This is a genomic window from Pseudochrobactrum albidum (assembly GCF_051851455.1).
In the GTDB taxonomy this organism is placed as follows: Bacteria; Pseudomonadota; Alphaproteobacteria; order Rhizobiales; family Rhizobiaceae; genus Pseudochrobactrum.
Genome location: NZ_JBPVTR010000014.1, coordinates 1 through 57,671 on the forward strand (window position 1 = coordinate 1; position 57,671 = coordinate 57,671).

The window sequence follows — 57,671 nt, forward strand, 5'->3', positions numbered from 1 at the left end:
AAATTGAGAATATGTTCGGAAAACTCAAAGACTGGCGACGCATCCATACTCGCTACGACCGATGCGCGCACACCTTCTTCTCCGCCATCTGCATCGCTGCAACCGTCATCTTCTGGCTAAATCAATGAGTCCTGAGCTTAAAAAATTTTCGTTAAATTTTTTAGATATTTCTGTATATCTTGAGGTATTTGCTGATTCTATATTTAAATCTCTCGGGATATGCTCCAATTGAAAGGCGTTGTTTGATGGTGAGGTAGTTTGATATTTTGATTTGCAAATATTGTAGATTTCATTCAGTAAACTAAGTTTATTAAATTTAAGTTTTTCAAGTCTTGATAACTCAGCATGACTAAACATATTGATAATATCTATAGATAATTCCGCAAAATCTGTATCATATTGAATACTCTTCTTTATTGATTCCAAATAATATAGTGTTGATGAAAGTTCTAACATAAAGAAACTACCTATATTTTAATAATAAATTATTATGTTGCTGTGATTTATGTTGCACTAAACATGGTGTTATGGATTTTAAAATTATAAAGATAGCGAATGGCAACATATTTGAATAATATTCTTCTTATCTAAAAAACCTGCAATACCAATAATTCATGAGAAATTGTATAATTAAGCAGAGTTTTCGGCAGTCTATGCCCCCTCAGCGGCTCACAAAAGACTGAAGGGCGCTAAGTTTTTGTTTTTACGTGTTTATATGAAAGAAAATTTTGTATTCCGGATTTGTTTTAGCGGCGAGGCAGCAATTTTTTAACCTCATCTGCAGCATCAGAAAGGGCCTCATCAGGCATTGCTTTTTGCTCGACAACACGGGAGAGATTATCAACAATAGTCTGGGTTACCTTTACGCCGTTGGAGCCGGGAAAAGCATACCATGGCACCATCAGATTCATTTGACTTAATCCGGCTTTAAACAGCGGGTTTTCTTCGTAGAATTTACCAAGATATTTATCTGATTTTGCAGCCAGTTCATTATTGGGTACATAGCCTGTGCCCGGCACAACAACCGATGCACCGTAAGGGCCGGCGGCAAATTTTGCAAATTTCCATGCAGCATCCACTTTGGCATCATCCGATGTCAGGATAACAACAGCATTGCCGCCGGTTGGCAAACGGCCTTTTTCCGGGTTGAGCAACGGGATTTTGGCGGTGCGCATATCAAATTTATTGCCGACATTCTTGATCGTGTTGCGCAATGCGCCGGTGGTCTGGAAAGCAAAGCCGACATTGCCTGCTGCAAATGCCTGTTCACCGGCCTCCTTTGTGAAGACCGGAAGCCCGCCTTCCTTCACCATTTTGTCAACCAGTCTGAATGCAGCCTGGCCTTCAGCTCCATTGAAAGCTATCTGCTTTTCATCATCAGAGAGCATCTGGCCGCCGGCGCCAAACAGCAATGCAGAGAACATCCAGTCATCACCCTGCCAGCGAAAATCAATACCCTCGATGCCATTGCCAAGTTTTTTGATTTTGCCGCCAATACGAATAACTTCATCCCATGTGGCTGGCGGAATATCCGGATTTTCACCGACTTTTCTAAACAAGTCGGCATTGTAATACATGACAGGATTAGAGGTTGCAAAAGCAAGGCCGACCTGACGGTCACCAATTTTGGCAAGGTTGAGAATAGTCGGGGTGAAGCCCTGGGCTTCAAAGTCCGTTTCTTTTTCCACCAATGTTTTCAGATCAAGGCCGATATTACGATCGTGTAAGATGCGCAGGCGGTTGAGGCCGGTGAAGGTAATATCCGGCATTTCTGCTGTGCCGTTCTGGCGCATGATCAGTTGAATGCCTTCTTCATAAGTGGCAGAAGGATTGACGAAATGGATTTTGATGTCCGGATTTTCTTCCATGAATTTTTGGGAGATATTGGCCATCACATCCTGAAAAAAACCCGGCATCGGATAGTGCACATTCAGTGTGGTTTCTGCCAGAACTGTATTGCACAGGCCGACCAGCATGGCAGTTGTTGTGAGAGAGCGGGTGAGAAATGACATTTCAGGCTCCGTAAATGTGAGGAGGAAGAGTGTTGCGGGGGGGGGGGGGGGAGCCTTTAAGGCCGGTCATGGTAATGCCTTCAATGAAGCGGCGCTGCGCTGCAAGAAAAGCAAGAACAAGCGGTAGGGTGATAATCAGCGTGGCGGCCATTAATGCGCCATAATCATCTCCGGCTTCTGCCGCGCGGAAATAAAGCAGACCCAGCGGCGGCGTTGCCTTATCCATGCCGGTGATAACAATCAGCGGCCAGAACAGATCATTCCAATGGGCAACAACCGAGAAAATCGCAAAAGCCGTAATGGCAGGCCATGCATTGGGAACGATGACGCGGGCAATAATGCCGGCCTCGGACATGCCATCAAGGCGGGCGGCATTGATCAGATCATCCGGCATGGAACGGAAGAATTGCAGAAACAGGAAAATACCGAAAACCGAGATAAAAAATGGTGCGCTGATCGCAAAATAAGTGTTTAAAAGGCCGCTTTTCTCGAAACCCAGATAAAAGGGCAGTGCAGTGGCATGGATTGGCACCAGAAGGCCGAGCATGACAGCACTCATCATCAGCTGTGCAGCACGAAAGCGCAGTTTGGCCATGGCATAGGCGCAGGGAATGGCAATAATCACCTGCACGATCAGAATCAATGCGCAAACCAGAACCCCGTTGAATAATAACTGCCCCATCGGCACACGGGAGAAAGCCTTGGTAATATTTTCGATCAGTGACCAGTGTTGTGGAATAAGACTGAGCGATGATGTGAAAATATCCGATTGGGATTTGGCTGCAGTGGAGAGCATCCAGATATAAGGGGCGAGAAACAGAAAAGCCCCAAGTGACAGCAAGCCAAGGCGAAGACAACGGATGACAGACATGGTTTGCACTTTCAGGAATAATGCACGCGGCGATCAAGCACGCGATATTGCAGCAGCATCATGATGATCAGTACAATCAGAAAAATTACAGTCATGGCAGAAGCATAGCCGACACGCAGGAAAACAAAGCCTTCCTGATAGATCGTATGCAGCAATACTTCCGAGGCTTTGTTTGGCCCCCCTTGTGTGAGGGTTTTTACTGATTCAAACACTTTGACGGAATTGATGACGCTGATAGTGACGACAAACAGGGTGGTAGGCCCCAGAAGCGGCCAGGTCACCAGCCTGAAACGTTCCCATGCGCTTTTTGCGCCATCCGTTTCCGCAGCCGCATAAAGCTCACGCGGTATTGCGGTGAGACCGGCGAGAAACAGCACCATATTAAAGCCGACAGATTGCCAGATGCCGATCATGGCAAGGCTTGGCAGTACGGTTGCAGAACTGCCGAGCCAGTTTGGCCCGCTAATACCGGCAAGGCCGAGCATGGCATTGACAGGGCCAAGGGTCGGGTGCAGCAAATATTGCCAGACTGTTGCCATAGCCACGAGAAGTGAGGCAACGGGTAAAAAATAAACTGTGCGGAAAAAAGCTTTGCCGCGCGTCTCACGCTCAATCAATAATGCGGCGCCAAGCCCTAAAAATACAGAAACCGGTGTGACGATCAGCGTGTAAAATGCGGTATTTTTCAGGGAAGTGCGGAATGTGCGGTCTTTGAAAAGTTCAATATAATTTTCCAGACCGACAAATTCATAATCCTTGTAGCCAAGCTCGAAATTGGTGAAACTGAGATAGAATACGGTGGCAGTTGGCAGGAGAATGAAAAACAGCACCAGAGAAATGGCCGGCGCCATCAGTTTCCAAGCCAGTCTTTCTTCATATTTGCGTGCAGCCTGTGCTGCATCTTTTGCCGTTATATCATAAGGGCCGGCCTGATTATGAAGGGAGGTTTGTGCCAGTTCAGACATGGTCTGTAACCTTTATCCGTTGCTGCCCCGCATGGGTGAATTGACGCATACGATGGCCGTTAACATCAAAAAGCAGTGCTTTATCGGCAGCAAATGTCAGGCCGACCGGCATAGACGGTAAGAGCGGCGCTGCCTGTGACGGTGTGGTTTTGGCAATCAAAGGCTCTGACGCGCCAGGCGTATCAAGATAGACCAGTGCTTCCGAGCCCAGAAATTCAACACGGTTGATGCTGGCTGTAATGATCCGGTCAGAGGATTGATCGCCTGCAGGGCGGATTTGTAAATGTTCCGGGCGGATAGCAACACTAAGAGCAGAGCCTGCATGAATATCAATCTGATTGAGAATTGGTTTGCCGGCAAAATGAATTATGCCCCGGTCGCTGGCGCGTGCATGCAGCACATTGATACGCGGGCTGCCGATAAAACGTGCAACTTCAATATGGCGCGGATTATCATAAATCTCCACCGGATTGTCGCATTGCAAAAGCTGCCCGCCGATCAGTACCGCAATACGGTCAGCCATGCTCAGCGCCTCTGCCTGATCATGGGTGACATAAAGACTTGGCACCGCGGCACGGCGGTGCAACTCAACGATTTCCGCACGGGTATGCACACGCAGATTGGCATCAAGATTGGAAAGCGGCTCGTCCATGAGAAAGACATGAGGCTGGCGCACCATAGCGCGGGCAAGTGCCACACGCTGGCGCTGACCGCCCGACATTTGCGCTGGCTTGCGTTCAAGAAGATGGTCTATTTTTAAACTTAATGCTGTGCTTTGAACCTGTTGCTGAATGGCTTCACGTTTGGCTGCCTGCCCCGGCAGGAAATTGCCAATCAGCGGCATGCGCTCCAGGGTGGTCAAATCGCGCATGACCAGCGGTACGGCAATATTTTCACCGGCGGTGAGGTGGGGATAAAGCGCATAGGATTGAAATACCATTGCAATATTGCGTTCGGATGGATGCATAGCCGTGATATTGCGCTCACCCAGCCAGATGCTGCCTTCATCGGCATATTCCAGACCGGCGGCAATGCGCAGCAAAGTGCTTTTGCCGCAGCCTGACGGGCCAACAAGAGCAATGAATTCAGCCTCTTCTGCCTCAATAGTCACATCTTTGAGAATGTGCTGATCGCCAAAGGATTTGGAGATGTTTTTCAGTGCAAAGCGGCTCATTATGCCTGCTCCGGCTGCATGTCTGTGCCTGTAATGGCGGCAAAGTGGTTTGAGGGATAAACCTCATGCACCACATCATCGAGCAGGTAAGGGCGCAATTGCGAAAGCGGAATGATTTCACTGTGAGCCTTGTCAGTCAGTGTGTGAATAACCGCGCCGACAATACGCTCTCCCGGCAAATCGCGCTCCATAGGCCCGATGATAAAGCCGCAAGATGGGGCAAAGATCAGTGAAATATTCTGATAATTACCTGCCCATGCGCGGTGAAGATGGCCGCTGGCATAAAGCTGCACATTATGCGTGGTGAAGAGATCTGTCAGGCGTTTGCGGTCTTTGGGGGAGGCACCCCAATAACCGGTATCGCCTTCATCGGGGCTGTCTACAAAAAGCGGCTTATGGGCAAAAACGGCAATGGGACGACCATTTGCGGTTTTAAGCACTTCTTCCAGCCATTGATATTGTTCTTCTTCCTCCGCATGGCCGGAGCCGATGAGCAAGCTGTTTAAACCGATCAGGCGCCAGCCGGACTGATCATGCACCCAGCGATCAGGGCCGATGAGACCGCGCCAGCGGCCAAGGCGCTCATCATTAACCGGTTGCAGCGAGGAGGGCAGGTGGCCGATATCATGATTGCCGGGCACACAGAGCACGGATACGCTCAGTTCGGCAAACAAATCGGCACAGAAGGTCAGGTCATCGTCAAAATCGGCACCGTCAACGGAAAGGTCGCCGGTATGGATAATCAGATCAGGCTGAACTTGTTCCAACCATTGTGCGAGCGGGCGCCAGTTTGGCGTAAAATGAGCTTTGGAGGGGCTGAAATGGGTGTCGGTGATCTGAACAATCCGCATATCTTTGCCTTCATGAGACGTTGGAGAGAAAATGCGGATGTGTATTTCTAACGGGGAACACAGACCGCTGTCAGATAGTTCCTACACGCAATTGGTGACAGGCTGACATCACAGCGGTGACAAAATTGTAACATTAAGGATCGCTTATATTTTTTTCAGGCTGACAAGAATGTCGATTTTGGTGATCCTGTAGCCTTGCGGGGCTTCAGGCTGTGGTGAAAGCGCCGGTGGCGCACCGTCAATATCAATCATGCGATCTTCATCTTCCAGATAATAATGCTGGTGGTTGCAGGCATTGGTATCAAAAAAACTACGCTGACCGCTGACGGATATTTTGCGGATGAGGCCGGCTTGTGCAAACTGGTTGAGCGTATTGTAAACCGTGGCCAAAGACATGTTGAACCCCTGATCTATTGCAAGAAGGTGCAGATCATCGGCGGATAAATGCTGGTGAGGGCCGCAGAACAGCAACTGCCCCAATGCCAGACGCTGACGCGTGGGGCGCAGACCTGCCTGCACTAATATTTGGCGGATATGCGGGTTGTTCTGCCCTTGCAGCAGGTGCTGCCGGCGCATTTGCGCACGGAGTTTCTCAGGGATGTGCAACATGTGTCTGTCCGTAGTCTGAATTTATTGCAAATGATTTGCAATTGCATATTTGTCGGAATATTGCCTGCCGTCAAGCGTGAAAGCACAAGTCGTGACCTGGTTCGTGACCTGGTTCGTGACCAAAGTTAAGCCGGGATTGTGCTCGCGGCAGCTCTTTGCTGCGTGTTTTGATCTGAGAGAGTGCAGGTGTAATTTTTCTATTATTTTTATTTTGCAAATGATTGTCACTTGCAAAGTATTGGCGGGCGGGATATTAATCGTGCAATTGACAATCATTTGCAATAAGGATGCGCAATGTTCAATCAAATCAGGCGGAGGCTTCTGGCCGGTTTTATCGGGGCGGCATTTGTTTCGGCGCTGGCTGTTATGCCTGCAGCGGCAAAAGAGAAATTCAAGGCGGTAACCACATTTACCGTGATTGCTGATATTGCGCAAAATGTTGCCGGCGATGCAGCGATTGTTGAATCGATCACCAAGCCGGATGCGGAAATTCATGATTATCAGCCAACTCCCGGTGATATTATGAAGGCGCAGGGCGCACAGCTTATTTTCTGGAATGGCCTTAATCTTGAACGCTGGTTTGAAAAATTTTTCCAGCACCTGAAAGATGTTCCGGGTGTCGTGGTCTCTCAAGGGGTTGAACCGATGGGAATTACCGAGGGGCCTTACAGCGGCAAACCCAATCCCCATGCATGGATGTCGCCTTCTGCAGGGCTGATCTATGTGGATAATATCCGTGATGCCTTTGTAAAATATGACCCTGAAAATGCGGAAATCTATAAGGCCAATGCCGAGGCCTATAAGGCCAAGATCAAAGCTGCGATTGAGCCGATCAAAGACAGTTTGAAGGATATTCCGCAGGCCAAACGCTGGCTGGTAACCAGTGAGGGTGCGTTCAGCTATCTGGCGCGCGATTTTGGATTGAAAGAACTTTATTTGTGGCCGATCAATGCCGACCAGCAGGGCACGCCGCAGCAGGTGCGTAAGGTTATTGATGCTGTGCGCAAAAACGGCATCACGGTTGTATTTTCCGAAAGCACGATTTCTCCCGCTCCGGCACAGCAGGTGGCTTCGGAAACCGGCGCAAAATATGGCGGTGTTCTCTATGTCGATTCCCTCTCGGAACCTGATGGTGTTGTGCCAACCTATCTTGACCTTTTGCGAGTGACGACAGACACAATTGCAAAGGGCCTCAAATCCGGAGAAGCGAAAGAATGAATGCTCCGCTTAATGTTCTTCCCAAGGCATTGCTGTCTCCCGCATCGGAAGGTGCGGGAGCAGGGCTTATGGTGAGGAATGCAACGGTAACCTATCGCAATGGCCATACGGCTTTGCGTGATGCGAGTTTTGAAACTCCTACAGGTACCATTACCGCTCTTGTGGGGGTAAACGGATCGGGTAAATCGACCTTGTTCAAGGCGTTGATGGGGTTTGTGCGGCTTGCGCATGGTGAGATCCGGATTTTAGGTTTGCCGGTGCAGCAGGCACTGAAGAAAAACCTTGTTGCCTATGTGCCGCAATCGGAAGATGTGGACTGGAATTTTCCGGTATTGGTGGAAGATGTGGTGATGATGGGGCGCTATGGCCATATGGGCATGTTGCGCCGTGCAAAACCGGCGGATCATCGGGCGGTGGCAGATGCGCTTGCCCGTGTGGGCATGGCGGATTTTCGCAAGCGCCAGATTGGCGAATTATCCGGCGGGCAAAAAAAACGCGTGTTTCTGGCGCGCGCTCTGGCGCAGGATGGCAGGGTCATTCTGCTTGATGAGCCTTTTACCGGTGTTGATGTCAAGACAGAGGATGCGATCATCAGATTGCTGCGTGATCTGCGCGATGAGGGGCGTGTTATGTTTGTCTCTACGCATAATCTTGGCAGTGTTCCGGAATTTTGCGACCGCACAGTGCTGCTCAACCGTACAGTGCTTGCCTATGGCGATACACAAACCATTTTTACGCAGGCTAATCTTGAGAAAACCTTTGGCGGTGTGCTGCGCCATTTTGTGCTTAATGAGGCCGATCAGGGCAAAGCACATCCGGTTAATATTCTGACCGATGATGAGCGTCCGCTGGTGCTCTATCATGATGAGAGCGGCAAGGGGGCGGAATAATGGAATTTCTGCTGGAGCCGTTTTCCTATCAATATATGATTAATGCCATGTGGGTTTCGGCGCTGGTTGGGGGTGTCTGTGCCTTTTTATCCGGCTATCTGATGCTGAAAGGCTGGTCACTGATTGGTGATGCGCTGTCCCACTCCATTGTGCCGGGCGTTGCCGGCGCCTATATGCTGGGCTTGCCTTTTGCAATCGGCGCCTTTTTTTCCGGCGGACTGGCGGCCGCTGCCATGTTGTTCTTGAATGAGCGCACAAGGTTGAAGGAAGATGCGATTATCGGTCTGATCTTCACCTCATTTTTTGGGCTTGGCCTGTTTATGGTTTCGCTCAAACCCACAGCGGTGAGCATTCAAACGATTGTGCTTGGTAATATTCTGGCAATCACACCGGCAGATACGTTGCAACTGGCAATTATCGGTTTTGTTTCCCTTGTCGTTTTGCTGGTGATCTGGAAGGATCTTATGGTGACTTTTTTTGATGAAAGTCATGCACGCTCGATCGGTCTTAACCCCACAATGCTTAAAGTGATTTTCTTTACGCTGCTTTCTGCCTGCACAGTTGCGGCGATGCAGACAGTTGGTGCATTTCTGGTCATTTGCATGGTGGTAACACCGGGGGCGACGGCTTATCTTCTGACAGACCGTTTTGCACGCCTGTTGCTGATTGCGGTGGTAATCGGAACTATAACCAGTTTTATTGGTGCTTATATAAGCTATTTTCTCGACGGGGCGACCGGCGGGGTTATCGTGGTCATGCAGACGCTGATTTTTCTGTTCGCTTTTTTCTTTGCGCCCAAGCATGGCATGCTGGCGGCACGGCGCAAGGCAGCAAGAACGCTGGCTTCGGAGGCGCAATCATGAGCCTTGCTGAAACTTTGCTGATGCCGTTTCGTTTTGATTTTATCAATAATGCCATGATCATCGGTGTGATGATTGCGGTTCCTGCGGCTTTATTATCATGTTTTCTGGTGCTTAAAGGCTGGTCGCTGATGGGGGATGCGGTTTCTCATGCAGTGCTGCCGGGTGTGGTATTGGCCTATATTATCAATATTCCGTTGGCGATTGGGGCTTTTGCAGCCGGCATGGTCTGTGCGCTGGCAACCGGTTTTTTAAAAGAAAACAGCCGTATCAAGCAGGATACACTTATGGGGGTTGTGTTTTCCGGCATGTTCGGGCTTGGGCTGGTGATGTATGTCAAGGTGCAGACGGATGTGCATCTTGATCACATCCTGTTCGGGGATATTCTGGGCGTAGGCTTTCAGGATATTGTTGAGACAGCTGTGATTGCTGTGGTGGTAACTGTTTTGCTGGCGGCAAAATGGAAGGATTTGCTGCTGCATGCGTTTGATCCGGCTCAGGCAAAGGCTGTAGGGCTGCCGGTGCGGCTGTTGCATTATGGTTTGCTGGCTATATTGTCCCTTACCATTGTCGGAGCACTGAAAGCTGTGGGTATTATTCTGACCATTGCCATTTTGATTGCGCCAGGTGCAATTGCATTTCTTTTGACGCGCAAATTCAGCTCTATGCTGGCGGTTGCGGTTCTGGTCGGGGTTTTATCGTCCTTTCTCGGGATTTATGCCAGTTTCTTTATTGACAGCGCGCCGGCGCCAACAATTGTGCTGTTGATGACGCTGGTTTTTATCGCAGCCTTTATTATTGCGCGCCGCCGTGTTGCCCGTGCAGAGGCTCAGCTTTCTTCTTCTTGAGTTTTATGCGTAAGCATAATTTTTCGCTGAAAACAGCGTCGCGCTTTTGGTGCGGCGCTGTTTTTTCTTGAGGGGTTTTACGGGCAGGCTCAAAAGCAAAAAGCCGCGCTTGATGCGCGGCTTTTGAAGGCTTAACCAAACTGGAGCGGGCGAAGGGATTCGAACCCTCGACCCCAACCTTGGCAAGGTTGTGCTCTACCCCTGAGCTACACCCGCTCGCGCCAGTTTGGTGGTTAGGCCTGCGCTATATGGCAAAAGCTGCAGTGATTTGCAACAGGAAAAATTCAAAATCCTGTAATTTTTATAAAGGATTTAAGACAGCGCGGCCGTGTCTGTTTTGTGTAATGAAGAATGCTTACTGCATCAGGTTGAACAGGTTTTGGGAGAGAGAGTTGCCGTGATCTATGAGAACCGCAAAAGCAAAAAACCGCGCTGTTGCGCGGCTTTTGAAGGCTTAACTAAACTGGAGCGGGCGAAGGGATTCGAACCCTCGACCCCAACCTTGGCAAGGTTGTGCTCTACCCCTGAGCTACACCCGCTCGCGCCAGTTTGTCGGTTAGGCCTGCGCTATATGGCAAAAGCTGAAGGCAATTGCAACAGGAAATCTGTAAAATATCAAACCCCTTGTGTATAAACCGCAATCAGGCTTTGTAACGGGGGCTAAAAGTTACAGGATATCGGATTTTACGGCTGATATATCGCCCTGATTAAAAAGTTGATTATAAATCCGGGATTGTGATTCGGCTCTACCGTGACTTCGGTTTCGAAGCGACAGGGCATGACGCTTTATTGCAGGCCGCAGAGCCATTATAGACGCAGATATCTGTTATGCTGATTATTGCATTATCCCGCAGATATTACGGAGGAGATTTCGCTTATGCCCAACACCCCTCAATCATTGTATGATTATCTCGCGACACTTGGCATTGAGGTTAGAACTGTCACGCATCCGCCCTTGTTTACGGTTGCTGATTCTCAGAAACTGCGTGGTGAAATTGCAGGCGGGCATACTAAAAATCTTTTTTTGAAAGATAAAAAAGATAATTTCTTTCTTGTGACGGTTGAGGAAGATGCAGTGGTTGATCTTAAGACCATTCACACATTGATCGGCGCTGCCAGTAAGGTTTCTTTCGGCAAGCCGGAAAAGCTCATGGAATATCTGGGGCTGATACCGGGCGCGGTTTCGGTTTTTGGCGCGATTAATGACAGGCAGCATCAAGTGCGCATTATTCTGGATGAGGCGCTGATGCGCCATGATATTATTAATGCGCATCCATTGACCAATGAGGCAACAACATCAATCGGCCGCGATGATTTATTGAAGTTTCTGCAAGCTACCGGTCATGAGCCGCAAATACTCATGGTCAGTAAAGCCGAAGCTGTGCAGAACTAGTTTAGCCGGCTGTATTTAAGGGGGCTTGAAACTGCAGCCTGAAATGCCGAATTAGCATGGAAGAGAAATTATATTCTGCCATAATTGTTATGGCATTTGCATAATGCGGCAGTGATTTATGACCAATAGATGTAAAGCCGTAACGGGAAACGGATTAAGAGGGCGATGATGAACAGCGGTAATAATCCATATGGCGGCAATCCTTACGGTGCGTCTTACGGTAATGCGGGCGGGCAGGCCAATACAAGTGTGACCTATAACGGGGCTGGCTCTGAAGCGCATGAGACATCCGGCGGAGATACGGCAGGCGCTTTATCGGCGCTGGCGGGTTTTGGCAGTTCCGCAGTGCCGGCGGCAGAGCTGGTAAAAGATACGACAACAGCCGCTTTTGTGCAGGATGTGATTAACGAATCACGTAACCAGCCGGTTCTGGTGGATTTCTGGGCGCCCTGGTGCGGCCCGTGCCGCCAGTTGGCACCTTTGATTGAAAATGCGGTCAAGGCGGCACAGGGCGCTGTGCGGCTGGTAAAAATGAATATTGATGATCATCCCGCCATTGCCGGACAGCTTGGCATTCAATCTATCCCTGCTGTGATTGCATTTGTGAATGGCCAGCCTGTGGATGGTTTTATGGGCGCTTTGCCGGAGAGCAAGATTAAGGAATTTATTGATAAACTTGCCAGGAATGCCGGTTCTGCCGGCGGTATGCAGGCTGCAATTGATGAGGCGCTTGCCAATGCACAAGATATGTGTGCGCATGGTGAAAGTGCTGAGGCTGCGCAGATTTATGCGGCAGTTTTGCAAAATGCACCGGATAATGTGATTGCTCTTGCCGGTCTTGCCGGATGTTATTTGGATACCGGTGCATTGGATAAGGTGCGGGAAGTTCTCGCAAATGTGCCTGAAAAGCAAAAAGATGATCCGCAAATTCGCGCCATAGAGGCGCGCCTGGCACTGGCTGAACAGGTGGCGCATCTTGGCAATCCTGCAGAATTGCAGGCGCGGCTTGCGGCTGATCCCGATGATTATCAGGCGCGTTTTGATCTGGCAATGATTGCCAATGCGCTGGATAAGCGTGAAGAGGCTGTTGAAGGTTTGCTGGCAATTATGAAAGCCGACCGTACATGGAATGATGATGGCGCACGCAAGCAGCTGCTGCAGTTTTTTGAGGCATGGGGCTTTAAGGATCCGGCCACATTGAGCGGCCGGCGCAAATTATCGTCTTTGCTGTTTTCATGATGTTTTAACAACCAGAATGTTGGTGTAAAATTGCTGTGAGGTGAAATTTATGCAGGCTGGCAATGCGCATTACCGTAAAGCATCTGATTTACCGGAGGTTATTCCGGTATTTCCGCTGGCGGCCGGCCTGCTTCTCCCGCGCGGGCAAATGCCGCTCAATATATTTGAGCCGCGCTATCTGGTGATGGTGGATGCGGCACTGGCAGGCAACCGGCTGATCGGCATTATCCAGCCGAAAATTATCAATGGTGTTGTTGCAGAAGACCGCGAAGGTGCCGCCAAGGGCACAGACAGGCCGGATCTAAGCCCTACAGGTTGTGTCGGGCGCATTACGTCCTACACAGAAACCGGTGACGGGCGGGTGCTTATTACCCTGCAGGGTATTTGCCGTTTTGATATTGTTGAAGAACTTGTAACAGAACAGCCATTTCGTATTGCGCGCATCTGTCCTTATTGTCAGGATCTTGATGAAGAGCAGGGCGAAGACGAAGTTGACCGTGAAGCTTTGTTGCAGGCTTTTCGTGATTATCTTGCAGCTAATAATCTTGAAGCGGATTGGGAAAGCATAGCCAAGGCCGGGAATGAAACACTGGTGAATGCCTTGTCGATGATGTCGCCGTTTGGCGCTGCGGAAAAGCAGGCCTTACTGGAAGCGCCGGATTTGAAAACCCGTGCGGAAACGCTGGTGGCGATAACCGAGCGCGCCTTGATGCGCAATGGTGATGATGACGGGCCGGGGTTGCAATAGGGGGCTGTTATGCCGGAGCATGAGAGCATTAAAAAGATTGACCCGAAAATGCTGGAATTGCTGGTTTGCCCCTTGACCAAGGGCAATCTGGACTATGATCGTGAACATAATGAACTGATTTCAAAAAAGGCAAAACTTGCCTATCCCGTGCGTGAGGGGATTCCGATTCTGCTGCCGTCTGAAGCGCGGGTGCTGGAATAGGCCGGCTTTGTTGCAGCTTTTGCTTTGCTATTAAGATTATTGCGGAATTTATAAAAATATGAGTCAAATCTTGCGTTTGATACTTCCCCCCTGTTGAAGTTTTGGGCTATGAATAACGCGAATTTTTTGTGTGGGCGCTTTACCTTTGCATATATTCCGGCGGGGAGTGCTCTGATTTGACTGAAGATCAGCGGCAGTTATTTTGTTGTCTGATCTGAGAAAAGGCATGGCAAATGGCAACCAGAAAACTGTTTCTTCTGCCGGGCGACGGCATCGGCCCTGAAGCAATGGCGGAAGTCCGCAAGATCATCACTTATCTGAATGAAGAAAAAGGTCTTGGCTTTGAGACCGATGAGGGGCTGGTTGGCGGTTGCGCCTATGATGCGCATGGCCAGGCGATTTCTGAAGCTGATATGGAAAAGGCTTTGGCGGCGGATGCCGTGCTGTTTGGCGCTGTGGGCGGCCCGAAATGGGATAGTGTGCCTTATGAAGTGCGCCCCGAGGCCGGATTGTTACGGCTGCGCAAGGATCTGGCCTTGTTTGCCAATTTGCGTCCGGCCATTTGCTATCCGGCTTTGGCAGATGCATCATCCCTGCGCCCCGAAGTGGTTGAAGGCCTGGATATTCTGATTGTGCGTGAGCTGACAGGCGGTGTCTATTTTGGCGAGCCGAAAGAAATTATTGATCTCGGCAATGGCCAGAAACGCGGTATCGACACGCAGGTTTATGATACCTATGAGATTGAGCGCATTGCCGGTGTGGCTTTTGAACTGGCGCGCACCCGCGGCAACAAAGTCACCTCAATGGAAAAGCGCAATGTGATGAAATCCGGCGTATTGTGGAATGAGGTTGTGAGTGCAACTCATAAGGCAAAATATGCCGATGTGCAGCTTGAGCATATGCTGGCCGATGCCGGCGGCATGCAGCTGGTGCGCTGGCCAAAACAGTTTGATGTGATTGTTACTGATAATCTTTTTGGTGATTTGTTGTCTGATGTTGCGGCAATGCTGACCGGTTCGCTCGGCATGTTGCCATCGGCATCGCTTGGCGCGCCGGATGCTGTAACCGGCACCCGTAAGGCGCTTTATGAGCCGGTTCATGGCTCCGCGCCGGATATTGCAGGCAAAGGCATTGCTAATCCCATTGCAATGATTGCCTCTTTTGCAATGTGCCTGCGCTATTCCTTTAATCTTATTGAAGAGGCTGATCGTCTTGAAGCGGCCATTGCCGCAGTGCTGGATGATGGTATCCGCACCGCTGATATCTGGGCGGAAGGCTCGAAAAAGGTTGGCACTGTTGAAATGGGCGATGCAATTCTTGCCAAATTCAAGGCATTGTCTGCTTAAAATACCGGCAGTTTTGCCCGATCTCAGGCCGCTATAGCGGCTTTAAGCCAAAACAGAGCAATAAAGACCGCCGGCGCAATAATATGCCGGCGGTTTTTTTATGGTGCTGTTATTCTACATGATTGAGGTCGCGGTCTTTGGTTTCACGCACAAAGAGCAGACCAACCACAAGGGTCATGAGTGCGATAATAATCGGATACCACAGGCCGTAATAAATATCGCCCTTGGCAGCACTCATCGCAAAGACGGTTGCCGGCAGCAGGCCGCCAAACCAGCCGTTGCCGATATGATAAGGCAGCGACATGCCGGTATAGCGGATACGTGTCGGGAACATTTCCACCAGAATAGCTGCAATCGGGCCATAGACCATGGTAACATAGATTACCAGAATGGTGAGGATGAGAATGGTCAGCGGCCAGTTTACTTCATCCGGAGCAGCCACAATTTTAAAGGTGCCGGCATCAGGGATTGTATAAACCTTTTCTTCCCGGGCATTAGCCATATCTGCATCGGTGATGAGCTTGGCGGCAAGCTGTTGTTCTGCGGTCATGCTCACGGCCTCTCCTGCGCGGATTGCCTGCGCATCAAGTCCGAGTTCAGGATTGGCGGCAATAAAGCTATCAAGCCTGGAATCGGGCACCTTGGCGGGATTACGCACCAGAGGGAAGCCAGCCTTTTGCAAGGCCAGATGAATATCATGCGTGAAAACAGGAGCGCGGGCTGCGGCATCTGCCTGTTTTGCATCATAGGATGTGATGGTGCTGTCACCGATTTTTACCGTTGCGGCTGCGCCTGCAGGGCCGGCCTCAATCGTATAAGGCACCGATGAGCGGGACAGAAAAGCAGTGGCCACATCACAGGATGTGGTGAATTTGGCGGTGCCAACCGGATTGAACTGGAATGTACAATCGCCAGGCGCTGCCGTAACTGTGGCGCTGATGGTGGCCTCGGCACGGGCAAGTGCCGGATTTGCCGCGCTGGTCAGTGCTTTAAACAGCGGAAAATAGGTGAAAATTGCCAGTGCCAGCCCTGCCATGATGATTGGCTTGCGGCCGATTTTATCAGACAGCCAACCCCAGAACAGGAAGAAAGGTGTTGCTATCAGCAGTGCTGCGGCAATCATGATATTGGCTGAGATGCTCTCCACCTTCAAAACATTCTGCAGGAAAAACAAGGTGTAGAACTGACCTGAATACCACACCACAGCCTGACCCGCAGTAAGGCCGAACAGGGCGATCAGCGCGATTTTGGCATTTTTCCATTGTCCGAAAGCCTCGCTTAGCGGTGCCTTGGATTGTTTGCCTTCTTCTTTCATTTTTTTGAAAGCGGGTGATTCATTCATCTGCATACGGATCCAGACGGAGATGCCGAGAAGAATAACCGAAATAAGAAACGGCACGCGCCAGCCCCAGGCTGCAAATTCTTCTGCCGTCATTGAGTTTTGGACTGTGAGAATGACAATCAATGACAGGAAGAGACCAAAAGTTGCCGTGGTCTGGATCCAGGATGTATAAAAGCCGCGACGGCCGTTTGGCGCATGTTCTGCCACATAGGTTGCCGCACCGCCATATTCTCCGCCAAGTGCCAGCCCTTGCAGCATGCGCAGGGCAATCAGTATAATCGGTGCGGTAATGCCAATACTCGCAGCGCCGGGCAAAAGACCAACCAGAAAGGTTGACATGCCCATCACCACAATGGTGACAAGGAAGGTATATTTACGCCCGACAAGGTCGCCGATACGGCCAAAGAACAATGCCCCGAAAGGCCTCACGAGAAAGCCCGCCGCAAAGGCCAGAAGCGCAAAAATATTGCGGGTTGTTTCGGGATAATCGCTGAAAAAGGCGGCGCCGATATAAATTGCCAGCGAGCCGTAAAGATAAAAATCATACCATTCAAAAACGGTGCCGAGCGATGAGGCAAAGATAACTTTGCGCTCTTCCCTGCTCATTTTGGGCGCGCGCTCCCGCACGCCATCTATTACTGCCATAATTTATCCTCCCAGATAAAATAATTGCCGGAAAAGCAATAAAGTTGCCTGCTAATGTGCGGATTACCTGTTTTTATACGGGCAGGTCGTCCGTACCGGCCGCGGTTCCTCCATCCGTCTGACCGAGCAGTCACAAATAGAATGAACTGAAAATGGAATTTGCGTCAGTATTCTTTAGTCTAATAAGGCTGAAAAAAATTTCTCCAGTTTTGCCTTGCGGGTGTGAAAGATTGGAAAATTGATGTTTTCTGAAAAAATACGCGCCCTTGACGACATAAACGGCAATTGACTCTTGCCAAAATCGCGTTAAAAGCAGCAGTGAATTAGGAGAAGCCGCGTGGAAATCCTCGCTTTGTCATCAGTTCTGTCGAATTTTTCCGGCCTTGTGCGGGCATGCGGAGCTGTGGCTTTATTTTCTCTCCGGTTCATAATTATCAAAACGGCCATGATTGCCCTGACGACAATCACCTCGAAAACGACCACCAAAACGGTCTGAACCCTTGGCCTGCTCACCCTCTCCCGGGTTAGGCCCGGGGCGCGGAGAACCTGCGTGGCCACGGGTTTTCTGGTGTGAAAGCGGAGAGGGACAGGAGATTTCACATGGGTTTCAAAATAGCTGTTGCCGGTGCCACGGGTAATGTGGGCCGTGAAATGCTCAATATTCTTGAAGAACGCGGTTTTCCGGCTGATGAAGTTGTGGCGCTTGCATCGCGTCGCAGCCAGGGTGCGGAAGTATCATATGGCGACAAGACGCTGAAAGTTAAGGCACTCGACACTTATGATTTTTCCGATACGGATATTTGTCTGATGTCGGCAGGTGGGTCCGTTTCCAAGGAATGGTCGCCGAAAATCGGTGCGCAGGGCTGTGTGGTGATCGATAATTCATCAGCATGGCGTTATGATGCAGATGTGCCACTGATTGTGCCGGAAGTGAATCCGGATGCTGTTGAAGGATTCCGCAAACGCAATATCATTGCCAATCCTAATTGCTCGACCGCGCAGCTTGTTGTGGCGCTGAAGCCTTTGCATGATGCTGCAACTATCAAGCGTGTCGTGGTTTCAACCTATCAGTCTGTTTCCGGTGCCGGCAAGGAAGGTATGGACGAATTGTTCCAGCAGTCGCGTGCGGTTTTTGTTGCCGATCCTGTCACAGCGCAGAAATTTACCAAGCGCATTGCCTTCAATGTTATTCCGCATATTGATGTGTTTATGGAAGATGGCTCCACCAAAGAAGAGTGGAAAGTGATGGCGGAAACCAAGAAGATGCTGGATCCGAAAATCAAGATCTCCTGCACCGCTGTTCGCGTTCCGGTATTTATTGGCCATTCCGAGGCGGTGAATATTGAATTTGAAAAGCCGATCAGTGCTGAAGAGGCCCGCGAAATACTGCGCGATGCACCGGGCTGCCAGGTTGTTGATAAGCATGAGGACGGCGGCTATATCACCCCTTATGAAAGTGCCGGTGAAGACGCGACCTATATTTCACGCATCCGCGAAGATATTACACTGGAAAATGGTCTTTCCATGTGGGTTGTGGCAGATAATCTGCGCAAGGGTGCCGCACTCAACACAGTGCAGATTGCTGAATTACTTCTGGCACGCGGTTTGATCAAGCCAAAGGCTGCTGCCTGATCTAATTGATAAAGTATTGAGAAAAGGGTGCGTTTATGCACCCTTTTTATTGCTGTTCACGATTGCGGTATTGCATGATCGCGGCATTCACCTCTGCTCCTATAATGAAAATGGCGGCAATAATATACAGAAACACAATGGCTACCATGATAGAGGCTAGACCGGCATAGGTTGTGACATAGCTGGCAAAACTTTCCAGATAGCGGGCAAAAGCCGTGGCACCGGCCAGCCACGCAAGAAGGGTGAGTATAATGCCCGGCAGAATATCAAGCAATGAGCGGCGGCCTGCAGGTAGCCAGATATGAACGACAAACAGGCCGAAAATGAGCACGGAAAGTGCAATGGCATAGCGCCAGAAACCGAAAGAAATGGTCATGGTTTCAAGGCCGGGCACCCATTGTTCTGCAAGGCGGATGGCAAGGGGCGCCAGCACCAGCAGAAAACTGATGGCCATAATACTGAGCGTGGCGATAATCACAAAACCAAGGCTTTGTGCACGGCAAAACAGGATGGAGCGGGTATCTGTGACGCGATAGGCGCGGTTGAGCGCAACGCGCAGGGCTTCCACACCATTGGAGGCAAAATAGGCCGCGGCAATTACACTGAGTGTCAGCAGGTCGCCGCGCTGGATCGTCAGCACATTTTGCACTTCACGGGCAATTGGCGCGGCAATGGCTGGTGGCCAGGTGTCAAAAATCACATGCACGGCAGTATCGGCAAAAGCATTGGCACCGAGAAAACTGGCCAGTGCCGTTGCAAAAATCAGAAACGGAAACAGTGCCATCAGGCTGGATAATGCAATATGAGATGCAAATGCCCAGCCGTCATCGGAAGCAAAATGCCCGAGTGCATCAATCATAATCTGTCTGAGGAAACGGGCTGTTTTTCGCATAGACAGAAAATCCTTCAGCATATCTTTCGGTAAAGCATTCTGTTTGCTGCTTATTGCAGGCTGCTATTTACCGTTTATTGTTGCCTTTATCACCGGAAACACGATTTAACCTGTTGTCCGATGCGCTGTGGTGGTTGTGTTTGTGTGGTATAATTGACGAGATGTCAAAAGCTTAAATTCTATAATCATTGTACAAACAGGGTTTGTAATTATTCAGAGTTAAAAATAAGCATTGCCTTTTTATGCATTGCATCTTTTATCGGAAGATCGTTTGTTTTTTCAAGAGCGCAACGCAGCAAGCAGCCTCTGAATGGCAACAGGATTACAGAGGGAACCGGCAGATCAGCGGTAAAATATTTGCTGCCTGTGCGCCGGTTTTACAAAAATCCTGCCTGATCAATTGTAATAATAGTTTTGTTTCTGAAGCGGCCACCTGAACCGGAAATGCTCTATCTGACAGGCACAGCATCTGTTACATAAAACAAGAAAACGAACCGGAAGTTGTTCGCGGGGAGGGTGAAAATGGACGGCTTATTTAAATTTGCGGCAATGATTGCCGTTGCGGTTGTGGCTTTTGTGCTGTTTTTGGGGTTGCGCAATATGATACGCCATGGTGATGGTGAGACATCCAACAAATTGATGCGGCTGCGTATTATATTCCAGTTTATTGCCATCTTGCTGATGGTTGGCGCCTTATATTTCGCCAAACGCTGAACAGTATGATTACTGTATGAAACGGGTGTGATTTTTGTGGTTAAACTGAATAAAATTTATACGCGCACCGGTGATGATGGCACAACCGGCCTTGTTGGCGGCGCGCGGCGGCGCAAGGATGATCTGCGAATTGCCGCTTGCGGGGATATTGATGAGGCCAATGCCGCCGTGGGGCTCGCGCGGCTCTATACCGCGCTGATATCACCGGAAATTGATAATATTTTATGCAGGGTGCAAAATGATCTTTTTGATCTTGGTGCGGATATTGCCACGCCTCAACATGATTGTGCCTCTGGTTATGAGCCGTTGCGCATGATTGACAGGCAGGTTGAACGGCTGGAACAGGAGATTGACAGGCTCAATGCGCAATTGCAGCCTTTAAACTCCTTTATTCTGCCCGGCGGCTCTCCTCTGGCGGCTCATTTACATATGGCGCGCACAATTGTGCGGCGGGCAGAGCGGACAATGGTGGCATTGGCAGCACAACAGCAAATTTCTGCAGTTTGCCTGCATTATATCAACCGTTTATCCGATCTTTTATTTGTTGCTGCGCGAAGTGCCAATCATGATGGCAGGGATGATGTGCTCTGGGTGCCCGGCCAGACACGCTGATGAATTCTTTTCACGCTGATGAATTTTTATTGCGTGCGCAGCGTGCAGATAAGGCGGATGCGACCCTATTTTGAATATATTATTATGAAATAATATTAATCCGCATTGTGTTTGGCCGATTTTGAGATGATTCTTTTTGTGGTTCAATTCTCTGCGGAGAAATGCCCATAAAGAGAGCGTTTCGCGGATATTTTTCTGCTCTTTTGACGCAGTTTTGTTGTATATTTTGCGAAAATTCATGCAATTGAAAGTTATGATCATAATTCATAGCCTTTCTGCGGGTTATGATTGACCTCTTTGCTGTTCAGAATTACGTTCTTAATGAAATCTCTGAAACTGCGGTCATTAAAGACCGCGGTATTGGGAGTGTGCGCGTAATTATCGGCTGATGTCGGCATCGGACAAGTGGTTGATCTGCTGTGTCGTTAAATTGACATCTGACGAAGATGTGTGAGGGATATAAGCCGGTTCAGAAGGTATTATATTCTGTTAAAAAGCGAGCGGCGCGGGCTGCTCAAATGGAGAGGATCTTAACCGAATGAAAGTTTTGGTCGCAGTTAAACGGGTTGTTGATTACAACGTCAAAATCCGCGTCAAGAGTGACGGTTCCGGCGTTGAGCTGACCAATGTCAAAATGTCGATGAACCCGTTTGATGAAATCGCGGTTGAAGAGGCGCTGAAGCTGAAGGAAGCCGGAAAGGTTTCTGAAGTGGTTGTGGTTTCTATCGGCCCTGCACAGGCACAGGAAACACTGCGCACTGCATTGGCAATGGGTGCAGACCGTGCAATTCTGGTCAAGAATGACGATGTTGTCGAGCCTCTCGCTGTTGCCAAAATTCTTAAAGGTGTGGTTGAGGCTGAACAGCCAAAGCTTGTTATCCTTGGTAAGCAGGCTATTGATGATGATGCAAACCAGACCGGACAGATGCTCTCTGCATTGCTTGGCTGGGCACAGGCAACTTTTGCTTCTGAAGTGCAGCTCTCCGATGCTGCTGCCAATGTGACCCGTGAGGTGGACGGCGGATTGCAGACTATTGAAGTTAAGCTGCCGGCCATTATTACCACGGATTTGCGCCTGAACCAGCCGCGTTATGCTTCCCTGCCCAATATTATGAAGGCCAAGAAGAAGCCGCTGGATGAGAAAACACCTGCCGATTATGGTGTTGATACCGCGCCACGCCTGAAAATCCTCAAAACAGAAGAACCGTCCGGCCGTAAAGCCGGTGTCAAGGTTGCCTCCGTTGCCGAGCTTGTTGACAAGCTTAAAAATGAAGCAGGCGTATTGTAAGGGTTGAGGACAGGAAAACGATTATGGCTATTCTTCTTTTTGCAGAACACGATAATGCAAGCCTTTCCGACCAGACTGCCAAGGCGCTGACGGCAGCTCTTGCTATTGGCGGCGAAGTGGATGTGCTGGTTGCCGGTAAATGCGCCAAAGCTGCGGCAGAGGCAGCAGCAAAGCTCAAAGGTGTGCGTAAGGTTTTGTTGGCTGAGAGCGATACTCTGGAGCATCGTCTTGCTGAGCCGGCAGCGGCGCTTCTGGTAAGCCTTGCTGGCAATTATGATACGATTATCGCACCGGCAACCACTTCAGGCAAAAACATATTGCCACGCGTTGCCGCACTTCTGGATGTGGCACAGGTATCGGAAATCATGGAAGTTGTTTCTCCGACTGTGTTCAAGCGTCCGATCTATGCGGGCAATGCAATCCAGACTGTGGAAACCACGGATGCTAAAAAAGTGATCACCGTGCGTACAGCCTCTTTTGCTGCTGCCGGCGAGGGAGGCTCTGCTGCGGTGGAGACCATTGATGCAGGCAGTGATCCTGCCGTGTCAAAATTTGTTGAAGCTAAGATCTCCGGTGGTGATCGTCCGGAACTGACTTCGGCAAAAATCATTATTTCCGGTGGTCGTGCGCTTGGTTCGGCTGAAAAATTCAATGAGGTTATCACCCCTGTAGCTGATAAGCTTGGTGCTGCCATCGGCGCCAGCCGTGCTGCGGTTGATGCCGGCTATGCACCAAATGACTGGCAGGTTGGCCAGACTGGTAAGGTGGTTGCCCCTGAGCTTTATATTGCTTGCGGTATTTCCGGCGCGATTCAGCATCTGGCCGGTATGAAGGATTCCAAGGTGATTGTTGCAATCAACAAGGATGAAGAGGCTCCGATTTTCCAGATTGCCGATTATGGTCTGGTCGGAGACCTGTTCACCGTTTTGCCGGAACTGGAAAAAGCCCTCTAATGATAAGGCCCGGTCATGACAATCGGTCATGACAATCGGGCATGACTGTTTCCGACACAGAGCGCGTTCGGATATTTAATCCGGGCGCGTTTTGTTTTAGAGCTAGGGTAAGGTTCTTGTTTTTGCAGCATGGTTTAATTGAGGCCGGACTCATGCAGGTGAGGCTGGTCATTTGTGGCAAACAGAGATAATTCTTTTGCTGCAAATTATTGATACGAAGGGATCGGAGCGGATCATGAGTTTTACGATCAAAACAGTAGGTATCATCGGCGCAGGCCAGATGGGCAATGGTATTGCCCATGTCTGTGCGCTGGCAGGCTATGATGTGTTGCTGCATGATGCTTCGCTTGAGCGGCTTGAAAACGGCATTGCCACAATCAGCGGCAATATGGCGCGTCAGGTTGCTTCCGGCAAATTGAGTGAGGATGCACGCATTGCCGGTCTGGCTCTGATCAAACCGGCTCATTCCGTGGCGGATCTGGCTCCTTGCGATCTGGTGATTGAGGCCGCAACGGAAAATGAGGCGATCAAAAAACAGATTTTTGCGCAGGTCTGCCCGCATTTGCACAGCAATGCCATTCTTGCCACCAATACATCATCTATTTCCATCACCCGTTTGGCAGCAACGACAGACCGGCCCGAGCGTTTTATCGGCATTCATTTTATGAATCCGGTGCCGGTGATGAAGCTGGTGGAACTGATCCGAGGCATTGCCACAGAAGAACCAACCTTTGCCATAGCACAGGATTTTGTGCAGAAGCTTGGCAAAACAATTACTGTTTCAGCCGATTTTCCGGCCTTTATTGTTAACCGCATTTTGCTGCCGATGATTAATGAGGCAATTTATACACTTTATGAAGGCGTTGGCACTGTGGATGCGATTGATACAGCGATGAAGCTTGGTGCCAATCATCCGATGGGGCCGCTGCAGCTGGCCGATTTTATTGGGCTGGATACCTGCCTGTCGATTATGCAGGTACTGTATGAAGGCTTGTCAGATTCTAAATATCGCCCGTGCCCGCTTCTGGTAAAATATGTTGAAGCTGGCTGGCTTGGGCGTAAAACTGGCCGCGGATTCTATGATTACCGCGGTGATGTACCGGTGCCGACCCGTTAAATTTTCTGCCTATGTGGACAGGCAGAAAAACCCTGCTCTTGTATCAAGAGCAGGGTTTTTCTTTTATGCTTTCCAGCATGTTTGTTGCAAATATCAATGGGAATGACGTGCTGCGCAGGCCGGACCAGGGCCGCGCATATAATGGCGCTCGGGGCGATAGCTCGGCGCAATAAACTCACGTACTAAACTCATAATGTGACGAAACTGAACAATCAGACCCATCGCCTTGCACCCTGATATATCTCAATTCATTATCGTTACCGAAGCCCAAATCACAACGGTGAATTTAAGGTAAATCATAACCGGAAAAGGTGAATGTGAAGTGAATCTGCATCCTTAATAAATTATTAAGACCGTCCCGAAGCGCATAGTGCACCGCGAGGTTTCTATTTGCGAAGGAAAAGACTTTTTACAATGTTGCCGGTAACCACGCTTCTCAGACATGTGCAATGCCGATGCTTATAAGCGAGATTGTGCAAACAATTTCGCAATTGAATGTTTTATACATTCTGCTGAAAGTTTCAGCGGCAGATGAAGCCAGACATAATGAAATTACCCGCCCGCTTTCTGCTTATGATGCATTCGTATTAGACTGTATGAGACGGTATCATACTCGACCCTCAAGTTGCACAGTGAAATTGTTCGTGCCTTAAAGTTCGATGGAATATGAATTGGATGGGGGGCGGATTAATGTTGGATCATGAAATTATTCTGCAGGAACTGGAGCGAATCGAGAATTCAGAGGCGTTTATCCAAAAGCCCCGTGTGCGTCAATTCCTCAGATTTGTCGTGCTTGAGACCCTTGCCGGAAAGGAAGAAGGCCTGAAGGCATCCAGTATTGGCTATGAAGTATTCGGACGTAACGAACCCGATGATGCCTTTGTCAGAACGACTGCCGGCAGGTTACGTAGCGCACTCAGGGATTATTATCTGTCTGAAGGCAAGGATGCTAAAATAGAGATCAGCATTCCAAAAGGACAATATTCGCCGGTTTTTACAGCCACAGACTATCGCACTTCGCCGCCAATAGCTGAGAAGAAAACTGCCTCTAAGGCGGAGAAAAAAGACAACAATAAGACCAGAAAACATAATTTTAAAATAAATTTTATTGTGTTATTTATATATTCAGCCATTATTATGGCTGTATTGGCATTTGTTTTATATAGAAGCGATAAAACTATCGCCGGACCAAAGACATTTATAATCGTTGATCAAAGATCAATAAATTTAAGTAAGAATCTGAACATAAGCAAGAACATAGTTGCTTCGCAATTAGAAAAAAACTGGCTGATATAGGTCTTGTGAGTGTTATATCATCGGATGCGAATATAGATAGTAATAATATCGTAAACCAAGTGGTGTCCTTGAATCCCGGTTCTGAAATTCTGCAACTTGAATTTACGCTTGATGTAAATATGGAAGGAGGGAAAATTTACTGGAAACTTATAAATCCAACCTCCCGGCTTATCCATTGGGCAGATATAATTCATATAGAAAAAGCAGATAGTACAGAAAAAACGATAGAACTACTGACAGAGAGACTGGCTTTTAACATAGCCGGTAATAATGGTGCTGTTTATAAGTTAAAGAATATATTTTCTGTATATCGCCGGGAGGCAGCGGACTGTATTTCGCAAACAGGGCGGGTTGCACTTATAGATGATGCCACAGTTGCCTTAAGAACTGTTCATTGTCTGCAGTCGCTGGTTGATGAAGCCCCTAAACGAGGTGATCTTCAGGGGCTGTTATCTATAGTTTTAAATTATTATGCTGAGATTGTTGCTGCCAGCGGAAATAATGCGGAGCCGTGGTTTGAGCTTGCACGTATTTCCGCATCAACTGCATTATCTTTATCGCCCTGGTCTTTTTATGCGCGTGAAGCGCAAATTTATGCAGCTTTTTATTCAGGGGATAATACACGTTTTCATAAAATCTCTTCACAATTATTGCAGGATTATCCTGGTAATCCGGCCTTGAAAATTAAAATAGGCTCGCGCCTGATACGTCTTGGTGATTATGAGCAAGGCCGGGCGTTGCTTCTTGATGGCATGCAGAACAGTCAGGAGGCTGATAAGCTTAATTACTTATCTGCTGCGCTTTCTTATTTGGGTGAGCTCAATTTTCAAGCTGCTTTCATCTATATTAATCGTGTGGATTCTTCTGATCATTATTTTGTACCTGCTTTTAAAGCTGTCGCCTTGGCAGGGGTGGGAGATATCAGCGCAGCAAAAAATGAATGGCAACAAGTGATTAAGATGAAGCCGGATTATGAAAATCATATGATTGAAGATATGCGTGCGCACAGGCTTAATGAAGCTCTGCTAAATATAATATTCAGAACGCTTAAAAAAAACGGAATTTTGTCTGATCAGGCGCAGATGTGAGTTATAAAAAATATGTTTTGTGAATTTGAAGTAATAAATAGATAAACAAAAATTTCAGCCTGTATGATACTGCGTGTATCATACAGGCTATATCTGCGATGTGCCAATGATAATCAGGTGGTAAGACAATAGAGAAGGTTGCCGTCTAATCCGCGTAATTTTACGTAAAACGGCTTGTTTTAGGCGAGGTAGCTCATTGGTTAGTTCTTCGTGTTCCAATAATTTGAGCATTAAAATTTAAAACTTTCTCTCGTTTTTTCAAAGATGAAATACGTTGATCATCAAGCCTGTTTGGCGGTCTGTCTTATAAAGGGTGCCTTGAAGGCTATCTTGCACTTTTCTGTTTATGCGTAAAATCCCATTGGGTCAGTATTCTGCGATAAGCCTGCGGCTTGTAGTGTACAGCGCTTTATTTCAGAGCAATTTAGGGTGAAATATAATCGCTATAATATTTATAACTGTTTGTTTTATAATATATTATTCCTATGAACTGATTTTCATTTTTAGCACAAAAATACCCCGTATCATTTATGTTATGCGTTACCGTATGACACCGTGACGATCCTGTTACCCCCACCGGCAAGGCGCTAGGCAGGGTGCAAATGACACACATTCATTTGCCCGAAGCTTCAGCAATTTTACCTGAAGCGCCGCGTTTTAGGGGAAGTATGAAATCAAGATCCGTTCACTCTGTATTGGCACGCCTTCATGAAAAAGAGACGGCAAGCCAGACAGGGGCGCTCAATATAAACACTGAAACCTGCCCGTCAGATTCGGCTGTAAAAAGCCGGATGGCTGAGCGTTTAGGTGTTATTGCTGCGGAGCTCAATCTGCTGTTTTCCGGTTTTGCGGGTGATGTAAGCTGCCTTGTTAGGGTTGATGCCGCAAATGTGCCGTTTCTTTTTATCGGTGAGGTTCTTGGTCTGGAGCTTTCTCTGGAAATTGCAGCTGAATCTGATCAATTTGTTGTTTGTGAAAAAAGCGGTCAGGCGCCGAGTATTCTTATCACAGCCAATGAAGCGCGGGTGATTGATCATATTATCGGGCTTGTTACATCTTCAGGCATAAATTTGATGCCGCAAAAGGCTGATCAGGCTGTTGATGCGCTGATTGGTCAATCGCTTGCCGATGTTGAGGGCCGCCTTGTCATGCGCACACTGCGCTATTTTCGCGGCAACAGCGTGCAGGCGGCATTTGCACTTGGTGTGAGTGAAGCAGAATTGATTGCCCTGATGCGCCGTCACCTGCTTGATGCGCCGCCAGTTCTTTTTGCAAAGGAGGGGCGGCAATGAGTGCTGTTGTTATCTCATCTCGCAGGCGTGAACTGGCTCATACTATGATGCGTGCCGGTAATCGGCAGTCTCCCTTGCTTGAGCTTGGTTTATCTGCCGAGCGGATTGTTAATCTCTCATCGCCGGATAAAGGCAGCCTTTATGAAGAGTGCCTTGCGCGTTTGCTGGTTAATGAAGAGGTTTTGCTTAAAGGTGCTGATTTTGTCAGCGATCTGGAGGCTGCCGGCTGCATTGGTGTGCTGGATGTTGCTGTTGCGGATATGATGCTTGATACCCTGTCGGCCAATCCGTTTATCCGGCTCGGATGCAATATCTCCCCTTTCACGCTTGCAGATAATGTTGCCTGGAATGCGCTTATGCGCAAGCTGGCCGCGCGTCCCCGCCTTGCAGCACGTGTGACACTGGAAATTACGGAAAGCGCACCTCTTGATGAGATTGGCGATGTGGCCGCGCGTCTGCGTCAGGCAAAAGCCTGCGGCTGCCGCATTGCTCTGGATGATTTCGGGGCGGGCTATGCCAAGGCCGGCCGTTTGCGTCATGTTGATATTGATTGGGATATTATCAAGCTTGATCGCAGTTTTTTGAAAGATTTGCGAAAAACGCCTGCCGGTCGTGACGGATTGGCCTCTGCCGTTGCCTTGGCAAGCTGCTTTGCGCCTATGGTGGTGGTTGAGGGTATCGAGACCAAGGCGCAGCTTGCACTTGCACGCGCCAGTGGTGCGCATTTCGGCCAGGGCTGGTTATTCAAGGCGGATGAGGCGCCGCTGTGCTGGCATCGGCTTAATGCGGAGGCAAGCCGCAGCATTGGTGGTGCCATGCAGAAAAACATCGTTTCCGGCCATTTGTTTGAGCCTGCTTATGCATCTTCCCCTGTTGCAGGGCACAAGGCCAAAACCGGCAGCGGGGCAAAGCCGGCATTGCACTTTCAGGCAAGGCGGTTTGTGGCGGCATTGGCCGGCCATGCGCGCAAGCTGCGGCCAAAATATCAGATCAGACAAATCCGGAAGAGGTGGGGCATGTGAGGCGCACTTTTTCCACGCAGATCAGCCCCCTGATCACGGGCAGAGCATTTCAACAGTTCAAATATTTCACCTTATACAGGATAGCTTTGTTATGAATCATTACAAACTTGGCTCTTTTACAATCAATTGGGGTATCGGAGCAGGGGCAAGCCGCCAGTGCCGCAAGCGCCTGATGGCTATTTTGCGCCGTTCATCCTCCGTGCTTGGCCTTAGCCGCAAGGGGTTGGGGCTTGGCATGCTTGGCGTGGGCGCACATATTGCAATTGCCATTGCAACATTGGGCGCAGGCATGGCTGTTGGTACCGATAATGCCTGGGCTTGGACAATGGGCCCTGGAGCTGAGGATGCGGATGGCAAAGGTGTGGCTGTTGGTGCGCAGGGTGATAAATCGGGAAAAAACACTAAAGCTGGTACAAACTCATCAATTGCTTTTGGGATTGCTTCGCAGGCTTTGGGGCAATACTCTACTGCAATTGGGAATAGAGCTATTGCTGCCAAAGAGGAAACAGTAGCTCTAGGAAATTCGGTAACTGCATCAGGTTTATATTCAGTTGTCGTTGGTGCCAGATCTACTGCCTCTGGAGAAAAGTCAGTGGTAGTGGGGTATAAATCTACCGCAGGAGGCAGGAGCGCAAGTGCACTTGGTACGTTAGCATCTGCAAGTGGTGGTAATGCGACAGCAGTGGGTCTTCGTGCTGCCGCTTCTGGTAATAATAGTGTTTCCATTGGTGTGGATTCAGTTGCCGATAAGAACGAGGCAACAGCAATAGGTCCTGTTGCAAAAGCAACTGGATTGGAAAGCTCGGCTTTTGGTGTTTTTGCAAATGCCTCTGCTGAAAATGCGTCAGCAATTGGCGGAAGGAGCATTGCAAGTGGCACCCGCGCAAGTGCATTTGGATATAAAGCAAATGCAGGTGGAAATGACTCCGTTGCACTTGGCTCACAGGCTGTTGCAACTGGTTATGGTGCAGTGGCAGTGGGTGTTAGTGCTGCCGCTTCTGGTAATAATGCTGTTGCCATTGGTCGTGAGGCAATAGCCTCGGGCATTGCCTCGTCAGCCTTTGGCTATGAAGCTTCCGCAAGTGGCGCCCGCGCAAGTGCATTTGGATATAAAGCAAATGCAGGTGGAAATGACTCCGTTGCACTTGGCTCTGGGGCAACGGCATCACAAACAAAAGCAATTGCTATAGGTGAAGGTGCGCAGGCAACCGGTGAGCAAACTATCAGCATTGGTGTTGGTAATAAGGTCGCGGGTGCACGCTCCGGCGCAATTGGCGATCCCTCGATCATCAATGGTACAGACAGCTACAGTGTCGGTAACAACAACCGTATTGGATCAACCACGAATAATGCTTTTGCCATTGGTAATAATGTGCTACTTGGTGCTGATGCTGCGGGTAATAATACGACCAGTGCCAGTAATTCCGTTGTTCTGGGTAATAATGTTACGATCGGGGTTCAAAACGCAACCGCTGTAGGTAATGAGACGAAAGTCGGGAAACATAGAGGCTCTGCATTTGGATATAAAGCAGATGCAGGTGGAATTGACTCCGTTGCACTTGGCTCACAGGCTATTGCAACTGGTTATAATACAGTGGCAGCGGGTCTTCGTGCTGCCGCTTCTGGTAATAATAGTGTTGCCGTTGGTGTGGATTCAGTTGCCAATCAGGCTCAGGCAACGGCATTAGGTTCTGTTGCACAAGCAACAGGGCTTGATTCTACAGCAATTGGTAAAGCAACAACCGCTTCCGGCGAAGCTTCAGTTGCACTTGGCTCTAGGGCAACGGCATCACAGACCGATAGCGTTGCTATAGGGCATTTGAGTAAAGCAACCCAGGCTGGAGGCGTAGCATTAGGTTCTGGATCTGTTGCTGATCGTGCAGCCGGTTCAGTTGGCTATGTGCCTGGTAATGCAACGGATGAGGCAAAAACAGCAATTGGTAAAGCAACCAAAGCTTCCTTGGCGGCCGTTGCCGTTGGTGATGCTGCTGGAAATAATTTACGTCAGATCACTGGTGTTGCCGCAGGTACGGCCGATACAGATGCAGTTAACGTTGCCCAGCTTAAAGCGGTTACGAGCACAAGCGGTGTTGTTCAGCGCACAAGCACAGCTGATGTTACTGTGCTGACAGCTGCCGGCGGTGATGCTGCAAATCCTGGTAATGCTCAGAAGCTGACCAATCTTGCTGATGGTGCTGTTTCTGACAAATCTACCGATGCAATCAATGGTTCGCAGCTTTTTGCCACGAATACCAAGATTGATACTGTTGCAGCCAACACCTCCTCCTATCTTGGTGGTGGTGCGGATGTAGCTGGTGGCAAGGCTCCGACCTATTCGGTTCAGGGCAAGGATCATAATGATATTGGTTCAGCCATTGGTGCGGTTGATGGTGAACTGGCGACCCTGCATAATGCGGTTGCAGGTGGTACGACCGGTATCGTTCAGCGCACAAGCACAACTGATGTTACTGTGCTGACGGCAGCAGGTAAGGATGCGACCGATCCGGGCAATGCTCAGAAGCTGACCAATCTTGCAGCTGGTGAAGTTTCTGCAGGCTCGACCGATGCAGTCAATGGTTCGCAGCTTTTTGCCACGAATACCAAGCTTGATGCGGTTGATGGCAAGGTGACAGACCTTGACACATCGGTGACCAATATTGACAACCGTGTAACCAATATTGCCGAAGGTAAGGCTGGTGTTGTTCAGTGGACAGATGATGCCAATGTTGCAACCATGACAGCCAAGGATGGCTCGAAGGTTGCCCAGAAGCTGACCAATCTTGCTGATGGTGCTGTTGCTGCAGATTCGACCGATGCAATCAATGGTTCGCAGCTTTTTGCCACGAACGATAAGATTGATACTGTTGCAGCCAACACCTCCTCCTATCTTGGTGGTGGTGCGGATGTAGCCAATGGCAAGGCTCCGACCTATTCGGTTCAGGGCAAGGGTCATAATGATATTGGTTCAGCCATTGGTGCGGTTGATGGTGAACTGACGACCCTGCATAATGCGGTTGCAGGTGGTACGACCGGTATCGTTCAGCGCACAAGCACAGCTGATGTTACTGTGCTGACGGCAGCAGGTAAGGATGCGACCGATCCGGGCAATGCTCAGAAGCTGACCAATCTTGCAGCTGGTGAAGTTTCTGCAGGCTCGACCGATGCAATCAATGGTTCGCAGCTTCATGCCACGAACCAGACTGTAGCTGGTATTGGCGATCGGGTTAGTGTGGTTGAAGGTGATGTCACCAATATCAAGAATGATATGACAGGCCTTGGCACAACGGTGAACAATATTGACAACCGTGTTACCAATATTGCCGAAGGTAAGGCTGGTGTTGTTCAGTGGACAGATGATGCCAATGTTGCAACCATGACAGCCAAGGATGGCTCGAAAGTTGCCCAGAAACTGACCAATCTTGCTGATGGTACTGTTGCTGCAGATTCGACCGATGCAATCAATGGTTCGCAGCTTTACAAAGCATCGGATCGCATTGCACAGGCATTTGGCGGTGGCTCTGTTGTCAATCCTGATGGCACAATCAGTGCGCCAAGTTATACGATTCAGGGCAATAACTATAATAATGTCGGCTCTGCATTTGGTGCGGTTGATAACAACCTCACGCTTCTCAACAACTCGATTGTTGCAGGTACGACCGGTATTATTCAGCGCACAAGCACAGCTGATGTTACTGTGCTGACAGCTGCCGGCGGTAATGCCGCAGACCCGGGTAATGCCCAGAAGCTGACCAATCTTGCAGCTGGTGAAGTTTCTGCCACCTCGACTGAAGCAATCAACGGTTCGCAGCTTCATGCCACGAATACCAAGGTCGAGCAGGTTGCGTCAAACACCTCCTCCTATCTTGGCGGTGGTGCAGATGTGGCCAATGGCAAGGCTCCGACCTATTCGGTTCAGGGCAAGGATCATAATGATATTGGTTCAGCCATTGGTGCGGTGGACAACAAGCTGACAGACCTTGATACATCTGTGGCCAATATTGGTAATAAAGTGACCAATATTGAGAACAAGGTAACCAATATTGCTGAAGGTAAGGCCGGTGTTGTTCAGTGGACAGATGATGCCAATGTTGCAACCATGACAGCCAAGGATGGCTCGAAGACTGCGCAGAAGCTGACCAATCTTGCAGCTGGTGAAGTTTCTGCCACCTCCACCGATGCAGTTAATGGCTCTCAGCTTCATGCCACAAACCAGGCTATAGGTGACCTTGACGGACGCCTTACCAATGCAACGCTGACTGTGGAAAATGCGGTTCGCTATGATACAGTTGACGGCAAACGGGTTAACAGCATTACCCTTGAGGGTGGTAACCCGGATGCTCCGGTTGTCTTGTCCAATGTTGCAGCTGGGACCAAGGATACGGATGTGGTTAATGTTAAGCAGTTGAAGGATACGTCTGAACAGACGCTGAAACTGTCGAAGGATTATACCGATACCCGTGTTGAGGAAACTTACGTCAAGATTAAAGACTATACCAATAACGAGAACAGTAAGACCTTGTCGGCAGCCAATAGCTATACAGACGATAAGTTTAATCTGCTTTCCGGCGAGATTGGCGATGTTCGTAAGGAAGCACGGCAGGCCGCAGCCATTGGTCTTGCTGCAGCATCACTCCGCTATGACGATCGTCCTGGTAAGCTGAGTGCTGCAATTGGTGGCGGTGTCTGGCGCGGTGAGGGCGCTGCAGCTTTCGGTATTGGTTATACCAGTGAGGATCAGCGCCTTCGTACCAATCTGTCTGCGACAACCAGTGGGGGACACTGGGGCGTTGCCGCAGGCCTGAGTTTCACTCTGAACTAAACGGAGTGAACGATGTTTGCAGGTATCAGGAGTATTTGCCCCCGAATCCTAACCCTCTTGGTTCTTGCGAACCTGTCCGGCAGCCCCGTATTGGCTGCCGGTCAGAGCCCGGCACCGGTTGCTGCTCAACCGGTGCCGGCTAATCACCTGCCAAGATACTCAGTAAAACCGTCGGATGTTCTTGTTCCCAGTGATGTACCATTGGGGCAATATCGACGGGTAATGCAGCCATTTCCAAGCTGGACACTGATTTGCGATGAGAATCTGGCGAAGAAGCAAAAGGTTTGTAATGTCTCGCAAACGATTGTGGACGAGGCAGGCAGTGTGGCATTCAGCTGGTCTCTTGCTGCAGCGGCAGATGGCAGACCTTTTTTTATATTGCGTGTTCCGGCATCCGTGGGCAAGACCGGCTCAGTGCAATTGAAACTGGCTGATAAAGGCTCTCTTGTGCGCGTACCGATAGAGGCATGCGATGCAAAGGTCTGTGTTGCCTATCAACAGGTTGGTCCGCGTTTGAAGGCGGCGGTCGCCAAGGGGCAGCCGGTGGTTGTTTCCTTTGCTGCGGATTCTTCTGCGCAAATGATTTCTTTTTCTGTCCCGCTTGAGGGACTGGGCGATGCCCTGGCTGCAATTTGAGAATTTTGCAGTTTTTAAAAGTACCGGCAGTCGATGTCCTGAAGCCGGGAAAATCAATAGTCGTCCTGAAGTCAGGGTAATTTCCCAAGTTCAGCATGTATAAAATTCAGGGATCTGACATATGAAACAATTCCCTTCCGGCCAATATGATCCGGCCGAAAAACAAAATAATCATAACAAGAATAAGATGCCTCCCCTTAGTAAAGGGAAGCGGCGCAGCAACCTGATCCGCCCGTTTATACTGGCTGTTATCGGTTGCGCTCTGCTCGGGGGGGCGGGGCTGGCAATCTGGCATTCTCCATTGGTGGGCGCAGGCTCTGCGCAGGCCTCTGGAGGACAAAAAAAGAACCGTTTCACATCAGCCAATAATACCAGTCTTTTTGCCAGACATGCCAGCAATGCCGGCATTAAAAGCTGTAGTGATACCTATAAGGAACTTGGCGAGGCGCTGACGGTCGGTGCGCGCTATATGGTGCAGACTGAAAGTGCGCATAAAAACCCTGATCAACATGCGCTGCAAGGGTTGGTAGGGCTAAATTATCAGGGGCAGGGCGATTATAGCGGCCATGCGGTAGGACTGGTTTTTGTTGCACCGGTAACGGGGAGCCAGAATTGTGAAGGCACAATGTTGCGCGTGGTTCCGTTTCAAAAAAGTTGTCAGGCGGCGGCCAATCTGCTTCCGGCCGGAAGTAAACAGGGGCAATCGCTTATGGGGCTGCCGGTATTTGAACTTCCCAACAGCGGCTATGCCATGCTGATGCCATCTGGTGAAGGATGCGTCGTGTTGTCTGTCGTGCGCGGGGCGGGGAGCTAGTGCCTTTGGCTGTTTAAAAAACTGAATTGCCCTAAAGCGCACGGCTCGTGATGCCTCTCAGATATAATCTAAAAATTAAAGTATAGCGCAGAACCGGAATTGCACCGGCTCTGTCAATTGGCCTCAGAGGGGAGTGAGCGGGCAAGGCAGCAACGGCCACGCTCAGGGCTCTAAAAATAGATAGGATATATTATGCATAACAATCAGCAATCGCGTTTTCATCGCTTGGCATTTAAGGTCTCTGTGGCTTTGCTTGTTGTTGCCGGAGTAGCAGGTGCCGGATATGCTTTTCTCCCTTCCATGACCGGAGAAGCTGTTGCGGCAGGAGAAGGTAAAAAAGCTAAAGCTTCGCAATCCGCACCTGCGGAACAAAGAGATGACAGCCCGTTTGCGCAACATAGCAAACAGGCCGGTGCCAAAGCCTGCCGTGATGTTTTTACTGTGCTAGGTCCGATCATGGCTTCCGGCAGCTCCTATAAGACTGCAACTTTCTGGAATCAGAAAGAGGGCGATAAACATGCTATCAGCACATTGGCCGGTCTGAATTTTGATACGCCGGATTTTAAGGGCAATGGGGCCGGGCTTGTCTACAGCGCGCCTGTAAACGGAGGCTGTGAAGGGATATCGGTGCGGGTTGTCCCTGTGCAGGGCACATGCCCTGATTTTGCTGCCAGCCTCGCTGATAATGTAGTCGAGACGGAAGATCTTTATGGGGTTCCGCTTATGATGCTCAAATCCGGAGCCAAAGTAATGGCGATGCCGGCAGGAGATAATATGTGCGTTGCTATTACAACCATGTTTGCCAATGGCGCGCTGGAATAGGTGTCTTTGACCTTATTTATCCTGATCTTATTACAAGGCCATTCTGTCGCGATGAATTGGAGAGGATGGCCATTTTATGATCCATACCGTTGAAACGGGCTGTTTTGGGATCAGTCAAATCAATCTACAGAGAAAACCTGGTTGCTGTTCTTGATCGGCAGATGCCGGGTATAAGGATAAAGATTATGAATACGCCAATGGTATCGGCCAAAAATCTTGAAATGGCAGCCTATTATGATGAACTGCCTTATCAATCCTACTCCTTTCCGCAATCAACGCCGGAGCATATGGAGGCGGTTGCGCATATTTTTGGATTGACAACGCCCAAAATTGCTACAGCAAGGGTGCTGGAGCTTGGCTGTGCAAGTGGTGGCAATCTTTTGCCCTTTGCCGCACGTTATCCCAATGCCCGGGCTGTGGGGGTGGATATTTCCAAGGTCCATATTGGGCAGGCAAATGATATGCTCAAGCGCACAGGGTTGAAGAATATCCGCTTTGAGCAGAAAGATCTGAGTGCAATTGATGCCTCGTTCGGAACTTTTGATTATATTATCTGCCATGGTGTTTATAGCTGGGTACCGGAAGAGGTGCAGGATGCTATCCATCGTATTTGTGCACAGTGCCTGAGCGCCACAGGTGTGGCTTATATCAGCTATAATGTTTATCCGGGCTGGAAAACCCGTGAGATTGTTCGTGATGCCATGCTTTATCGTGGCGGCGCACGCCAACCATTGGAACGCTTGAGTTTTGGCCGCGGCATGATTGACTTTATGCATAAAGTGGCGGTGCCGCAGTCTGCCTTGAAAGTGGCTCTTGATGAGATCAAGCCGCTGATAGACAGGTCAGCTCCTTATTACCTGCTTCATGATTTTCTTGAGCCCGTCAATATTCCGGTTTATTTTCACGAGTTTACAGCACGTGCCAAAGTGCATGAGACAGCATATCTTGCGGATACGACTGTGAGCACTATGTTTGCCTCCAATTACAGTGCCGAGATTGCGGAACCGCTGCTTAAGGAATGCACCACGCAAGCAGAACTTGAACAATATCTTGATTTCATCTCAAACCGCACATTCCGCCAGACTTTGCTGGTACGCGATAGTCAGGCCTCAGCAATACAATATCGCCTGAACAGCGCACGTTTTGATAAGCTCTCCTATGCCGGTTTTTTTGAAGAACAGAAAGAGCTCCGGCAGAAGGATGATCCGGCAAATAAGAAATATTATCGTTCGCTGATCGGCTCAATTTTTATCACGGGCCTGAGCGGGCATGCGATTGCTGAGGCGCTTAATGAAGCATGGCCGGCAACTCTTAGTTTTGATGCCTTGCTTGAGAAGATTGTTAAAAAAACCACACTTAGTAAAGAAGACTGCCGGAAAGCTTTGCAAGGTTTCGCTGAAGAAGGCGTTATCAAAGGTTATCTGCGTTTTCGCAAGACACCGGTTGAATGTGCAACACAGCTTGACGACAAGCCGGCAATCAATGCGGCTTTAAGAAAAGTGCTGCAAGGGCTTAAAATCCCCTCCGTTTGTGTATGGAACAACTGGCATGAGCCAGTTAGCCTTGAGGGGCTGGAAGTGCTGGTTGCCAGTCGTCTCGATGGTTCGCGCACAATAAAAGATCTTGTACGCGATATTGACAAATTACTTGATGAACACAGCCGGAAACCTGATGAAAAACTGGCCGCACTCATCAAACCAGAAGAACTGAAAACTGATCTGGAAAAGAAAATCACCGCTATTCTCAAGCGCATGCAAAAAACCGCAATTCTTGAGAAAAATTAAAGGGATATTTTAAACGGCTGGCCAGCTGTATCAGCATCGGGCGGGATATATTCACTTTTGATGTGATATTGTCTGGCAGGATTGTCTGAATATTCGTGGCCACTCTATGGCCTGCGCTTTAGCTATGGCTGCTTGCTTTTTTAATGCGGTGTTACATCCGTATGATTTTGTAATTGCCTGCACCGCTCCCTGTTCGCACAAGCGGAAAGGAAGCGGTGTGAGTTCAAATTCTGATATTATTAATTTCCCAAAATGGCCGGCAGGCGCAGTCCCTGTTTTTTTGCCCAGTCCAGTGCAATATCATAACCGGCATCAGCATGGCGCATCACACCAGTTGCCGGATCATTCCACAGCACCCGTTCAATCCGGCGCGCCGCATCTTCTGTCCCGTCACAGCAGATCACCATGCCTGAATGCTGCGAAAAGCCCATGCCGACACCCCCGCCATGATGGAGCGAAACCCATGTGGCACCCGATGCGGTGTTGAGAAGCGCATTGAGCAGCGGCCAGTCAGACACCGCATCAGAGCCATCCTTCATCGCTTCCGTCTCACGGTTTGGCGAGGCAACAGAACCGCTATCCAAATGATCACGGCCGATAACAATCGGCGCTTTCAATTCGCCATTTTTTACCATTTCATTGAAAGCCAGGCCAAGGCGATGGCGATCCCCCAATCCCACCCAGCAAATACGCGCAGGCAGCCCCTGAAATTCAATGCGCTCTTTAGCCATATCAAGCCAGTTATGCAGATGCTTGTTATTAGGCAATAATTCCTTCACCTTGGCATCGGTTTTGGCAATATCTTCCGGATCACCGGAAAGGGCTGCCCAGCGGAACGGCCCGATACCGCGGCAAAATAACGGGCGGATATAGGCCGGCACAAAACCCGGAAAGGCAAAGGCATTTTCAAGCCCTTCTTCCAATGCCATCTGGCGGATATTATTGCCGTAATCCACTGTTGGAATACCGGCATTCCAGAAATCAAGCATCGCCTGAACCTGCACTTTCATAGAAGCGCGTGCGGCTTTTTCAACCGTTTTCGGGTCGCTTTCCTGTTTTTCGCGCCATTCAGCAACACTCCAGCCAATCGGCAAATAACCATGCACCGGATCATGCGCCGAGGTCTGGTCTGTTACAATATCAGGGCGAACACCACGCCTGACAAGTTCCGGATAAATTTCTGCCGCATTGCCGATAAGTGCAATGGATTTAGCTTGCCCCGCGGCTGTCCACTCGTCAATTTTAGCCAGCGCCTCATCAAGACTGTGGGTTTTTTCATCAACATAACGGGTGCGCAGACGAAAATCCGCGCGGCTTTCATCACATTCAACCGCCAAGCAGCAGGCACCGGCCATGACTGCGGCCAAAGGCTGTGCGCCGCCCATGCCGCCAAGGCCGCCTGTCAATATCCATTTGCCTTTAAGATTGCCGTCATAATGCTGGCGGCCTGCCTCAACAAAGGTTTCGTATGTGCCCTGCACAATACCCTGCGCGCCGATATAAATCCATGAACCGGCAGTCATCTGGCCATACATGGCAAGGCCTTTTTTATCCAGTTCATTGAAATGATCCCAATTTGCCCAATGGGGCACCAGATTGGAATTGGCAATCAGCACGCGGGGCGCATCCTTGTGGGTGCGAAATACGCCAACCGGCTTGCCCGATTGCACCAACAGGGTTTCATCCTCCTCAAGGGTTTTGAGCGTTGTAACGATGCGGTCAAAATCATCCCATGTGCGCGCGGCACGGCCAATGCCGCCATAAACCACCAGTTCATGCGGACGCTCGGCCACATCCGGATCAAGATTATTCATCAACATGCGCAATGGCGCCTCGGTGAGCCAGCTTTTGGCGTTGAGCGTGGTGCCGTGGGGGCTGCGGATTTCGCGCTCATTATGGCGTGGGTCAGACATGGTTTTCTCCTCCGGATTTCAAATCTGCGGCAATGGTTTCTAGCCGCTGCAAAAGGGTTTTAAGAGGAACGCGTAGCCTCTCGGCTTTGGCTTCATCATAAGCAAAGGGGGGTGTTTCACTTTCCAAATGCGTTGATTGAGCCAGTTCCATCTGGATAGCATGCGTGCCTTGCTCAGGCTTGCCATAATGGCGCGTCGTCCAGCCGCCTTTAAAACGGCCATTTAAAATCGAGCTATAACCGGCAGCCTTGCCTGTCACATCAACTGCAAGCGCTTCAATTTCCGGCGCACAGGTTTTACCCATATCCGTACCAATATTGAAATCAGGTAGCCTACCTTCAAACAAAAATGGAATATGTGAACGGATTGAATGGCAATCATAGAGAATTGCCACGCCATGAATTTTCTTCACACGCTCAATTTCTGCGGCAAGTGCGTCATGATAGGGCTGATGAAAGCGGGTTAAACGATCTTGAATATCATCTTCTGTCGGCTCTTCGCCCTCTTTCCAGATCGCATGGCCATCAAAATCTGTTGTTGGTATCAAGGTTGTTGTATTCTGCCCCGGATAAAGGCTGACACCTTGCGGGTCACGATTGGCATCGATGCAATAACGATGAAATGTTGCACGCACCATTGTCGCATTAGCAAGCAAACCATCATAAAGCCTATGGATATGCCAATCCGTATCCGCAAGAATTTTGCCATTATCATTAAGACGCGCAAAAATATCATCCGGTAAATAAGTGCCGGTATGTGGCAAACCAAGAATAATGGGGGACGACCCTTGTTTAACCTCAAAGGCTTGCATTTTATGCCTCCAATACAGGCAGAATACCATGACTGATGCTGGCATTGAATGAGCCGTCAGCAATCAGGGCGCTTGCCGCTTTAAGATCATTGGCCATGTAGCGATCTTCATGCAGTGTCGGCACTTTTGTGCGCAACACAGCAATGGCGCTTTTTAATTCAGGGCTGGTTTCAAGCGGGTGCCGCAGTTCAACGCCAAGCGCACCGGTTAATGCTTCAATACCGATAATGGCATTGAGATTGTCGGTCATTGGCAGTAGACGACGCGCACCGTGGCAGGCCATGGAAACATGATCTTCCTGATTGGCGGAAGTAGGGGTGGAATCCACCGATGCCGGATGCGCCATTTGTTTATTTTCGCTCATCAAGGCGGCCGAAGTAACTTCGGCAATCATCAGGCCGGAATTAAGCCCCGGTTTGCGGGCGAGAAATGCCGGCAAGCCAAAAGACAAAGCCGGATCAACCAGAAGTGCAATGCGGCGCTGTGCAATGGCACCAATTTCACAAATCGCCAGTGCAATCTGATCGGCAGCAAAAGCCACCGGTTCCGCATGGAAATTGCCGCCAGATACCGCTTGTCCGTCCGAAAGCACCAGCGGATTATCAGTCACCGCATTGGCTTCAACTGCAAGGGTGCGGGCAGCCTGGCGCAAAATATCAAGGCAGGCGCCATCCACCTGTGGCTGACAGCGGATGCAATAAGGATCCTGCACCCGCTGATCCCCTTCCAGATGGCTATCGCGAATGGCGGAACCGGCAAGCAGGTGACGCAAGGCACCGGCCGTATCTATTTGCCCTTGATGGCCGCGCAATGTGTGAATATCGGGATGGAATGGCGCGGTGGAGCCCATAGCCGCATCGGTTGAAAGCGCACCGGTGATCAATGCTGCCTGCAAGGCACGATGAGCGCGAAACAGACCGGCCAGCGCCAGTGCAGTGGAGGTTTGAGTGCCATTGATCAGCGCCAGCCCCTCCTTGGCGGCCAGCACCACCGGAACAAGACCTGCCTGTTTTAGAGCTTCTGCCCCTGAAAGACGCATGCCTTTATAAAAAGCTTCACCTTCGCCAATCATCACCGCACTCATATGGGCAAGCGGTGCCAGATCGCCGGAAGCACCCACTGAACCCTTGGCTGGGATCATTGGCGTCACGCCTTTTTCCAGCATATCCTCTATGAGCCTGATCACTTCAAGGCGCACGCCGGAAGCACCGCGCCCCAGCGAAACCAGCTTCAGCGCCATGATAAGGCGAACAATTTCCTCGTCCAGCGGCTCGCCCACGCCACAACAATGCGACAGAATGAGATTGCGCTGCAAAGTGGCAACATCTGCCGGTGCAATACGAATGGAAGCCAGTTTGCCAAAGCCGGTATTGATACCATAGACCGGCGTGTCACCGGCGGCGATTTCCGCAATGCGGGCAGCGGCTTTTTCAATCGCAACATGAAAAGCTGTATCGATACGCACGCTTGATTTTTCACGGTAGATTTTCTCAAATGTGCCAAGAGAAACACTGCCCGGCTTTAAAATAAGTGTCATTTGCTGCTCCATCAGGGCGTTGCCCACAAATTATTACGTCAGATACGGCCTTTAAAAACCCGCTTCCACAGCGGGTTAAAACCCATATGGTAAACAAGCTCGGCAGGGCGATCGACATTCCAAATGGCAAGATCAGCATCCTTGCCGGCCTCAAGCGTGCCGGTTTGCGCCAAAATACCAAGCGCGCGTGCGGCTTCACGCGTTACACCGGCAATGCATTCATCAACCGTCATGCGAAATAAGGTTGCGCCCATATTCATGGTCAAAAGCAGGGAAGTGAGCGGCGAAGTGCCCGGATTATTATCGGTAGCCAGCGCCATTTTTGTGCCGGCAGCGCGGAAAAGCTCAACCGGCGGTTTTTGTGTCTCACGGATGAAATAATAGGCACCGGGAAGCAAAACCGCGACTGTGCCGGCTTTTGCCATCGCTTCTGCCCCGGCTTGATCGGTATATTCCAGGTGATCGGCAGATAAGGCCTGATATGAGGCGGCAAGGGCTGCACCATGCAGATTGGAAAGCTGATCGGCATGGAGTTTTACCGGCAAATTATACGTTTTGGCCGCATCAAAAACACGCGCTATCTCATCCGGCAGAAAGGCAATATTTTCACAAAAACCATCCACCGCATCGGCCAGATGTTCCTCTGCAATGCGCGGCAGCATGTCATTGATAATTTTATCAAGATAGGCCTGCTTATCGCCGTTCATTTCCGGCGGCAGGGCATGGGCGCCGAGAAAAGTGGTGCGCACCGCTATATTGCGTTGCTCTGCCAGTTTTCGTGCCGCGCGCAATGCCTTTATTTCATTTTCAGTATCCAGCCCATAGCCGGATTTAATCTCAACCGTGGTGATACCTTCGGCAATCAGCGCATCAAGGCGTGGCAGAGCCTGGCGCAGCAGATCATCTTCACTGGCAGCGCGCATATTCTTAACCGATGAAATAATACCACCACCTGCACGTGCCACTTCTTCATAAGTTGCCCCATTAAGCCGCAATTCAAATTCATGGGCGCGGTTGCCTGCATGGATGAGATGGGTGTGACAATCAATCAAACCCGGCGTCATCAGCCGGTTTTCACAATCGATTATCTTGCAATTATTTTTAAGAGCAAGGGGCAGATCATTTTCCGGCCCGACATAATCAATCTGCCCGTGGGAGGTTAATATTGCGCCGTTCTCCATGTATGAATTGCCCTGAACATTTTCACTCATGCTTAAGATACGTGCATTGCGCCACAGAACCGGAACAGTCGACGGGGCTGTGACACTGTCTGTGTTGTCTTGCATAGCAATATCCTCCAATAGATTTATATGTATATACATATTTGATGAATGGCAAGATAGATTATAAAACTGCAAAAATACCGATGGGGGAGAGTGTTTTGCGTGCAAGCGGAGATAAAAAAGCGCGGCCTGCAAGACCGCGCCTGTTTGCATGCATATAATGAGAAATGAATAATTATTACGGCTGCGCAGCGCCTGTCGAGATTTCCCATGCGATACGGGCTATAAACCGTGCTGCCAAACGGGCGGTGCGGGCATCTATATCATATTGGGGGTTAAGTTCGGCAATATCCGCAAGGCGGAGCTTGCCGGTTCTGGCCAGTGCTTTAATCACCATTTCAACCACAGCCGGCTGAATGCCAAAGGCTGCCGGTGCGCTGACTCCTGGTGCAATAGCGGCAGGCAGACAATCCATATCAATTGTCAGGTAAAGATGATCAGCGCCGGCTGCAAATTCATATAGTTTTTTTAGGAAAAATGCGCTGTTTTCAAGTGTCATTTCGTCATCATAGACAATAGAGGCACTGAGTTCTCCGGCTCTTTCAAACAGGCTTGCCGTATTGGAAAAAAGACTGGCGCCAAGGCATATATAATTGAAAACCCATCCTTTTTTATCGCACTCCTGTTTCATTTGCAGAAAAGGCGTGCCGGAACTTGGGCATTTATCTGCGCGGATATCCAAATGGGCATCAAGATTGATAATACCGATTTTTGGGGCTGCGGATTGCTCTTGATCAAGATATTTGGCGAGCGCAGAAAAACTTGCAAAGGCAATCTCATGACCGCCGCCAAGAGCGACAGGAAAAGCGCCGCTTTTCAATATGTTGCTAACATTTGCGGCATAATGTGCCTGCGCATTTTCCAGTGCCTCACCATGGCATATAATATCCCCGTGATCCTTGAGTGACAGCTGTGGCCATGCCGGAAGATTGGCAAGTGCTGCGCGTATGGCCGCAGGTCCTGCCGCCGCACCAATGCGCCCGCCATTGCGCCTTACCCCCTCATCACAAGGAAAGCCGACAAGTACAATATCGCCCTTGCCGGTTTGCGCATCTGTTGCAATGATCTGGTGCCAGCGCCGTCCGGAAATGCCCTCTGCAATATCCGTGCGCCCTGTCCATATATATTTTCCCGCTTCCTCTGATGGCTTCATATTATTGTGCTCCCGGCCGCAATATCCATATGAGTTGCATCACATTTGTAGGCAGATTAATATAAAATGTACATACATATTAATGGATTGTAGGACAGATATATTCGCAAAAATGCGCTTGTTCCGCGACCAGATGTTTTACTTTTTTGTAATGAAGAGGCTCTGCTATCAATATTGTGGCACGTCCGGCAAAAATAGAAATGCAGGAACGGCTTTGGGTACTTGCCTTGCTGCATTGTGCGAATGCACAATCGCTTCCAGTTTCCGGTTCATAATCTTGCGGAAATCTATCCGGATTGAGAGCCAGAGCTTTTAGGGTAATGATTGCATTATGCTGCCCGCCATTTCTCCAAATTGCCATTTATCAGGCCTGTCATTTTCCTGGATTGCAGATTAATGAAATGCCAATATCTGCATAAAATGACAAGATACGGATAATAAAGATGAATCGCATATCTGATGATCTTCTTGTTGATAAGATGATCACTTTCTTACACCAGCAAGGCGCCACACTTCAAATTCCGGGTATAGGATTTGCAATTGTCCGACAAGGCAAAATTCTCTGTACAAAGGGTATAGGCGTTTTGGAGGCAGGCAAGGACGAACCGGTTACCGCAGATAGCCTGTTTGCTATTGCCTCATGCTCCAAAGCTTTCACAACCACCTTATGTGCCATTTTTGCAGAGCAGGGAAAACTGGACTGGGATCGCCCTATTAAAGAAATATGGCCTGATTTTGCCTTAGGCTCACAGGAAATCAGCCGGCAGGCAACATTGCGCGATTTATGCTCTAACCGTACAGGTATCGGTCAGGCAACAGCGGTTGAATATGGTTCTGTTCTCTCCTTTGATGAGGTTGTCAATACTGCCGGTAACGTGCCTTCAATTGCTCCGTTCCGCGATCGTTATGCCTATTCCAATTTACACTTCACAATCGCTGCCGAAGTGTGCAACCGGGTTCATGACAAGAATTTTGCCGAAGCGATGGCTGATTATATTTTCACGCCGTTACATATGAAATCTGCATCGGCAAATCGTCCGGATCTGGAAAATGATCCCCGTTTTGCGCGTCCTCATATACGCAACGGGGATAAGATGCAGAAGATTAAACCGGATAATCTTTCCAATCTTATCGGAGCGGGCTCTATATCACAAAGCCCTAATGATGCAGCACAATGGCTGCTGTTTAATCTAAATGCACATCCCCAGGGTAAAATGGTGCTTTTTCATGAAAAATGTGCAGAACTGTGGCGCATTCAAGTCCGCACAACACCGGATAATACATTTCTCGGTTACGGGCTTGGCTGGCGTATTGGAAATGGCAATGATATGCGCATTGTAGACCACACAGGTTCCATAGGCGGGGTCCTTTCCATTACACGGCTTGTTCCGGAAACAGGTTTTGGCATTTTTATTTCCATCAATGCCAGCGGCGTAGAGGTTGAGGATTTCCGTAATGCTGCCGCTGATCTTGCTGTGGCTCTTGATCGCGGCCATGCAGATGATGCGCAAAAACTATATTTGCAGGCCGCAGAAAAGCTCGCTCAAAAGCAATCGCAATATCGCAAATTTGTCTGGAAGGATCTCAGGCCTGCTGCTGTCAATTCGGCAATTACCGGCCTTTATGACGGAGGGCCGATGGGCATATTGCGCATTCAGGAGCGGTACGGGCAGCTGACAACTTCTTTGGATCTTCTGCCTGATTACCAATATTGCATCATGCAGCCTGACAATACCGGTGCCTATGCATTGCGCTCGCTGGAAACGCCGGAACATTGGTGGGGTAAAGACGATAAAATTCCGGTGCTTGTTCCCTGCGCTGATAATGAAACGCTACACTGGAAACATATGTGGTTTGGCGATTGCACATTTCACCGGATATCCGGGGAAAATGACTGTTAGTGCATTGTCCGGTTTTAACAAATGCGTATCCGGTTGTTTCGGAGATAGTCTAAGCATGTTTGCGGCTTGATTGTTGTTACAAGGCGCTAAAATAATTTACCATCTTTCTCTGACGGGTCACTCTCTAATGGAGCAGTGACTTGTCAAAGACAGACATATTCATAAATTCTCCGTCATATTCAGCCAGATAAACCAGCCCTTTGCGGTTCAGATAATCCACTCTGCCGGCTTTGAAAAGCAGAAGGCCTTCTTCACGTAATTCCCGCAGCATACGGTTCATATGAATGGGGGTGAGGCCGAGTGCCTCAGCAAGCTGATATTGGGTGACAGGGCAGTTAAAGCCATCTTCTCCGCCCATGCCGCAGGCCTTGGCTCTGTCGCCCAGTTCCAGCAGCAAATGTGCTGTTCTCACCAATGCACTGCGACAGCCTATATTGGTTAAATGCTCAATAAGCAGCGAACGCTGGCGTGAAAACAGCTCGATCAGAATAAAGCTGAGACCCGGGGCTTGCGTTATGGCCTGAGCAAGAGAATTGAGAGGGATCTCAAAAACACTCATCGGCGTGATTGCACAGACCGTATTATAGCTGTAACCGGCAGCGGTGCGCAGGCCGACAAAATCACTGCGCATAGGAAAATCAAGAATCTGCCGCTCCCCGTTGGAAAGATCACGATAAACGCAACCCCAGCCATATTGCACAAGATGAAAACTGCGTATCCGGTCGCCTTGCGTAATGACGATACTATCTGCATCAAGCTGGCGCTCTTCAACCTGCAAAGCCGATAAGGCGGCCATCTCATCGGGTTTGAAATTTGCGGAAATAGGCGGGGCTGTGAGAAGCTCGATGAGCGTTTTGGTCGCGCTGTTCAGCTGCGGCGTTTTAGAATGCATAGCCCCCTCCTTTTATTTTAAATCAAATGATGTAGCCCTTACCCCTATTGGTTTATACCAAAATTACTTTCAATATTTATAAAATTTATTGTTGCTAACTTAGGTTAAGGACAAGCTTAGTCCATAATCGCAATAATTCAAATTATCAGCACTCGTTTTATTTAAACAACATACTGCCTTACCGCAGATGCCTGTTGTTGTGTCCAAAACAGCCTGACAACGGCTGAAAATATAAAAATACAGTGTAAGGGAGGAACGGGAGAATGCAATTCAGGGCAGCTTCCGGAAGCGTCGGAGCCGGTGAGTTTGGCGAAAGCAGGATTATGCGTGCAGAGCATAGTCCGGAGAAACATCTTGTTTTGATCTGCAAAAGCAATCTGGACCGGGAATGTTTATATAATGGCTTGCTGGTAACAGGGCTCCGTTTGCCGGTTATATGTTATGAAAGCCTTGAGCAGGGTGATGCGGAAAATCGCGGCATGAATGCCGCAATATTTCTGCTGCATATCGGCGCGAAAAAAGTGACCGATCCTGAAATTATGGCAGAGATTGAAACCATCAAAACCGAATGGGATCCGGTTCCGGTTATCTTATTGTCGGAGCGGGAGGAATGGGCGCAGGTTATGAGTGCGCTTGAGCTTGGTGCGCGTGGTTATATTCCCACTTCCGTTGGCATCAAAGTATGTGTGGAGGCGGTGCATCTGGCCATGGCGGGCGGGATTTTTATACCCGCAACCTGCCTTGCAGAAAAAATGCAGCCGGTGAAAGATACCCCCCATGAGTTAAGTGGTCTGTTCACGGCACGGGAAATTCAGGTGATACAGCTGTTACGTCAGGGAAAGGCCAATAAACTGATTGCCTATGATCTTAATATGAGTGAGGCAACAGTGAAGGTTCATATGCATAATATTATGAAAAAATTTGGCGCAACGAACAGAACAGAAGTGGCTTACAAACTCAATACTCTGTATCACGATGCTTTTTGAGGGCGTTTTTTAAAGGGCGCTTGCACTTTTGTGCAGGAGTGGAACATGTCCACTCCTGCGGAATGAGAGCGGGTATCCTATTGACTCGGACTCTCATTCTTGCCGAAACGGAAGATATGAAAACCTTCCATTATTTTGCGCGCAGGCGGCGTAGAATAGGTTTCCCGCTGTTTTTTGTTCACAACAGGATTGCCGCTGGCATCAAGATAAAGCACGATCCATCTGTAATCGGACAATGCATGATCAGGGATGGATACTGACAAAACCTGATGCTGAGCCCATTGCGCCACCGGTTGCGCTGGCTGCTGACGTGCCGCCGAGAAGGCCGGTGCTGGAATTGGCAACTGCGCCTGATTGCCCGGACACTCCTGAGCTGTAAAGCGAGGCGGAGGCACCGGTACCGAAGCCCGGTACAACAACACCGCCGCCGATACCGCTGGATGTGGCCCAGCCATTGGTTGTGCCGTAACCCTGAGCACTGGAGCCTGCGCCAAACAGGCTGCCACCGCTAACAGCAGACCCGCCCATGGACTGGCCGACAAATCCGCCGCCCCATTCCACGGTCTGGGCTGCAGCCGGCAATGTGCCGGCAAGAGCCAGTGCAGCTACGGCTGAAAAAGCAAAAATCGTTTTCATATTCATATCCTCCAACTGTTATGGCAAATCTCCCGTTTGCCAGATATATCTTTGGCGATATACCCCGCTGCCCATGGCCGTTGATAAGCTGAAACCATGGGCAGAAGGCTATATCCACACATGCAGTTTTTGCTGAGTTGCGGATGATTTTGTGCTTGGTCTGGTTATGCATCCTGCCGGTCTTCACATGATCGGACGGGGGCAGAACCAGGCGCGTCCTTTCTGCGGATCGTTGCGCAGGGTGCACCCCTTAGCTTCCAGATCACTGCTGGTAAGGCCAAGGGCTTTGGCAGAGTAAGTGCGTTTTTTGCCGGCAGGGGCGGGTACAGATGCCGCCTGACGCCGTGGTGCTGCCGCGGCTGCCGGCTGTACTGTACGGTAAGACACTTGCCGTGCAGACAAACCCTGCGAAGGGCAGACCACACCGGTTGCATTGAGCGCGGCGCGCACTTCCTTATTCAGGCATACCAGATCAAGGGCTGCATTTTTGTGCCCCAGTCCTGCCAGAGCGGATGCATAGGCGCGCCGGTTACATTCCCGCATTTCATAGGTTGACCCAATGCCGAAACCCCAGCCGGTTGCACCGATGCCGGCGCTTGCAGAGCCGGCGCAGGAATGTACGCCTGCCGCAACCAGACCGGGTGAAATTGCCGGCACTGTGGTTCTCACCTTGTTTGGTGATGTGCTGGAACTGCCGATTGCAATGGCGGTTGCACCGGATTGTGAATTGGAATTGGCATTATTGTCGATTGTCAAAGACTGCGCCAATGCGTTGCCACCGGTAAAGCTGATAATACCAGCGCACAACAGGATACCCAGTTTAGCCATAGCTAACTCCTTTCCGGGGCGTATAAAACGCCCGGCTCGTGTGGCTTTGAAAGTGGTTTGATGATTGAATACCAACAAAGCTTGAGCGGCTTTGCTGGCATTGATTGTATGTAAATTTTTGCGGTTTGAAGGCTATAAAAAAGGATAGAGTTTTTAAGGAAAATGGCGGGGTAAATGTATAAACCGGATGATCCGGCCCGCCTTATTGTTTAGAAAAATTTACGGATATAGTGCTTTTCAGGCCGTACTAAACCTTTGGTCTTAATACGGTTATGTATTTTATTGCCTGTTATTTTTCTGCAGGCTTTCCTTATCCAGCAATTGGCGTTTGCGCTCCACACCCCAGCGATATCCGGACAGGCCGCCATCATTGCGCACAACGCGGTGGCAGGGCACGATAACAGCAAGCGGATTGGCTGCACAGGCGCCGGCAACAGCACGTGCGGCCCGGGGCATGCCGGCAAGGCGGGCAAGTTCTGCGTAGCTCACAGTTTGCCCGGGGGGGATCCGGCGCAAGATCTGCCAGATTTTTTGCTGAAAAACGGTTCCGTGAATATCCAGCGGCAGCGTAAAATGGTTTTGCGGCTGCTCAATAAAGGCAATACAATGATCCAGCGTGACAGAAAAAGCGGCATCGGCAGGTTGAATCTTCGCTTTGGGAAAACGCTGCTCAAGCTCATTGCGCAATAATTCAGGATTATCGCCAAGCAGAATGGCGCTGATGCCTTTATCTGTTGCTGCAACCAGAACCTGCCCCAGAGAGCAGGGGGCGATGGCATAATGGAGCATGATGTTCATGCCTCCTTTTTTATAGGCAGATGCGGTCATGCCAAAGGGTTTGTTTTTAGCGGCATAGAAATTGCTGCTTTCATTATAACTGGCCTGGTAAATGGCCTCAGTGACTGAAATATCGCCTTTATTGAGTGCGTTTTCCAGTTTTTGCAGGCGTAATGACTGGGCATAATTTTTGGGCGTGATGCCGGTAATCTGTTTAAAAAGCTTGTGAAAATGTGAAATACTGAAACCGGAAGCGGCGGCAAGCCGGCTCAGATCAGGTATTGTTTCACTGTCACGGATCAGGCGGCAGGCATTTTCGATAATACGGGTTTGTTGTTGCTGCAAGGTTTCTGCCTGCTGCGGATGACAGCGCAGGCAAGCGCGAAAACCTGCCTTTTCAGCCTGCTGCGACGTGTCAAAAATTTGTGTATGTTCAGGCTTTGGCCTGCGTGACGGGCAGGTGGGGCGGCAATAAATGCCTGTGGTGCGGATTGCATAGACAAACAGGCCGTCTGCCGCGCTGTCGCGTTGCAGCACAGCCTGCCAGCGCGGGTCATTTATACATGTTTTTATGTTTAAACTGACAGGTTTGTGCACGCTTGCCGCCTTTCTGTTTGGGGCAAAATATCTTGAATGGCAGAATGCAGGATATTGCATGAAAAAGCGCGATACACCGCAAATCTTATTTTCAAATCAGGCGGCTTTTCTGAAAGTCAGATTAATGCGGCAGCGGCCGGTCAGCGGATGTTCGCCGTCTTTCAACGGCATGATGCCGTGATAAAAGAGCCGGGAGGCGCCGCCCCATACAACAATATCACCATGATACAGACGATATTTGTGTATGGGGTCGGTACGTTTCAAACCGCCGAACTGGAATGTGGCAGGCAACCCCAATGAAACCGAAACGATCGGATGTTCAGGGCTTTTTTCATTCTTGTCCTGATGCAGGGAAAGTTTGGTTTTTGGTTCATAACGGTTGATGAGACAGGCATCGGGTTTGAACGCCTTATAGCCTGCCTTTGCTGCAGCACTTTGCGCCAGTTGCAAAAAACAGGCGGGCATAGCCGGCCAGTTCCGGCCGCTCAGCGGATCAAGCGCACTATAGCGGTAGCCGCTGGTAGTGCTGATCCAGCCTAGTGAACCGCAATTGCTCATGGCGACTGACATAGTATAGCCGCCAGGGGTCTGCATATGGCGCAATGGTGCCTGTGCTGTGATGGTTGCTAATGCTGCAAGCAGCTCTTCTTCTGCCTTCAGCGCCTCGCCGCGCAACAATAATGCGCCTTCAGCCAGTTTTTCCTGCTGAAGAGGGGGCGGCAAAATTGCTGAAAAAAGATCCTGCATAATTATAAACCGGATGATTGTGTGAATGATTGTATTTATAAACCAGATGCGTGTGAATGGAAAAGGAGAAGCAGGTTTTATCGGCTAAAAAATCAAATTCTCATTTTCCGTGAATGGTAAAATCAATCTCTCAGCGACAGGAAATTACACGAATCTTCCTGGCAAAAATGCCCGGATTCCTGCGTCTGTATTCATCGAATTTATGCATGGCTCTATGAGGGGTGTGCATATCGGGCGGCGAAAAAAGCAAAAACCAGCAAAATGCAGTTTTATTGCGCAAAATGACGTAAAAATAACATCTGATTTTAATAAATGCGCAGCTTGCTTTTCATTTCGTATAATGAAAGGCTCTTGCAAGGAAATGAAAAATGCCGGGGCTTTGCCTTCTCCTGTGAGGGGCAGGGTGAACCGGCATGACGGGAAATGACGATAATACTGCAGGAGCGTGCATGGTGTTTTATGCACTATCATTCTGCAGCAGCATGAAGGGGGAGGGCGTATCCATGGCTGCAGGCCGGATGATTTTTGCCGACAAAATTTTATATAATGGTACCATCTGGTGCGGTTATGAAGAGGGAACCGCAGAGGCTCTGGCCATCTGGCAGGGCAAGGTGCTGGCCAGCGGCAAGCGCGAGGATGTGCTGCAGTTTCAGGGGGAGGCAACCGAGCTGATTGACCTGCAGGGTGCCTTTGCCACGCCCGGCCTGAATGATGCCCATCTGCATTTGATTTCCACCGGCCTTTCGCTGAAGAGAATTGATGCAACACCCGCAGCCCTGCCAAGCCTTGCGGCATTGCAGCAGGCAATTTCCGCCAAAGCAGCAACCCTGCCCAAAGGCGAATGGATTATGGCCCGCGGCTATGACCAGACCAAGCTTGATATTGGCCGCCACCCGCATAAATCGGAGCTGGATCAGGCAGCGCCTGATCATCCGGTATTTTTGACACGCGCCTGCGGCCATGTTTCTGTTGCCAATTCCCGTGCATTGAAACTGGCCGGTGTTGATGAAGATACGATTGTGCCGGAAGGCGGCCTGATCGAAAAGCAGAATGGTGTTTTAACCGGTTTGCTGGCGGAGAATGCACAGGATCTGATACGCGCTGTTATTCCGGCACCGGATGAAGAGCAGATTATTGAGGCGATTGAAGATGGCGGCAATATGCTGCTCTCTTATGGTATCACTTCCTGCATGGATGCTGCGGTTGGCCAGATTGCCGGCTATAAGGAAATCCGCGCCTATAATATTGCCAAGCGTGACAACCGCCTGCCTGTGCGCACATGGCTGGTTTTGCTTGGCGATCCGGGAAAATCCGTGGTGCCGCAATGTTATGAGAGCGGGCTGGTCTCCGGTGTTGGCGATGATATGCTGACAATCGGCGCGGTTAAATTATTTCTCGATGGTTCGGCGGGCGGTAAAACCGCATGGATGTCTGCCCCCTATCAGGGAGGGGATGTGAACAATACCGGTGTGCAAATTCTCAGCGATGAGGAATTGCAGGCCATGGTGATGGATGCCCATGCCAAAGGTTATCAGCTTGCCTGCCATGCCATTGGTGACAGGGCGATTGAGCAATTAATCACAGCCTATGAAAAAGCTCTTGCTGCCTGCCCTGATCCGGATCGCCGCCACAGGATTGAACATTGCGGTTTTTCCAGCGATGCACAGCATCAGCGTATGTTGCAAGCGGGTATTTATCCCTGCCCGCAGCAGGTTTTCATCTATGATTTTGGCGATGCCTATATTTCGGTTCTGGGGGATGAGCGCGCCCGTTCAAGCTATCCGCTGAAAACCTGGTGCGATCTTGGCTTTAAACCGGCAACCGGCAGTGACAGCCCTGTCTGCCATCCAAACCCGTTCCCCAATATTTATACAATGTTGACCCGCAAGACATGGAAAGGCACTGTGATGGATGAAAACCAGTGCGTTTCTATTGAAAAAGCTTTGCAGGTTTATACGGAATACGGGGCGTTTTCGCAAAAAATGGAACATGTGAAGGGGAAACTGGTTGCCGGTCAGGTTGCTGATATTGCCGTATTCTCACGTAATATGCTGGAGGCAACACCGGAGGAAATTCTCAATGACACGCAATGCATCATGACATTGCGCGGCGGTGAGATTGTGTTTGCCCGCTAAAAGGCGGCAAGCTTAGCATTGTGCTTTAAAAATAATAAATTCCAGAAGAGGGGTATATCAATGATAAAACATTTTGCCTTGATCCCGACAATGGCGGCATCCTTGCTTGCCGGCGTTGTTATGAATGCAGCCGCACAAGAGCCGCGCCATGGCGGCACCATCAATTTTGTTGCGCCTTACGGCTCAAGTTTTGGCACGCTGGATAATCAGGCAACCACAGCGACACAGGATGAGTTTCCGACCAAAGCCCTGCATCGCCGCCTTTATGCATGGGATGGCAATGCCAATAAGCCGCAGCTTGATCTGGCAACAGATGTCACTGTTTCAGAAGATAAGCTGACCTATACATTCAAGCTGCGTCAGGATGCATATTTCCATAATGACAAGCAGATGACAGCGGATGATATCATCTACAGCTATAAGCGTGCGATGACGCCGGGCAAAGCCTATATCGGTGCCCGCTATATCAGCAATATTAAGGGGGCTGATGCCTATTCGGAAGGCAAGGCACAGGATATTGAAGGGCTGAAAAAGATTGATGATTTTACGCTGGAGATCACCCTCAATGAGGCGCTTGATCCGGGGTTCATCTTTATGCAGCCAAGCACGGTGATTTATCCGGATGGTGAGGCGGATAAAGACAGTTTCAAAAGCCGCCCTGTGGGGCTCGGGCCTTATAAATTTGCCGAATATGTGCCAGGCTCCCGTCTGACTGTTGAAAAATGGGATAAATTCTATCTCAAAGACAAACCCTATGCAGACAAGATCAATATTATGCTGATGGGGGAAGCTGCAGCCCGTGATGTTGCCTTCCGCAATAAGGAAGTGGATGTTTCGGTTCTCGGGCCTGCGCAATATGTAACCTATAAAAATGATCCGGAATTGTCGAAGAATATTCTGGAGGTGGCGGAAGTCTACACCCGCGTTATGGGTTTCAATCAGGATGTCAAACCGCTGCAGGATAAACGTGTGCGTCAGGCGATCAATTATGCGATTGATTCTGACCTGATCATCAAGCGTCTTGCCAAGGATAAGGCTTATCGCGCTGTCAGCTGGCTGCCTTTGTCTTCCCCGGCTTTTGATAAGGATGCGAAACCTTATCCTTATGATCCGGAAAAAGCGAAAGCCCTGCTTGCGGAAGCCGGCTATCCGGATGGCTTTGAATTTGAGGTGACGGCAACCCAGAATGAAAGCTGGGGGCTGACAATTGCCGAAGCCATTATTCCGATGCTGGATAAGGTTGGCATCAGGCTCAAAACCAAGCCGGTGGAATCTGCTGTCTTGTCTGAAGTTGTGCCGGCCGGCAATTTTCAGGCCTTTATGTGGTCGCTGGGGAGCGGGCCGGATCCTTTAACGGCCATGCAGTGCTTCTACTCCAAGACGCCGCAATCTTCCTGTAACTATACCAAATTCAATAATGCTGAATTTGACAAGCTGTATGAAGCGGCACAGAAGGCGGCATCTGAAGATGAGCGCAATGATCTGCTGCGACAGGCGAATAATCTTGTACAGGATGAGGCACCATACTGGTTCTTCAATTATAACAAGGCGGTTATGGCCTATCAGCCATGGCTGCATGGCCTGCAGCCCAATTCCGCCGAGCTTGCAATCCAGGCTTATGAAGATCTCTGGGTTGACGACAGCGTGCCCGCCGGCCGCTAAATCCGGCGTTGTCTGAAGTTTTGGAGACATGTCGGAGAGCATATCTGTGCTCTCCGTCTTCAAGGCTTTTGCAACGCATCCGGCCACGGCCGGAAAAAGATTTTAAGTCTTTGACATGCAACAGGAAGGGCAGGCAGGTTGCTTCGATTTATTATCAGGCGGGTTTTGCAGATGATACCGACCATTCTGGCCGTATCATTGCTTATCTTCGTTATTTTCAGTGTTATTCCGGGAAGTTTCACCTCCAGTCTTATTGCTGACGGCAAGGGGCGGAATGATCCCAAAGTTGTTGAACAGATGAATAAGGAATTCGGCCTTGATAAGCCGGTTTATGAGCGGTTTGGCACTTATATTGTCAGCCTTGTGCAATTTGATCTGGGGAAATCCTTTCGCACACGCCAGCCGGTAACACAGGTGCTGATGGAACGCATGTGGCCAACGATAAAACTGGCAACAGCTGCGATGTTTCTTGCTGTTTTAATTGGTGTGCCGCTCGGATTTATCGCGGCACTGCGCCCGGGCAGTATTCTTGATACGGTGACAATGATTGGCGCGGTCTCCGGCCTGTCGCTGCCGCAATTCTGGCTCGGCCTGCTGCTGATGTATTTCTTTGCGCTCAGTCTTGGCTGGCTGCCAAGCTTTGGTTATGGGGATGGCGGTATCCGCAATCTTATTCTGCCTGCTGTGACCCTGAGCGTTGCCCCGCTTGCCCTGCTTGCCCGCACCACGCGTGCCGCTGTGCTGGAGGTGATGGGCGCAGATTTTATCCGCACCGCACGTTCCAAGGGTATGAATGCCTATCGCCTTGTGATCTGGCACTTGGTGCGCAATGCGCTGGTTTTGATCATCACAACGGTTGGTTTGCAATTTGGCTCCCTGATGGGGGCTGCCGTGGTGATTGAAAAATTGTTCTCCTGGCCGGGTCTTGGTTCGCTTCTGGTGGATAGTGTATCCATGCGCGATATTCCGGTGGTGCAGGGCGCTATTCTCATGATCGTTTTGTGGTTCCTGATCATCAATACGGTTGTCGATATTCTTTATGCGGTTATTGATCCGCGCATCAGCCATGAGTAGCCCCATGAGATTACGTTTCAATTTGTTATTTGGCGGAATATTGTGCGCGCTTATTGTGACCGCTGCAGTTTTTGCGCCGCTTTTAGCGCATTATGATCCTGTGCTTGATGCAGATCTGATCAATGCGGAACTGCCGCCGGACGGTGATTTCTGGTTTGGTACCGATGCGCAGGGGCGTGATGTGTTCAGCCGTGTGCTTTATGGCGCACGTGTTTCGTTGACTGTCGGCGTGGTGTCGCAGCTGATCAATACAATGATCGGCCTGACATTTGGCATTTCTGCCGGTTATATTGGTGGCCGCTGGGATGATTTTGTCTGCGGCTTAACCAATTTGATGCTCTCCATCCCGTCATTGATTTTTGCATTGGCAATTATGGCTATTCTTGGCCCCGGCCTTGGCAGCCTTTTGATTGCTCTTGGCATGACCAACTGGTCATGGACCTGCCGCATTGCGCGTTCTTCTGCTTTGTCGTTAAAAAAACAGGGCTATGTGCAGGCAGCAAAAACACTGGGCTATAGTGATATTCGCATTATGATCACCCAGATTTTGCCGAATATGATCGGCCCTATTCTGGTGATCGGCACACTTGGCATGGGGGATGCTATTCTGGCCGAAGCGGCTTTGTCCTATCTGGGGCTTGGTATTCGCCCGCCATTTCCAAGCTGGGGCAGCATGCTGACAGATGCACGAGAACTGATTGCAATCGCACCATGGGCGGCGATTTTTCCAGGGCTGGCAATTTTTC

General features: G+C 49.7%; 52 protein-coding genes and 2 tRNA genes (1 of these 54 running past the window's edge). 31 read left to right on the top strand and 23 right to left on the bottom strand.

The window, feature by feature from the left end:
• On the top strand, positions 1 to 128 hold a 128-nt coding region (locus ACSTTO_RS01050; protein WP_439271086.1), incomplete at its 5' end, for a transposase.
• On the opposite strand, the gene ACSTTO_RS01055 is transcribed toward ACSTTO_RS01050, so the two are convergent.
• From ACSTTO_RS01055 to irrA, 7 genes are all read right to left on the bottom strand, one after another.
• A complete protein-coding gene (locus ACSTTO_RS01055) occupies positions 106 to 456 on the bottom strand; it encodes a hypothetical protein (RefSeq protein WP_439271251.1) in 351 nt (116 codons plus the stop codon). The two genes, ACSTTO_RS01050 and ACSTTO_RS01055, sit on opposite strands and share 23 nt — an antisense overlap.
• Positions 457 to 746: 290 nt before the next feature.
• Positions 747 to 1,976, bottom strand: a complete 1,230-nt coding sequence (locus tag ACSTTO_RS01060) for an extracellular solute-binding protein (protein WP_439271303.1) — start codon at positions 1,974 to 1,976, stop codon at positions 747 to 749.
• 37 nt (positions 1,977 to 2,013) lie between these two features.
• Positions 2,014 to 2,883 (bottom strand): carbohydrate ABC transporter permease, encoded by an 870-nt coding sequence (locus ACSTTO_RS01065; protein WP_439271252.1) that lies wholly within the window; start codon positions 2,881 to 2,883, stop codon positions 2,014 to 2,016.
• Positions 2,884 to 2,894: 11 nt separating this feature from the next.
• Positions 2,895 to 3,848, bottom strand: a complete 954-nt coding sequence (locus ACSTTO_RS01070; RefSeq protein ID WP_439271253.1) for a carbohydrate ABC transporter permease — start codon at positions 3,846 to 3,848, stop codon at positions 2,895 to 2,897.
• The gene (locus ACSTTO_RS01075; RefSeq protein ID WP_439271254.1) at positions 3,841 to 5,022 is read right to left on the bottom strand and encodes an ABC transporter ATP-binding protein; all 1,182 of its coding nucleotides are present in this window, start codon (positions 5,020 to 5,022) and stop codon (positions 3,841 to 3,843) included. Before ACSTTO_RS01075 ends, ACSTTO_RS01070 begins: the two co-directional genes overlap by 8 nt.
• Entirely contained in the window at positions 5,022 to 5,873 is an 852-nt protein-coding gene (locus tag ACSTTO_RS01080; RefSeq protein ID WP_439271255.1) for a metallophosphoesterase family protein, read from the bottom strand. The genes ACSTTO_RS01075 and ACSTTO_RS01080 overlap by 1 nt, the downstream gene beginning before the upstream one ends.
• 144 nt (positions 5,874 to 6,017) lie before the next feature.
• Positions 6,018 to 6,482: an iron response transcriptional regulator IrrA gene (gene irrA, locus ACSTTO_RS01085; RefSeq protein WP_439271256.1), complete on the bottom strand. Its 465-nt coding sequence runs from the start codon at positions 6,480 to 6,482 to the stop codon at positions 6,018 to 6,020.
• Positions 6,483 to 6,776: 294 nt separating this feature from the next.
• Between irrA and ACSTTO_RS01090 the strand changes: the two genes are divergently transcribed.
• The 4 genes from ACSTTO_RS01090 to ACSTTO_RS01105 are packed head-to-tail and all read left to right on the top strand — an operon-like array spanning position 6,777 to position 10,298.
• A complete protein-coding gene (locus tag ACSTTO_RS01090) occupies positions 6,777 to 7,700 on the top strand; it encodes a metal ABC transporter substrate-binding protein (protein WP_439271257.1) in 924 nt (307 codons plus the stop codon).
• Complete coding sequence (locus ACSTTO_RS01095; RefSeq protein WP_439271258.1) at positions 7,697 to 8,590, top strand: manganese/iron ABC transporter ATP-binding protein; 894 nt, start codon at positions 7,697 to 7,699, stop codon at positions 8,588 to 8,590. The genes ACSTTO_RS01090 and ACSTTO_RS01095 overlap by 4 nt, the downstream gene beginning before the upstream one ends.
• On the top strand, positions 8,590 to 9,453 hold the full coding sequence (locus ACSTTO_RS01100) for a metal ABC transporter permease (RefSeq protein ID WP_439271259.1): 864 nt from the start codon (positions 8,590 to 8,592) through the stop codon (positions 9,451 to 9,453). The genes ACSTTO_RS01095 and ACSTTO_RS01100 overlap by 1 nt, the downstream gene beginning before the upstream one ends.
• Positions 9,450 to 10,298 carry a metal ABC transporter permease gene (locus ACSTTO_RS01105; RefSeq protein ID WP_439271260.1) on the top strand — a complete coding sequence of 283 codons (849 nt, stop codon included), beginning with the start codon at positions 9,450 to 9,452 and terminating at the stop codon, positions 10,296 to 10,298. Before ACSTTO_RS01100 ends, ACSTTO_RS01105 begins: the two co-directional genes overlap by 4 nt.
• A gap of 141 nt (positions 10,299 to 10,439) precedes the next feature.
• On the opposite strand, the gene ACSTTO_RS01110 is transcribed toward ACSTTO_RS01105, so the two are convergent.
• Together ACSTTO_RS01110 and ACSTTO_RS01115 are read right to left on the bottom strand one after the other, a co-directional pair.
• Positions 10,440 to 10,514 (bottom strand) — tRNA-Gly (locus tag ACSTTO_RS01110).
• A 248-nt stretch (positions 10,515 to 10,762) separates the two neighbouring features.
• A tRNA-Gly gene (locus tag ACSTTO_RS01115) sits at positions 10,763 to 10,837 on the bottom strand.
• Between the two features lie 338 nt (positions 10,838 to 11,175).
• Here ACSTTO_RS01115 and ACSTTO_RS01120 point away from each other — a divergent pair.
• From ACSTTO_RS01120 to leuB, 5 genes are all read left to right on the top strand, one after another.
• The gene (locus ACSTTO_RS01120; protein WP_439271261.1) at positions 11,176 to 11,691 is read left to right on the top strand and encodes a prolyl-tRNA synthetase associated domain-containing protein; all 516 of its coding nucleotides are present in this window, start codon (positions 11,176 to 11,178) and stop codon (positions 11,689 to 11,691) included.
• A 153-nt stretch (positions 11,692 to 11,844) separates the two neighbouring features.
• Positions 11,845 to 12,930, top strand: coding sequence for a thioredoxin (gene trxA / locus ACSTTO_RS01125; RefSeq protein WP_439271304.1), 1,086 nt, complete (start codon positions 11,845 to 11,847; stop codon positions 12,928 to 12,930).
• Positions 12,931 to 12,979: 49 nt separating this feature from the next.
• Positions 12,980 to 13,678: an LON peptidase substrate-binding domain-containing protein gene (locus tag ACSTTO_RS01130; RefSeq protein WP_439271262.1), complete on the top strand. Its 699-nt coding sequence runs from the start codon at positions 12,980 to 12,982 to the stop codon at positions 13,676 to 13,678.
• Positions 13,679 to 13,687: 9 nt separating this feature from the next.
• Positions 13,688 to 13,879, top strand: a complete 192-nt coding sequence (locus tag ACSTTO_RS01135; RefSeq protein WP_439271263.1) for a Trm112 family protein — start codon at positions 13,688 to 13,690, stop codon at positions 13,877 to 13,879.
• 233 nt (positions 13,880 to 14,112) lie between these two features.
• Positions 14,113 to 15,225: a 3-isopropylmalate dehydrogenase gene (gene leuB, locus ACSTTO_RS01140; protein WP_439271264.1), complete on the top strand. Its 1,113-nt coding sequence runs from the start codon at positions 14,113 to 14,115 to the stop codon at positions 15,223 to 15,225.
• Positions 15,226 to 15,334: 109 nt separating this feature from the next.
• Here the strand turns inward: leuB and ACSTTO_RS01145 are convergent, their stop codons facing one another.
• Positions 15,335 to 17,212, bottom strand: coding sequence for an MFS transporter (locus tag ACSTTO_RS01145; protein ID WP_439271265.1), 1,878 nt, complete (start codon positions 17,210 to 17,212; stop codon positions 15,335 to 15,337).
• Positions 17,213 to 17,812: 600 nt separating this feature from the next.
• Between ACSTTO_RS01145 and ACSTTO_RS01150 the strand changes: the two genes are divergently transcribed.
• On the top strand, positions 17,813 to 18,844 hold the full coding sequence (locus tag ACSTTO_RS01150) for an aspartate-semialdehyde dehydrogenase (protein WP_439271266.1): 1,032 nt from the start codon (positions 17,813 to 17,815) through the stop codon (positions 18,842 to 18,844).
• Positions 18,845 to 18,890: 46 nt separating this feature from the next.
• Here the strand turns inward: ACSTTO_RS01150 and ACSTTO_RS01155 are convergent, their stop codons facing one another.
• Complete coding sequence (locus ACSTTO_RS01155) at positions 18,891 to 19,736, bottom strand: YihY/virulence factor BrkB family protein (RefSeq protein WP_439271267.1); 846 nt, start codon at positions 19,734 to 19,736, stop codon at positions 18,891 to 18,893.
• A 522-nt stretch (positions 19,737 to 20,258) separates the two neighbouring features.
• On the opposite strand from ACSTTO_RS01155, the gene ACSTTO_RS01160 reads away from it, so the two are divergent.
• From ACSTTO_RS01160 to ACSTTO_RS01180, 5 genes are all read left to right on the top strand, one after another.
• On the top strand, positions 20,259 to 20,450 hold the full coding sequence (locus ACSTTO_RS01160; RefSeq protein WP_439271268.1) for a twin transmembrane helix small protein: 192 nt from the start codon (positions 20,259 to 20,261) through the stop codon (positions 20,448 to 20,450).
• Positions 20,451 to 20,486: 36 nt separating this feature from the next.
• Complete coding sequence (locus ACSTTO_RS01165) at positions 20,487 to 21,062, top strand: cob(I)yrinic acid a,c-diamide adenosyltransferase (RefSeq protein ID WP_439271269.1); 576 nt, start codon at positions 20,487 to 20,489, stop codon at positions 21,060 to 21,062.
• 538 nt (positions 21,063 to 21,600) lie between these two features.
• Positions 21,601 to 22,350 (top strand): electron transfer flavoprotein subunit beta/FixA family protein, encoded by a 750-nt coding sequence (locus tag ACSTTO_RS01170; protein WP_439271270.1) that lies wholly within the window; start codon positions 21,601 to 21,603, stop codon positions 22,348 to 22,350.
• 23 nt (positions 22,351 to 22,373) lie between these two features.
• Entirely contained in the window at positions 22,374 to 23,303 is a 930-nt protein-coding gene (locus ACSTTO_RS01175; protein WP_439271271.1) for an electron transfer flavoprotein subunit alpha/FixB family protein, read from the top strand.
• Between the two features lie 235 nt (positions 23,304 to 23,538).
• Positions 23,539 to 24,420 carry a 3-hydroxybutyryl-CoA dehydrogenase gene (locus tag ACSTTO_RS01180; protein WP_439271272.1) on the top strand — a complete coding sequence of 294 codons (882 nt, stop codon included), beginning with the start codon at positions 23,539 to 23,541 and terminating at the stop codon, positions 24,418 to 24,420.
• Positions 24,421 to 24,513: 93 nt separating this feature from the next.
• Here ACSTTO_RS01180 and ACSTTO_RS01185 read toward each other — a convergent pair whose 3' ends face one another.
• Positions 24,514 to 24,642 carry a hypothetical protein gene (locus ACSTTO_RS01185; protein ID WP_439271273.1) on the bottom strand — a complete coding sequence of 43 codons (129 nt, stop codon included), beginning with the start codon at positions 24,640 to 24,642 and terminating at the stop codon, positions 24,514 to 24,516.
• A 468-nt stretch (positions 24,643 to 25,110) separates the two neighbouring features.
• On the opposite strand from ACSTTO_RS01185, the gene ACSTTO_RS01190 reads away from it, so the two are divergent.
• The 9 genes from ACSTTO_RS01190 to ACSTTO_RS01230 all read left to right on the top strand — a co-directional run bounded on the left by ACSTTO_RS01190 (position 25,111) and on the right by ACSTTO_RS01230 (position 37,993).
• A complete protein-coding gene (locus ACSTTO_RS01190) occupies positions 25,111 to 25,716 on the top strand; it encodes a hypothetical protein (protein ID WP_439271274.1) in 606 nt (201 codons plus the stop codon).
• A 68-nt stretch (positions 25,717 to 25,784) separates the two neighbouring features.
• Positions 25,785 to 26,804, top strand: coding sequence for a tetratricopeptide repeat protein (locus ACSTTO_RS01195; protein WP_439271275.1), 1,020 nt, complete (start codon positions 25,785 to 25,787; stop codon positions 26,802 to 26,804).
• A 668-nt stretch (positions 26,805 to 27,472) separates the two neighbouring features.
• On the top strand, positions 27,473 to 28,096 hold the full coding sequence (locus ACSTTO_RS01200) for a hypothetical protein (RefSeq protein ID WP_439271276.1): 624 nt from the start codon (positions 27,473 to 27,475) through the stop codon (positions 28,094 to 28,096).
• The gene (locus ACSTTO_RS01205) at positions 28,093 to 29,118 is read left to right on the top strand and encodes an EAL domain-containing protein (RefSeq protein WP_439271277.1); all 1,026 of its coding nucleotides are present in this window, start codon (positions 28,093 to 28,095) and stop codon (positions 29,116 to 29,118) included. The genes ACSTTO_RS01200 and ACSTTO_RS01205 overlap by 4 nt, the downstream gene beginning before the upstream one ends.
• Before the next feature lie 91 nt (positions 29,119 to 29,209).
• Positions 29,210 to 33,937, top strand: a complete 4,728-nt coding sequence (locus tag ACSTTO_RS01210) for a YadA-like family protein (RefSeq protein ID WP_439271278.1) — start codon at positions 29,210 to 29,212, stop codon at positions 33,935 to 33,937.
• A gap of 222 nt (positions 33,938 to 34,159) precedes the next feature.
• Positions 34,160 to 34,573, top strand: a complete 414-nt coding sequence (locus tag ACSTTO_RS01215; protein ID WP_439271279.1) for an invasion associated locus B family protein — start codon at positions 34,160 to 34,162, stop codon at positions 34,571 to 34,573.
• A gap of 121 nt (positions 34,574 to 34,694) precedes the next feature.
• Positions 34,695 to 35,387: a hypothetical protein gene (locus ACSTTO_RS01220; protein ID WP_439271280.1), complete on the top strand. Its 693-nt coding sequence runs from the start codon at positions 34,695 to 34,697 to the stop codon at positions 35,385 to 35,387.
• 192 nt (positions 35,388 to 35,579) lie between these two features.
• Complete coding sequence (locus tag ACSTTO_RS01225) at positions 35,580 to 36,209, top strand: hypothetical protein (protein ID WP_439271281.1); 630 nt, start codon at positions 35,580 to 35,582, stop codon at positions 36,207 to 36,209.
• 185 nt (positions 36,210 to 36,394) lie between these two features.
• On the top strand, positions 36,395 to 37,993 hold the full coding sequence (locus ACSTTO_RS01230; protein ID WP_439271282.1) for a methyltransferase regulatory domain-containing protein: 1,599 nt from the start codon (positions 36,395 to 36,397) through the stop codon (positions 37,991 to 37,993).
• 239 nt (positions 37,994 to 38,232) lie between these two features.
• Here ACSTTO_RS01230 and hutU read toward each other — a convergent pair whose 3' ends face one another.
• The 6 genes from hutU to ACSTTO_RS01260 form a co-directional block, all read right to left on the bottom strand.
• Positions 38,233 to 39,906, bottom strand: coding sequence for a urocanate hydratase (gene hutU / locus ACSTTO_RS01235; RefSeq protein ID WP_439271283.1), 1,674 nt, complete (start codon positions 39,904 to 39,906; stop codon positions 38,233 to 38,235).
• Positions 39,899 to 40,717 carry an N-formylglutamate deformylase gene (gene hutG / locus ACSTTO_RS01240; protein ID WP_439271284.1) on the bottom strand — a complete coding sequence of 273 codons (819 nt, stop codon included), beginning with the start codon at positions 40,715 to 40,717 and terminating at the stop codon, positions 39,899 to 39,901. The genes hutU and hutG (ACSTTO_RS01240) overlap by 8 nt, the downstream gene beginning before the upstream one ends.
• A gap of 1 nt (position 40,718) precedes the next feature.
• Positions 40,719 to 42,254: a histidine ammonia-lyase gene (gene hutH, locus ACSTTO_RS01245; RefSeq protein WP_439271285.1), complete on the bottom strand. Its 1,536-nt coding sequence runs from the start codon at positions 42,252 to 42,254 to the stop codon at positions 40,719 to 40,721.
• A 38-nt stretch (positions 42,255 to 42,292) separates the two neighbouring features.
• The gene (hutI, locus tag ACSTTO_RS01250) at positions 42,293 to 43,540 is read right to left on the bottom strand and encodes an imidazolonepropionase (protein WP_439271286.1); all 1,248 of its coding nucleotides are present in this window, start codon (positions 43,538 to 43,540) and stop codon (positions 42,293 to 42,295) included.
• Between the two features lie 175 nt (positions 43,541 to 43,715).
• Positions 43,716 to 44,690 (bottom strand): formimidoylglutamase, encoded by a 975-nt coding sequence (gene hutG / locus ACSTTO_RS01255; RefSeq protein ID WP_439271287.1) that lies wholly within the window; start codon positions 44,688 to 44,690, stop codon positions 43,716 to 43,718.
• Between the two features lie 79 nt (positions 44,691 to 44,769).
• Complete coding sequence (locus ACSTTO_RS01260) at positions 44,770 to 45,051, bottom strand: hypothetical protein (protein WP_439271288.1); 282 nt, start codon at positions 45,049 to 45,051, stop codon at positions 44,770 to 44,772.
• Between the two features lie 82 nt (positions 45,052 to 45,133).
• On the opposite strand from ACSTTO_RS01260, the gene ACSTTO_RS01265 reads away from it, so the two are divergent.
• A complete protein-coding gene (locus tag ACSTTO_RS01265) occupies positions 45,134 to 46,591 on the top strand; it encodes a serine hydrolase domain-containing protein (protein ID WP_439271289.1) in 1,458 nt (485 codons plus the stop codon).
• A 124-nt stretch (positions 46,592 to 46,715) separates the two neighbouring features.
• Here ACSTTO_RS01265 and ACSTTO_RS01270 read toward each other — a convergent pair whose 3' ends face one another.
• Positions 46,716 to 47,483: a Crp/Fnr family transcriptional regulator gene (locus ACSTTO_RS01270; RefSeq protein WP_439271290.1), complete on the bottom strand. Its 768-nt coding sequence runs from the start codon at positions 47,481 to 47,483 to the stop codon at positions 46,716 to 46,718.
• Positions 47,484 to 47,746: 263 nt separating this feature from the next.
• On the opposite strand from ACSTTO_RS01270, the gene ACSTTO_RS01275 reads away from it, so the two are divergent.
• Positions 47,747 to 48,469, top strand: a complete 723-nt coding sequence (locus ACSTTO_RS01275; RefSeq protein ID WP_439271291.1) for a LuxR C-terminal-related transcriptional regulator — start codon at positions 47,747 to 47,749, stop codon at positions 48,467 to 48,469.
• Between the two features lie 243 nt (positions 48,470 to 48,712).
• Here ACSTTO_RS01275 and ACSTTO_RS01280 read toward each other — a convergent pair whose 3' ends face one another.
• The 4 genes from ACSTTO_RS01280 to alkB form a co-directional block, all read right to left on the bottom strand.
• The gene (locus ACSTTO_RS01280) at positions 48,713 to 49,105 is read right to left on the bottom strand and encodes a hypothetical protein (protein ID WP_439271292.1); all 393 of its coding nucleotides are present in this window, start codon (positions 49,103 to 49,105) and stop codon (positions 48,713 to 48,715) included.
• A gap of 183 nt (positions 49,106 to 49,288) precedes the next feature.
• Positions 49,289 to 49,933: a hypothetical protein gene (locus ACSTTO_RS01285; protein ID WP_439271293.1), complete on the bottom strand. Its 645-nt coding sequence runs from the start codon at positions 49,931 to 49,933 to the stop codon at positions 49,289 to 49,291.
• 279 nt (positions 49,934 to 50,212) lie between these two features.
• Entirely contained in the window at positions 50,213 to 51,283 is a 1,071-nt protein-coding gene (gene ada, locus ACSTTO_RS01290) for a bifunctional DNA-binding transcriptional regulator/O6-methylguanine-DNA methyltransferase Ada (protein WP_439271305.1), read from the bottom strand.
• A gap of 120 nt (positions 51,284 to 51,403) precedes the next feature.
• Positions 51,404 to 52,054, bottom strand: coding sequence for a DNA oxidative demethylase AlkB (gene alkB, locus ACSTTO_RS01295; RefSeq protein WP_439271294.1), 651 nt, complete (start codon positions 52,052 to 52,054; stop codon positions 51,404 to 51,406).
• Positions 52,055 to 52,557: 503 nt separating this feature from the next.
• On the opposite strand from alkB, the gene ACSTTO_RS01300 reads away from it, so the two are divergent.
• The 4 genes from ACSTTO_RS01300 to ACSTTO_RS01315 all read left to right on the top strand — a co-directional run.
• Positions 52,558 to 54,189: an amidohydrolase gene (locus ACSTTO_RS01300; RefSeq protein ID WP_439271306.1), complete on the top strand. Its 1,632-nt coding sequence runs from the start codon at positions 52,558 to 52,560 to the stop codon at positions 54,187 to 54,189.
• Positions 54,190 to 54,249: 60 nt separating this feature from the next.
• Entirely contained in the window at positions 54,250 to 55,851 is a 1,602-nt protein-coding gene (locus ACSTTO_RS01305; RefSeq protein WP_439271295.1) for an ABC transporter substrate-binding protein, read from the top strand.
• Positions 55,852 to 55,989: 138 nt separating this feature from the next.
• Entirely contained in the window at positions 55,990 to 56,925 is a 936-nt protein-coding gene (locus tag ACSTTO_RS01310; RefSeq protein WP_439271296.1) for an ABC transporter permease, read from the top strand.
• A gap of 4 nt (positions 56,926 to 56,929) precedes the next feature.
• Positions 56,930 to 57,671, top strand: partial view of an ABC transporter permease gene (locus tag ACSTTO_RS01315; RefSeq protein WP_439271297.1) — the 5' portion only. The gene runs 80 nt beyond the window's last position; the window shows 742 of its 822 coding nt (coding positions 1-742); its start codon is at positions 56,930 to 56,932; the stop codon falls past the right edge of the window.

What these genes read in the sequence shown, in the direction of transcription:
- ACSTTO_RS01175 (WP_439271271.1), top strand. Translation starts at nt 22,374, where the DNA reads ATGGCTATTCTTCTTTTTGCAGAACACGATAATGCAAGCCTTTCCGAC.
- ACSTTO_RS01055 (WP_439271251.1), bottom strand. Translation starts at nt 456, where the DNA reads ATGTTAGAACTTTCATCAACACTATATTATTTGGAATCAATAAAGAAG.
- hutU (WP_439271283.1), bottom strand. Translation starts at nt 39,906, where the DNA reads ATGTCTGACCCACGCCATAATGAGCGCGAAATCCGCAGCCCCCACGGC.
- ACSTTO_RS01230 (WP_439271282.1), top strand. Translation starts at nt 36,395, where the DNA reads ATGAATACGCCAATGGTATCGGCCAAAAATCTTGAAATGGCAGCCTAT.
- ACSTTO_RS01130 (WP_439271262.1), top strand. Translation starts at nt 12,980, where the DNA reads ATGCAGGCTGGCAATGCGCATTACCGTAAAGCATCTGATTTACCGGAG.
- ACSTTO_RS01210 (WP_439271278.1), top strand. Translation starts at nt 29,210, where the DNA reads ATGAATCATTACAAACTTGGCTCTTTTACAATCAATTGGGGTATCGGA.
- ACSTTO_RS01135 (WP_439271263.1), top strand. Translation starts at nt 13,688, where the DNA reads ATGCCGGAGCATGAGAGCATTAAAAAGATTGACCCGAAAATGCTGGAA.
- ACSTTO_RS01155 (WP_439271267.1), bottom strand. Translation starts at nt 19,736, where the DNA reads ATGCGAAAAACAGCCCGTTTCCTCAGACAGATTATGATTGATGCACTC.
- ACSTTO_RS01145 (WP_439271265.1), bottom strand. Translation starts at nt 17,212, where the DNA reads ATGGCAGTAATAGATGGCGTGCGGGAGCGCGCGCCCAAAATGAGCAGG.
- ACSTTO_RS01120 (WP_439271261.1), top strand. Translation starts at nt 11,176, where the DNA reads ATGCCCAACACCCCTCAATCATTGTATGATTATCTCGCGACACTTGGC.
- ACSTTO_RS01090 (WP_439271257.1), top strand. Translation starts at nt 6,777, where the DNA reads ATGTTCAATCAAATCAGGCGGAGGCTTCTGGCCGGTTTTATCGGGGCG.
- ACSTTO_RS01065 (WP_439271252.1), bottom strand. Translation starts at nt 2,883, where the DNA reads ATGTCTGTCATCCGTTGTCTTCGCCTTGGCTTGCTGTCACTTGGGGCT.
- ACSTTO_RS01300 (WP_439271306.1), top strand. Translation starts at nt 52,558, where the DNA reads ATGGCTGCAGGCCGGATGATTTTTGCCGACAAAATTTTATATAATGGT.
- hutG (WP_439271284.1), bottom strand. Translation starts at nt 40,717, where the DNA reads ATGCAAGCCTTTGAGGTTAAACAAGGGTCGTCCCCCATTATTCTTGGT.
- ACSTTO_RS01100 (WP_439271259.1), top strand. Translation starts at nt 8,590, where the DNA reads ATGGAATTTCTGCTGGAGCCGTTTTCCTATCAATATATGATTAATGCC.
- ACSTTO_RS01060 (WP_439271303.1), bottom strand. Translation starts at nt 1,976, where the DNA reads ATGCTGGTCGGCCTGTGCAATACAGTTCTGGCAGAAACCACACTGAAT.
- ACSTTO_RS01190 (WP_439271274.1), top strand. Translation starts at nt 25,111, where the DNA reads ATGTTGGATCATGAAATTATTCTGCAGGAACTGGAGCGAATCGAGAAT.
- alkB (WP_439271294.1), bottom strand. Translation starts at nt 52,054, where the DNA reads ATGCAGGATCTTTTTTCAGCAATTTTGCCGCCCCCTCTTCAGCAGGAA.
- ACSTTO_RS01075 (WP_439271254.1), bottom strand. Translation starts at nt 5,022, where the DNA reads ATGAGCCGCTTTGCACTGAAAAACATCTCCAAATCCTTTGGCGATCAG.
- hutG (WP_439271287.1), bottom strand. Translation starts at nt 44,690, where the DNA reads ATGAAGCCATCAGAGGAAGCGGGAAAATATATATGGACAGGGCGCACG.
- hutH (WP_439271285.1), bottom strand. Translation starts at nt 42,254, where the DNA reads ATGACACTTATTTTAAAGCCGGGCAGTGTTTCTCTTGGCACATTTGAG.
- hutI (WP_439271286.1), bottom strand. Translation starts at nt 43,540, where the DNA reads ATGCAAGACAACACAGACAGTGTCACAGCCCCGTCGACTGTTCCGGTT.
- ACSTTO_RS01160 (WP_439271268.1), top strand. Translation starts at nt 20,259, where the DNA reads ATGGACGGCTTATTTAAATTTGCGGCAATGATTGCCGTTGCGGTTGTG.
- ACSTTO_RS01215 (WP_439271279.1), top strand. Translation starts at nt 34,160, where the DNA reads ATGCAGCCATTTCCAAGCTGGACACTGATTTGCGATGAGAATCTGGCG.
- ACSTTO_RS01205 (WP_439271277.1), top strand. Translation starts at nt 28,093, where the DNA reads ATGAGTGCTGTTGTTATCTCATCTCGCAGGCGTGAACTGGCTCATACT.
- ACSTTO_RS01280 (WP_439271292.1), bottom strand. Translation starts at nt 49,105, where the DNA reads ATGAAAACGATTTTTGCTTTTTCAGCCGTAGCTGCACTGGCTCTTGCC.
- ACSTTO_RS01095 (WP_439271258.1), top strand. Translation starts at nt 7,697, where the DNA reads ATGAATGCTCCGCTTAATGTTCTTCCCAAGGCATTGCTGTCTCCCGCA.
- ACSTTO_RS01275 (WP_439271291.1), top strand. Translation starts at nt 47,747, where the DNA reads ATGCAATTCAGGGCAGCTTCCGGAAGCGTCGGAGCCGGTGAGTTTGGC.
- ACSTTO_RS01185 (WP_439271273.1), bottom strand. Translation starts at nt 24,642, where the DNA reads ATGGGTCTGATTGTTCAGTTTCGTCACATTATGAGTTTAGTACGTGAG.
- ACSTTO_RS01200 (WP_439271276.1), top strand. Translation starts at nt 27,473, where the DNA reads ATGAAATCAAGATCCGTTCACTCTGTATTGGCACGCCTTCATGAAAAA.
- ACSTTO_RS01220 (WP_439271280.1), top strand. Translation starts at nt 34,695, where the DNA reads ATGAAACAATTCCCTTCCGGCCAATATGATCCGGCCGAAAAACAAAAT.
- ACSTTO_RS01225 (WP_439271281.1), top strand. Translation starts at nt 35,580, where the DNA reads ATGCATAACAATCAGCAATCGCGTTTTCATCGCTTGGCATTTAAGGTC.
- ACSTTO_RS01260 (WP_439271288.1), bottom strand. Translation starts at nt 45,051, where the DNA reads ATGGCAATTTGGAGAAATGGCGGGCAGCATAATGCAATCATTACCCTA.
- ACSTTO_RS01305 (WP_439271295.1), top strand. Translation starts at nt 54,250, where the DNA reads ATGATAAAACATTTTGCCTTGATCCCGACAATGGCGGCATCCTTGCTT.
- ACSTTO_RS01105 (WP_439271260.1), top strand. Translation starts at nt 9,450, where the DNA reads ATGAGCCTTGCTGAAACTTTGCTGATGCCGTTTCGTTTTGATTTTATC.
- ACSTTO_RS01180 (WP_439271272.1), top strand. Translation starts at nt 23,539, where the DNA reads ATGAGTTTTACGATCAAAACAGTAGGTATCATCGGCGCAGGCCAGATG.
- ACSTTO_RS01270 (WP_439271290.1), bottom strand. Translation starts at nt 47,483, where the DNA reads ATGCATTCTAAAACGCCGCAGCTGAACAGCGCGACCAAAACGCTCATC.
- irrA (WP_439271256.1), bottom strand. Translation starts at nt 6,482, where the DNA reads ATGTTGCACATCCCTGAGAAACTCCGTGCGCAAATGCGCCGGCAGCAC.
- ACSTTO_RS01265 (WP_439271289.1), top strand. Translation starts at nt 45,134, where the DNA reads ATGAATCGCATATCTGATGATCTTCTTGTTGATAAGATGATCACTTTC.
- ACSTTO_RS01170 (WP_439271270.1), top strand. Translation starts at nt 21,601, where the DNA reads ATGAAAGTTTTGGTCGCAGTTAAACGGGTTGTTGATTACAACGTCAAA.
- leuB (WP_439271264.1), top strand. Translation starts at nt 14,113, where the DNA reads ATGGCAACCAGAAAACTGTTTCTTCTGCCGGGCGACGGCATCGGCCCT.
- ACSTTO_RS01285 (WP_439271293.1), bottom strand. Translation starts at nt 49,933, where the DNA reads ATGGCTAAACTGGGTATCCTGTTGTGCGCTGGTATTATCAGCTTTACC.
- ACSTTO_RS01070 (WP_439271253.1), bottom strand. Translation starts at nt 3,848, where the DNA reads ATGTCTGAACTGGCACAAACCTCCCTTCATAATCAGGCCGGCCCTTAT.
- ACSTTO_RS01150 (WP_439271266.1), top strand. Translation starts at nt 17,813, where the DNA reads ATGGGTTTCAAAATAGCTGTTGCCGGTGCCACGGGTAATGTGGGCCGT.
- ACSTTO_RS01080 (WP_439271255.1), bottom strand. Translation starts at nt 5,873, where the DNA reads ATGCGGATTGTTCAGATCACCGACACCCATTTCAGCCCCTCCAAAGCT.